42 protein-coding genes are annotated in these 52,377 nt (G+C 43.1%); 6 read left to right on the top strand and 36 right to left on the bottom strand.

Features of this window, described 5'->3' with window-relative positions; translation table 11 throughout:
* The 21 genes from G337_RS0113200 to G337_RS0113100 form a co-directional block, all read right to left on the bottom strand.
* A partial coding sequence (locus G337_RS0113200) for a hypothetical protein (RefSeq protein ID WP_028864309.1) occupies positions 1 to 461 on the bottom strand: 461 nt, incomplete at its 3' end.
* Between the two features lie 2 nt (positions 462 to 463).
* Positions 464 to 985: a phage tail-collar fiber domain-containing protein gene (locus tag G337_RS26265; RefSeq protein ID WP_051303251.1), complete on the bottom strand. Its 522-nt coding sequence runs from the start codon at positions 983 to 985 to the stop codon at positions 464 to 466.
* Positions 985 to 1,656 carry a hypothetical protein gene (locus G337_RS27740; RefSeq protein WP_051303249.1) on the bottom strand — a complete coding sequence of 224 codons (672 nt, stop codon included), beginning with the start codon at positions 1,654 to 1,656 and terminating at the stop codon, positions 985 to 987. Before G337_RS27740 ends, G337_RS26265 begins: the two co-directional genes overlap by 1 nt.
* On the bottom strand, positions 1,647 to 2,663 hold the full coding sequence (locus G337_RS0113185; protein WP_028864308.1) for a baseplate J/gp47 family protein: 1,017 nt from the start codon (positions 2,661 to 2,663) through the stop codon (positions 1,647 to 1,649). The genes G337_RS27740 and G337_RS0113185 overlap by 10 nt, the downstream gene beginning before the upstream one ends.
* Complete coding sequence (locus G337_RS0113180) at positions 2,660 to 3,040, bottom strand: phage GP46 family protein (RefSeq protein WP_028864307.1); 381 nt, start codon at positions 3,038 to 3,040, stop codon at positions 2,660 to 2,662. Before G337_RS0113180 ends, G337_RS0113185 begins: the two co-directional genes overlap by 4 nt.
* 11 nt (positions 3,041 to 3,051) lie before the next feature.
* Positions 3,052 to 3,687, bottom strand: coding sequence for a phage baseplate assembly protein V (locus G337_RS26255; RefSeq protein WP_211235807.1), 636 nt, complete (start codon positions 3,685 to 3,687; stop codon positions 3,052 to 3,054).
* Between the two features lie 3 nt (positions 3,688 to 3,690).
* Complete coding sequence (locus G337_RS0113170) at positions 3,691 to 4,620, bottom strand: hypothetical protein (protein ID WP_028864306.1); 930 nt, start codon at positions 4,618 to 4,620, stop codon at positions 3,691 to 3,693.
* Positions 4,613 to 5,914 carry a DNA circularization N-terminal domain-containing protein gene (locus G337_RS0113165; RefSeq protein ID WP_028864305.1) on the bottom strand — a complete coding sequence of 434 codons (1,302 nt, stop codon included), beginning with the start codon at positions 5,912 to 5,914 and terminating at the stop codon, positions 4,613 to 4,615. The genes G337_RS0113170 and G337_RS0113165 overlap by 8 nt, the downstream gene beginning before the upstream one ends.
* A gap of 138 nt (positions 5,915 to 6,052) precedes the next feature.
* Positions 6,053 to 6,316 carry an Ogr/Delta-like zinc finger protein gene (locus G337_RS29575; RefSeq protein WP_028864304.1) on the bottom strand — a complete coding sequence of 88 codons (264 nt, stop codon included), beginning with the start codon at positions 6,314 to 6,316 and terminating at the stop codon, positions 6,053 to 6,055.
* A gap of 267 nt (positions 6,317 to 6,583) precedes the next feature.
* The gene (locus G337_RS0113155) at positions 6,584 to 8,296 is read right to left on the bottom strand and encodes a formate--tetrahydrofolate ligase (RefSeq protein ID WP_028864303.1); all 1,713 of its coding nucleotides are present in this window, start codon (positions 8,294 to 8,296) and stop codon (positions 6,584 to 6,586) included.
* Positions 8,297 to 8,548: 252 nt separating this feature from the next.
* Complete coding sequence (locus G337_RS0113150) at positions 8,549 to 8,806, bottom strand: hypothetical protein (RefSeq protein WP_245597662.1); 258 nt, start codon at positions 8,804 to 8,806, stop codon at positions 8,549 to 8,551.
* A gap of 116 nt (positions 8,807 to 8,922) precedes the next feature.
* A complete protein-coding gene (locus tag G337_RS0113145) occupies positions 8,923 to 9,258 on the bottom strand; it encodes a hypothetical protein (protein ID WP_157619310.1) in 336 nt (111 codons plus the stop codon).
* Positions 9,259 to 9,519: 261 nt separating this feature from the next.
* The gene (locus tag G337_RS0113140) at positions 9,520 to 11,211 is read right to left on the bottom strand and encodes an outer membrane protein assembly factor BamB family protein (RefSeq protein WP_028864300.1); all 1,692 of its coding nucleotides are present in this window, start codon (positions 11,209 to 11,211) and stop codon (positions 9,520 to 9,522) included.
* A 260-nt stretch (positions 11,212 to 11,471) separates the two neighbouring features.
* On the bottom strand, positions 11,472 to 13,991 hold the full coding sequence (locus tag G337_RS27735; RefSeq protein WP_028864299.1) for a replication endonuclease: 2,520 nt from the start codon (positions 13,989 to 13,991) through the stop codon (positions 11,472 to 11,474).
* Positions 13,984 to 14,223 (bottom strand): hypothetical protein, encoded by a 240-nt coding sequence (locus tag G337_RS0113130; RefSeq protein WP_028864298.1) that lies wholly within the window; start codon positions 14,221 to 14,223, stop codon positions 13,984 to 13,986. The genes G337_RS27735 and G337_RS0113130 overlap by 8 nt, the downstream gene beginning before the upstream one ends.
* Before the next feature lie 6 nt (positions 14,224 to 14,229).
* Positions 14,230 to 14,520, bottom strand: a complete 291-nt coding sequence (locus tag G337_RS0113125; protein WP_028864297.1) for a hypothetical protein — start codon at positions 14,518 to 14,520, stop codon at positions 14,230 to 14,232.
* Positions 14,517 to 14,897, bottom strand: coding sequence for a hypothetical protein (locus G337_RS0113120; RefSeq protein WP_028864296.1), 381 nt, complete (start codon positions 14,895 to 14,897; stop codon positions 14,517 to 14,519). The genes G337_RS0113125 and G337_RS0113120 overlap by 4 nt, the downstream gene beginning before the upstream one ends.
* Positions 14,898 to 14,899: 2 nt before the next feature.
* Complete coding sequence (locus G337_RS28905; protein ID WP_169719628.1) at positions 14,900 to 15,055, bottom strand: hypothetical protein; 156 nt, start codon at positions 15,053 to 15,055, stop codon at positions 14,900 to 14,902.
* An 86-nt stretch (positions 15,056 to 15,141) separates the two neighbouring features.
* Positions 15,142 to 15,681, bottom strand: a complete 540-nt coding sequence (locus tag G337_RS0113110; protein WP_028864295.1) for a phage regulatory CII family protein — start codon at positions 15,679 to 15,681, stop codon at positions 15,142 to 15,144.
* 6 nt (positions 15,682 to 15,687) lie between these two features.
* The gene (locus tag G337_RS0113105) at positions 15,688 to 15,918 is read right to left on the bottom strand and encodes a hypothetical protein (RefSeq protein WP_028864294.1); all 231 of its coding nucleotides are present in this window, start codon (positions 15,916 to 15,918) and stop codon (positions 15,688 to 15,690) included.
* A gap of 53 nt (positions 15,919 to 15,971) precedes the next feature.
* Positions 15,972 to 16,253 (bottom strand): pyocin activator PrtN family protein, encoded by a 282-nt coding sequence (locus G337_RS0113100; protein ID WP_028864293.1) that lies wholly within the window; start codon positions 16,251 to 16,253, stop codon positions 15,972 to 15,974.
* A gap of 179 nt (positions 16,254 to 16,432) precedes the next feature.
* Between G337_RS0113100 and G337_RS0113095 the strand changes: the two genes are divergently transcribed.
* Entirely contained in the window at positions 16,433 to 17,050 is a 618-nt protein-coding gene (locus G337_RS0113095) for a S24 family peptidase (protein ID WP_028864292.1), read from the top strand.
* A gap of 84 nt (positions 17,051 to 17,134) precedes the next feature.
* Here G337_RS0113095 and G337_RS0113090 read toward each other — a convergent pair whose 3' ends face one another.
* From G337_RS0113090 to G337_RS0113065, 6 genes are all read right to left on the bottom strand, one after another.
* Entirely contained in the window at positions 17,135 to 17,854 is a 720-nt protein-coding gene (locus G337_RS0113090) for a hypothetical protein (RefSeq protein ID WP_028864291.1), read from the bottom strand.
* Positions 17,855 to 17,948: 94 nt separating this feature from the next.
* Positions 17,949 to 18,653, bottom strand: coding sequence for an ion transporter (locus G337_RS0113085; protein ID WP_028864290.1), 705 nt, complete (start codon positions 18,651 to 18,653; stop codon positions 17,949 to 17,951).
* 112 nt (positions 18,654 to 18,765) lie between these two features.
* Positions 18,766 to 19,134 carry a molecular chaperone DnaJ gene (locus tag G337_RS28215; RefSeq protein ID WP_084605375.1) on the bottom strand — a complete coding sequence of 123 codons (369 nt, stop codon included), beginning with the start codon at positions 19,132 to 19,134 and terminating at the stop codon, positions 18,766 to 18,768.
* 195 nt (positions 19,135 to 19,329) lie between these two features.
* Positions 19,330 to 19,980 (bottom strand): hypothetical protein, encoded by a 651-nt coding sequence (locus G337_RS0113075; RefSeq protein WP_028864289.1) that lies wholly within the window; start codon positions 19,978 to 19,980, stop codon positions 19,330 to 19,332.
* A 123-nt stretch (positions 19,981 to 20,103) separates the two neighbouring features.
* On the bottom strand, positions 20,104 to 20,955 hold the full coding sequence (locus G337_RS27730; protein ID WP_157619308.1) for a toll/interleukin-1 receptor domain-containing protein: 852 nt from the start codon (positions 20,953 to 20,955) through the stop codon (positions 20,104 to 20,106).
* A 95-nt stretch (positions 20,956 to 21,050) separates the two neighbouring features.
* Positions 21,051 to 21,704: an AbiV family abortive infection protein gene (locus tag G337_RS0113065; RefSeq protein WP_028864287.1), complete on the bottom strand. Its 654-nt coding sequence runs from the start codon at positions 21,702 to 21,704 to the stop codon at positions 21,051 to 21,053.
* 433 nt (positions 21,705 to 22,137) lie between these two features.
* Between G337_RS0113065 and G337_RS0113060 the strand changes: the two genes are divergently transcribed.
* A complete protein-coding gene (locus G337_RS0113060; protein WP_028864286.1) occupies positions 22,138 to 23,121 on the top strand; it encodes a phage integrase in 984 nt (327 codons plus the stop codon).
* Positions 23,122 to 23,252: 131 nt separating this feature from the next.
* On the opposite strand, the gene G337_RS29430 is transcribed toward G337_RS0113060, so the two are convergent.
* From G337_RS29430 to G337_RS0113045, 3 genes are all read right to left on the bottom strand, one after another.
* Positions 23,253 to 23,726 (bottom strand): type IV pilin protein, encoded by a 474-nt coding sequence (locus G337_RS29430; protein ID WP_037027464.1) that lies wholly within the window; start codon positions 23,724 to 23,726, stop codon positions 23,253 to 23,255.
* A 350-nt stretch (positions 23,727 to 24,076) separates the two neighbouring features.
* Positions 24,077 to 24,646 (bottom strand): hypothetical protein, encoded by a 570-nt coding sequence (locus tag G337_RS0113050; RefSeq protein ID WP_028864285.1) that lies wholly within the window; start codon positions 24,644 to 24,646, stop codon positions 24,077 to 24,079.
* 288 nt (positions 24,647 to 24,934) lie between these two features.
* On the bottom strand, positions 24,935 to 25,570 hold the full coding sequence (locus G337_RS0113045) for a helix-turn-helix domain-containing protein (protein ID WP_037027461.1): 636 nt from the start codon (positions 25,568 to 25,570) through the stop codon (positions 24,935 to 24,937).
* Between the two features lie 425 nt (positions 25,571 to 25,995).
* Here G337_RS0113045 and G337_RS0113040 point away from each other — a divergent pair, with 425 nt between their 5' ends.
* Positions 25,996 to 26,178 carry a PepSY domain-containing protein gene (locus tag G337_RS0113040; RefSeq protein ID WP_157619306.1) on the top strand — a complete coding sequence of 61 codons (183 nt, stop codon included), beginning with the start codon at positions 25,996 to 25,998 and terminating at the stop codon, positions 26,176 to 26,178.
* A gap of 109 nt (positions 26,179 to 26,287) precedes the next feature.
* On the opposite strand, the gene G337_RS0113035 is transcribed toward G337_RS0113040, so the two are convergent.
* Both G337_RS0113035 and G337_RS0113030 read right to left on the bottom strand, forming a co-directional pair.
* Positions 26,288 to 26,644, bottom strand: a complete 357-nt coding sequence (locus G337_RS0113035) for a hypothetical protein (protein WP_028864282.1) — start codon at positions 26,642 to 26,644, stop codon at positions 26,288 to 26,290.
* A gap of 56 nt (positions 26,645 to 26,700) precedes the next feature.
* On the bottom strand, positions 26,701 to 27,744 hold the full coding sequence (locus G337_RS0113030) for a DUF4382 domain-containing protein (RefSeq protein ID WP_028864281.1): 1,044 nt from the start codon (positions 27,742 to 27,744) through the stop codon (positions 26,701 to 26,703).
* A 369-nt stretch (positions 27,745 to 28,113) separates the two neighbouring features.
* Between G337_RS0113030 and zntR the strand changes: the two genes are divergently transcribed.
* From zntR to G337_RS0113015, 3 genes are all read left to right on the top strand, one after another.
* Entirely contained in the window at positions 28,114 to 28,593 is a 480-nt protein-coding gene (gene zntR, locus G337_RS0113025; RefSeq protein WP_028864280.1) for a Zn(2+)-responsive transcriptional regulator, read from the top strand.
* Between the two features lie 2 nt (positions 28,594 to 28,595).
* Positions 28,596 to 29,771 carry an SO_0444 family Cu/Zn efflux transporter gene (locus G337_RS0113020; RefSeq protein WP_028864279.1) on the top strand — a complete coding sequence of 392 codons (1,176 nt, stop codon included), beginning with the start codon at positions 28,596 to 28,598 and terminating at the stop codon, positions 29,769 to 29,771.
* A 144-nt stretch (positions 29,772 to 29,915) separates the two neighbouring features.
* The gene (locus G337_RS0113015) at positions 29,916 to 32,759 is read left to right on the top strand and encodes an alkaline phosphatase family protein (protein WP_028864278.1); all 2,844 of its coding nucleotides are present in this window, start codon (positions 29,916 to 29,918) and stop codon (positions 32,757 to 32,759) included.
* Positions 32,760 to 32,817: 58 nt separating this feature from the next.
* Here the strand turns inward: G337_RS0113015 and G337_RS26235 are convergent, their stop codons facing one another.
* The 4 genes from G337_RS26235 to G337_RS0112990 all read right to left on the bottom strand — a co-directional run bounded on the left by G337_RS26235 (position 32,818) and on the right by G337_RS0112990 (position 52,347).
* Positions 32,818 to 44,124, bottom strand: a complete 11,307-nt coding sequence (locus G337_RS26235) for a choice-of-anchor U domain-containing protein (protein WP_037027459.1) — start codon at positions 44,122 to 44,124, stop codon at positions 32,818 to 32,820.
* A 27-nt stretch (positions 44,125 to 44,151) separates the two neighbouring features.
* A complete protein-coding gene (locus G337_RS27725; RefSeq protein ID WP_051303246.1) occupies positions 44,152 to 45,543 on the bottom strand; it encodes a tail fiber domain-containing protein in 1,392 nt (463 codons plus the stop codon).
* A 2-nt stretch (positions 45,544 to 45,545) separates the two neighbouring features.
* Entirely contained in the window at positions 45,546 to 45,953 is a 408-nt protein-coding gene (locus G337_RS0112995; protein ID WP_028864277.1) for a hypothetical protein, read from the bottom strand.
* A 100-nt stretch (positions 45,954 to 46,053) separates the two neighbouring features.
* Positions 46,054 to 52,347: a putative Ig domain-containing protein gene (locus G337_RS0112990; protein ID WP_211235806.1), complete on the bottom strand. Its 6,294-nt coding sequence runs from the start codon at positions 52,345 to 52,347 to the stop codon at positions 46,054 to 46,056.
* Between the last annotated feature and the right edge of the window lie 30 nt (positions 52,348 to 52,377).

Raw genomic sequence — 52,377 nt, 5'->3', positions numbered from 1 at the left:
TAACACGCTGTTGTTGAGCTCACAGAGCCTGGCACGAGCTGATAAAAGGTATGATTACCTGGGAAAACACCTGTATATCCACTCCACGACATTTTGATAATTGGAATACTTGGAATGAAGCTTTGTCCGCCGCCAAGCCCCATCGCAGTCAAAATCTCCTGCTCTTCGGCATCTCGTAATGCCCAGTTAACCCCGGAAGTAATTGTTCGATGAACTTCAAATGTAATCGGGAAAGCATTGTTGATGCTGTAGTGTTCAAGAAGACCGTCGGCTAAATTCCCATACTGATTTTTAGTCAGTCGATAAAATGGCGCTTCGAGCCGGGCACCAGCTAAATAGTCAGCCACCTTCAGCTCTTGCTGTGACAAAGCATTGTTAATCTCTCCCGCCTTCTTCTCCATCGACTGCGCCATGGCATCATTGGATTTAACCAGCTCGCCTATCGCTTGCTCTAACGACATAATTAAAAGTCCTCTGTTAAATGAGTAAAGTCGCAGGTACGCATAAAGGCACGTACCGAGCGACGCATATTATTAATTTGTGCAGCGGCCATAACGGCAAATGATTCGGCGTAATAGAGATTTATATCCCCCGTTGTATTTACGGTGATACTGCCCGGCGGCACGGCATCTAAAATCAAATCAAAGGCTTCAACGACCTTGGCGCTTTGATGTTTGTAAACCAGCACATCGCTCGGGTGACTGTCCACTGCAAACAAGGTGCCGTCTGCTAAGAAAAAACCAATCTCATAGGCGGTGATTTCCACATCACTATCAAATAACGCCGTGAGGTGAACCTGATTACCGGCCACATTAGCACCGCCGGCAATCGGCACTCGGATGATTTCATGCTGCAGTGCCGTCATATTTCGGTGCGGTACGTAACCCCGAGTACCTAATGCAACATGGGTTATTTGTAAACTGATACCTTTTGCACTGGCCTGCACTGCATTGTTCAGCCCTGCTTGTGTAACGGTCAATGACATTAAATCGCCCTCATGGTTGTTCTGTTAATCACGACACAGCTGCGCCCCTGCACCAGAGAAAATGTCAGCTGGTGCGCTATGAATTGCGTCTGCCGTTCTGTGTCTATGACCGGCTGCTCTGCTAAATACTGCAGCACCACTTTTCTGCGGTGAATCTGCACAGTCTGACGGCCGGCTCCCGCATGTAAGTGCTGTGCTTGTGCTAAGTCCCAGCAGTCTGCTGTCACCTCGCGCCGGTCAATATTCACATTTTGACGGGCAGTGCCCAGGTGCAGGGATTGCTTCTGTTTTAAGGTCCATAAAAAGGCGGTGTGCGGCAGGCGATAATCTTCCAGCTCCTTCATCAATTCACCGGCCTGCATATTAGGCTCAACATCAATGTAGATATAATTAGGCGTGGCGTGGTTATCAAAAACGCGGCCGGCAATCTTATGGGTGTCTAATAGTGTTTGATAATCGGACAGCTTCCAACCGGCTTGGATATTATCTGCCTGATATAAAATATTCTGCTGGGTTTCATCGTGCGTAGTTTTAAACTCAAGGGCTAAGCCGGTTAATAGTTTGTCTAAAGTACCGCCGGGGGAATACTGCCAGTATTCTCCCGGCGGCAGTAGCGCGGCAGCCGCCTGTTTAAAATCATCGCTAGAATAATCGGGCTCCATTAAAGCCATGTGATATCCCCTAATGTGTGCAGTTCATGCTCTTCCAGCTCAATAGCTGATGTTGGATGCACCAGGATGAATTCACTGGTTACCGTGGTAATCACTTGCGACAGTTCATTCGGGCGCAATACCGCACGACTGCCTAACCGGCTGTTGATGAATGCCTGCAGTGCGCTTTGAATCGAGGCCCGGGTATTTACATCACTGACATCTGATATAGATACCGGCACAGGTTTAAGGGTGGGCTGTTTGGTAAACACATGACAGCCCGCCAGTCTGTTGGCATCAATATGAGTCTGCACCTGAGCTTTGATTTCGGCTGATAGTAGCGGATTGTTTTGACGCCGGCCGATATACACAGTGACATGACCTAACATCGGCGTATTATCCAGGGCCCAGGCAAAATCTACATCCGGGTGCGCAGAGGTGGCCCAGAACTCATAATCAACTAGGCGCCCGACAATCTGCTTATCGTTAAAGGCGGTAACAATACGCTCGCGCCAATGCTCAACGTCTTCTAAATCTGCCCCGCCTGATATTTCATTACTGCTGATATTATCCGGATTTAACCCCGTAACAGCGGTAACCAGGTAAAGATTAACGCCGGCTGGCAGGTTGCCGGCCACACTGGTTTCCAGGGAAATCACCGGCACCGGCTGGTCAGAGTTAGTTGCAGTCGTCACCTGATACTCTTTGTTGTCCGCCGTTTTCAGCAGCGTGCCTTTAGGGATGTTCACCACGCCCTGGGTTAACTGAAAATTCACCGTACCGGCCGCAAACACAAAGGTTAAGCGCTCCACCTTAAAGCGGTTGGCCCAGAGGTACAGCCACTCTTCATCGGCGGTTTCCGGATTAAGCTGCTGAAACAGGTAGTCCTGGTAAGCATACTGGCCGTAACTCACCCCGGCGATGGAAGCAGCAATGGCATCAATGGCCGGATTGCTGACACCCAGCTTATTAGTGATGGTGCTTTTAGCACGGTAAAGGAGTGAAGCGAGACTAGGAGTCGGATTCATAGAGTAACCTGCTGTTTGCTGTTGTCGGGTAACGTAATATTGATAATACGAATTAAGCGCTCATTCTCAAAAAAGGTTGTTACATCGATATGAACGGCTGTTTTTTCATCGAGCAGCCACTGCAGTGCCTGGCGCGTATAACGCTTAGCACGGTTAAGGGTATCGGGCGTTTGTTTGCCGCGGGCCAAAGTCCAGTCACGACAGCCCACCGCCTGGATAAACTCCCCTGCCCACCAACCTTGTTTATCCTGGTCGGCATCTAACGGGTCGTTTTTTTGTGCCTGTGACCAGTTCAATAAGCTCTGCAGCACTGCATGCTCCAAGCCGTTCGGGCTGTTTACCTGCTCGGTAAATGCATCTAGTTCAAAGTGACTCATGGAAATCCTTATTATTGAGGGCCGCCGGTTATACCGCCGCCCGTGCCGTTTTCTTTATGTGTGTGCAGCGTGGTGCTGATACCGTCAACCACCACATCACCGCCGGTCATTTCCAACCCACCTTTAGCTGGTACCGCCCCGCCGCCGACTTTCGCTAAACCGCCGACCGCACAAATACCGGTAATGGTGGCATTGCCGTTAATCTTCGTATTACCGTTAATTTCGGTTTCGCTGTTAATTGTGGTTTTATCGGCATCAATAGCGGCGTTAACACACTTAACCTTTACGTCTTTATCAGCCGTAATATCCAGCGTTTGTTTAGTCACCACCTTGATACCCGATTCCTTAAAGTGCACTAAGTTGCCCTTATCATCGAGTATCGCTACATCACCGGGAGCAAGCTCCATTTGGTGGCGTTCGTCTTCAATACAGACCGCGATACCGCGCGAAGTGTCACCGCCGACAAACAGGGTATAAGCTTTGCTTTGGGGCAGTGGCCGGCTCATAAAACCGTAGTTATGCACCCGTTTAATACGGTCATTAGTGATACCCGTTGCCAGTCTCAGCTGAACAATCCCGGTCTCCACACGGGTAGAAATACCAGTACCAAACAGGTTTTTCAGACGGTTCATTATCGTTTCAAACACGGCTTATGCTCCAAAGGGTCTGAACAGTTCAAGACTGGTTTTTTCAGATGACTCATTGACGCTGATGTTTACCGTTTTAATCAGCAGGTTTTCTTTAAACTGACGCTTCTGCACACTGATAAGTTTGTTTAAAGCAAAGCCGGTCAGCTCCGGAAACAGTCCCGGCAGTGTCGCCGATACATGCAGACCTTTAGCAATGGCCATATTGCGCTCATACAAAGCCCGTGTTCGGCAGGAAGCTTCATCCTGAAGTTTGTCAGCGATAATCACTTTTTGTCGGCAGCGGGTAATGCTTTTATTAAATACTGTTGCTTCAGCACCATCCCAGGCGCCTTGAATTTCATAATGAAAAAACTGCTCAGCCCAGCTCTTTTTGATACTTATATTCAGGGTATTCTCGCCCATGGCTAACTTAATATTACGCTCGGTAAATTGTCCTGGTTGTTCAATCACCAGGACCCCGTTTTGTTCAATCAGCATAAGATTCTGCTGCTTAGCGATTTGTGCCAGGTTAGCCACCGGCGATTCTGCATTGATTTGAAATTCCGGTACCAGGGGCAAGGGCATCATCGACGGCAGATTGTTTTTAACGCCCAGGCCGAAGTCACTGACAATACTCTCCAGGAGCTGGTCCAGACGCTGGTTATAAATCGCATCAATTTTGATACGGCTGTCGATTAAATCCGCGGAAATTGAGCGCCCGCTGATACTGACTTTATCCTCACTGCCCGATACATCATCACTGACACTGTCTATTCTGCCGGTGAATATAACCTGGTTGTCGAGTTTGAACTCAACGGGCAAAGGCTGGTTAATCTCGATATAAGGAATCGTCACACTGAAGGTATGCGCTAGGCGTTCCAGTGAAAAAGACAGCGAAGCACTTTGAAAAGGCACTTGCCTGCTGTCTATAAACAGGGTTAGTTCAGACATTCGGCACCCTCAACAACCCGCTGACAAACAGCGGATGTTTGATAGCATTCAGTGCAGACAGCTCAGTACTACGGCACTGCTTTGACTGCGCAATACACAGCAGAGGACGTTTGCTGAAAACCTCAGTTCTGTTCACCGACTGCAGTAAGGTGTTTATTTTATTGCTCTGCTTGATAACCGATTCACGCAAGGCATCGAGGGATTCAACCAAAAGCAGGCTTTCATAATCGGCTGACTGAGTCACCTCCTGCAGGCGATCGTCAATTAACTTGCTGATCACTTTAATACTGACCGCTGCTTTATCAATGCTGTTATCGACAGCGTTTTCAACCGCACTGTCTGTGAAGGTATCAAAACTCAACACCTCCTCTTTATCCAACAGGTCCAGTTCTTCACTCAGCAGGACAATGGCAACGGTAATTTGAATATTGCAATGCGCTGAAACACTGCCCGGCTTAATCAACTTATGCATCAGCGTGCAGGCCGACTGCGTCATGCTCATGCCGGTTTTATTCGCCAGCGACTGACTGACCGTGGTCTTATTCGGTGATGCTTGACCCAACGATTGAGCAGAATCGGAGCTGTTGTTTTCAGATGCACTGCTCTCATCAAACAACACCTTTTTTAAGCTGTCGATAACAGCATCAAGATGAGCAGCATACGCTGCCGGTACATCAATGATGGTGTTCACGGCATTGATACCGTCTTGAATCTGATGATGTAGGCGCGCCAGCCTCATACTGCCTTGAGTAGCCCGGTTCGCAATAGACTTTAACGTATTCAGCAGACTGGTGAAGTCATCCTGCAGAGAAGTAATCTGTGCAGGTGAAGCCTGTTCAACATCACGCACAAACTGCTCGCTTGATGCGGACATGACATCCGCACTTAACCGGCTGACGGGTTTCTCATCCAGGTGCGTACTGGTTAAGACAACATGCTTACCCTGCTTTAAGAACTTAAGCGATAAAGTAACCAGTCCTTTCTTAGTACTAAACGACTGCGAAGAACTCTGATAAACCAGTGACAACTCGCCCAGATAAGGATGCTCAAGTGAACCGATAGGACTGTCTTCAAGCTCAGCAACAAAGGCGTTCGCATCCATCAAAGAATCGCCGCCGACAAACACAGCTTCCAGACTGACGGCCTTCGCCTTCGCGCCCATCACTTTAATCTGAGGTTCATCCGCATAGGGCAACTCAGCAACGTGCAGACGCTTGCCGTTATCCAATGTTGTCTGTTGAATATTAAACGCAACACCGTTCCATTTTGCGGTCTTAACTTTACGCTCCCACATGTACATCATCCTCACTCAGCGGCGCTGACCAGGGCGAGCAAATCCCAAAGAATTCGCACACCTCCCCCTCCGCACTAAAATTGCACACGAAAAATAACGAAGCAGATAAGATCCAAAACAGATCTAATTGAGATCGTCCTAAGGCAGGCATGGCGCGGGCTCTTCGAGGGTTAAGTCCATCTGATTTGCGTTAGCCACTAATTCGGGTTGCTTCGTAAAGTCAGGTTTTTCCGATCCTTGTTTTGGGGAGCGGATAATTTTGTCAAAAGACAGAGAAGCATTGAAAGTTGCACTGCAGTTCAGGTTCAAACACTGGCAGTATAATGAGCGGGTATTACTGGTAATTTGCTCCGAGGCGGCAATCCGAGCTTTCGATAAACATTCTGGGCAGCGTACAAGCATATGAACTCCTTTTTACTTGAAATTAATAGTAACCGGCTCAGGATAAATAGCCCCTTAAGCATGATTTAATCGGTTGATTTAAAATTAATTTAAGCCCCGAATGGCGGGCAGGAAAGGAAAATAAAGCTGTTCAAACCAACAGTTGTTATTATATACAGCATGCGGATGATTTTCTTCTTATTTCGGTAGGTTACAGGCATAAAAAAACCCACGGGTGTGGGCTTTTGGACTTAACAAGTATTAGATGTTCTCATCTCGGCTCGATGGCTAATCAAGCCCTGTAACTTGGCCGTTGTCATCTATGTCAATCTTGAGGTAACTAGGAGCAATACCCAGCCCTGGCATTGTTACGACCTTACCGACTAAAGCAGTAATAAAACCGGCTCCGGCATTAAGCCTGAACTCAGTGATAGGCAGCTTAAATTCAGTAGGAATACCTTTAATGCTGGCATCGTGACTAATTGACATTGGTGTTTTAGCTATACATATCGGAAGCTTAGAAAATCCAAGGGCAGAAAGCTTCTCCATTTGCTCATTTGCTTTAGCTGACATGTTGACATTGCGGGCACCATAACCGACTTCCGCTATTGTCATCAACTTACTCGCAATACTTGCGTCAGCATCATATAAAAACTTGAATTGACTCGCTTGCTCTGTTGCAGCTTCTACCGTTCTTGCTAATGCCTCAGCGCCAGCTGCACCTTGAGTAAATGCTTCACTGATCTCACAGCCAAATGCGGCAGTATTCATTACCGCTTGCTGCAGCCAGTCAAGTTCTTCTTGAGTATCGGTTGGGAAATGGTTAATAGCTACAACTACAGGCACACCATATTTGGTGACATTATCAATATGCCACTTAAGGTTACTGAAACCTTCTTTCAAACGCTCCATATCAGGAGCGTTAATATCTGCATCTGAATTGATCCCGCTGTTGGCCTTCAAGGCTTTAAGAGTCACGACCAGTACTGCGGCACTTGGTGCTTGACCTGATTCTCGCACTTTGATGTTACAGAACTTTTCAAACCCCATGTCAGAACCAAAGCCTGCTTCAGTAACAACAAAGTCTGCTAGTTTAAGTGCAATTTTATCGGCAATAATAGAGGAATTTCCGTGCGCAATATTCGCAAAGGGTCCTGCATGTATAAAACAAGGCTGGCCTGATACGGTCTGCATTAGTGTAGGCTTAATTGTCTCGGCCATAATGGCAGTCATGGCCCCTGCAACACCAAGGTCGGTTGCTGTGATCGGCTTACCTGAAAAATCTAATGCTAATACCAGACGGCCAATTCGCTGGCGCATATCAGACAGATCATGACTTAATGCTAAAATAGCCATTAACTCCGAAGCGGCAGTAATATCAAAACCAGAATCATGCACAGGACCATTAACCGGCCCCAAACCAACGGTGATACTTCTTAAACTGCGTTCATTATGATCAACGACCCGGCGCCAAAGAATATGTTGCGGGTCGATATTAAGCGCTGCTTGCCCGGATTGTCGAGTGAACTCATCAGCACCTAACCGGTCTTCATGAAATAATCTTGCATCGAGCGCAGCCGAAGCGAGGTTGTGGGCACTACTGACGGCATGGATATCTCCGGTTAAATGCAGATTCAACTCCTGCATCGGAACGACCTGTGCGTAACCACCGCCTGCTGCACCGCCTTTAACGCCGAATACCGGACCCATGCTAGGTTGACGAATACAGGCACAGGCTTTCTTGCCTATATGTCCAAGCCCCTGGGTCAAGCCTATAGTGGTGACTGTCTTTCCTTCCCCGTAAGGAGTTGGCGTTACCGCCGTAACAATAATGAGTTTGCCGTCCTGCTTGGCTGATAAACGATCTAGTAGGCTAAGTTCTACCTTAGCTTTCGCATCTCCAAATGCGGTTATTTCATCCTCTAAAATGCCAAATTGATTGGCAACATCGGTGATCTTCTTTCGTGGTGTTTGATTCGAAATGTCGATATCAGTCAGCATTGTTATTTAATTCCTAACATTATTATTTCATATTTCAATTAAGTTAAATAACCGAATGTTCGGCAGGAGCATACTAAGCGAAACGAGGCAGGAACAAAAGTAGTTCAATGATAGTTGTGAGTATTTTTAGAAACCCAGATCAATAAAGGTTTAAAAAAATCCAAAATCACAAAAAAACTGGGACAACCAATAGGTTATAATCATTGGCTTATGCTTTAACAGCTATTGGATATCCACTATTTTTATTATTTATTACGCGGCAAACGAGAATCTATTTTCGAGGTAATTTTCTACTAATTCTAAAGTAGCGAGAGTGGCTGATTCTAGGACGTTAAATACAAACCAACAATAGGGATCGTGCTCATACCAACGCAGACGATAAGAGTCGAAACGAAAGTCAAAAGCTTTTTCTGTGGTAAGAAGGCTTGGTTGTTCTTGCTCTACCAAATCTATTATATCGATTAAAATAGGCTCCCTAATTTCCTGGTCCATTTCTTTAAATGAATCCAATCTTTTCCCCAACCGAGGCCACCTGTCATACCATCTACTCATAAGAACCTACTTATCTATTTAGATTGCCAGTTGTACAACAAATAATTTTAAAGTCGCCTTACCTCAATTTTTTATTATTCAAACAATTCACGGTGGGTTTCCAACGCTTCAATTAAATGTTCATAGAGTAGCCTATTAACACTTCTATCATAAACAGCATCTACATAATCTTTAAAAATTGCTCTTATCTCACTTTCATTACAATCCAAATGTTCAAAATATGAGCCACTGTGCTCAATAGAATCTGAAATATCTTTTAGTACACTAGCAATAACTTGGTTGTGCGGATTAACAACTCTCCCACCAACCAGGTTTGCTAAATCCGACGTTAATTGAGCGGCTCGTACCAAAGGTTTAAATTCCAATGACAGATAATTACTTGTTAATGGATTTATATCAAACTCATACACAGTTATCATTTTTTCTCACAAACATCACAAAATAGTCATAGATAAATGGTAGTTAATATTAAATAAATGAGTTATTTTTACTGGTTGTTATTCGACCAAATTGTGACGCAGAGCAGATGAGAATTCATACCTGGATTTATTTAAAATAATTAAATTAAGAGAGTTGAGGAGAAGTATTGAACCCATTTACTCCATTTTGCTAAGTTTCAGACATAAAAAAACCCACATTCTGTGGGCTTTTTTATTCTAGATATCAATAAATTATTTCAAATTTATCGCATCTATTCCTCCGTTACTCCACTGAAATCTATCTGAAGTACTTGTATTAATATATAGCACCCCGTTATTTGATAAAGCTAATTTTCCAGGTTTTACATAGCTCCACACTGTTGTGCGCGTGTTTATATCAACTGCATAAACCCGTTTCTCTGTGCTAACAAATATAATGTTGTCTGTTACAATCATATTACCGAAGAAACTACTTAGCTCAGCCATTTCTGGAGGTGTCCAAGTCCACAATATGTCTCCGCTGAATTCATCGCGAGCTTCTAATTGAAAAGTTAAACTATTTCTCGTATATAGAACATTATTTGCAAGTACTGGATTTGTTTTAAAAGCACCAGATACAGCCCAATTAACATTCAAGTCTTTCGTATTAAAGCTTACCAGTTGATTAATACCAAAATCAGAACCAAAAGCTGGGTTATAGTTAGAAGGCTGATTAATAGCAAAAACTGTATTATCAGAACCGATAACAGGTGATCCTTTAGTAGATAGATTAATTTCCTCAGCAGGATAGTATGAATCAGTAATCCGATTAACAATCGCACCAGTATTTTTATTGATTATCACCAACCCAGCATTACTCGTTTTTTCATTGAAGGCATTGAAAGTGTTGCCCTCGTAAACATAGGCATTATTGGCATCAACAGCTGGTGTCCATTCATAGCTAGTACTCAAATCAGTAGACCAAATAGAAGTTCCATTTGCTCCATTGAAGCTATTCAGCCCACGAGTCCAACCATCCCAACCAGCATTTGCATAGACGACACCATTATCGACCGTTGGAGCATAATTACTTTGCGATAAAGAGTGAGATACAGTTTCAGTGTTAAATAGTTCTGTTCCTGTCTCGGCAGCGAACCCCCACAGAAACTCAACGGAATCGGTTGCGTCGCCGGCAACAACAAAGACTTTACCATTAGATACTGCCGGCGGATTTAATATACCAATGCTCCCGAAGTCATGCTGCCATTGCACACTAGCATTTTCTTCTTTCAAGGCATGCAGTGTAGCGCTAGACTCACCCGAACTTTCAGTCGAAAAATAGACCATACCATCAGCAACTACGGTAGGGCTAATTACAGTATGCACGTCTCGACTCCATCTCCAGCGCAAAGAAAACTTATCTACATCAAGTGTTACCGGTACATAACCTGTATGTGCTGCATTTCCTTGATATGTTTCCCAATCATTTACATTCGCCCAAGAAGTAAGGGGAGTTAAATTCGTGGTCGATAAAATTTCTATATTATAATCAAGAAACGAGGTTGAGTTCTCAATTGGTGAATTACAGGCTGAATCGCGACACAGCTTAACTTCGAAACGCCCAGTATAAACTCCAGCAGCCAAGTCCTGTGATATATCCATATCCACCTTATATGACATAGGGCCAACCTGAATCAGGCTCATACCTGGCTTAACTACCCCGACTTTGTCAATAACATAAGCATAAACATATCCTTTAACTTCACTATTAAGTTTTGCAGTAACAGAAAAGGATTTTGCATCACCCATATATGTATTTTCCGTAATAGTACTTGGCGTAAACGTTAAATAACCACTTGTAGTACTTGTAGCACTTGTCGCACTTCCTGAGCTATCACCTCCTCCACCACTTCCACATGCTGTTAGATTCAACAGTACAAAAAACAGCATTAAATATTTCTTCATTCTTCTATCCTTAATTAATTTTATCCATATCGAAAGTGGGAAGCAGCTCAAAGTAGAACATGGCGATAATTTATATGTATTTGACCAATCGCATACAACACAGCTTTTTTGGGAGGAGAACATTAAATGTTTAAATGCAATCTCACAATGTAAAACAAACATTTATTTGATGTTGTTCTCATCTATATACAATAAAATTCAAATACGTACCCTAGTATTTTTTATAATCACTATTGGGTAATTATTACGCTAAATCTTAGTTACCAACGCTCATCCCCTTTCACCTCTGCTTTAGTTTCAATTAACTCAACACCGTGCTTTTCTGCCCAGGCTTTCACCATGGCTAAACGGCTGGCAGTGTTTACCTCAATTGAAGACAATGCTTCGTAATCTGCTGATGGAGCACAATTAAAATCACTGCCATAGTTATGCAGTGCACTGTAACTGGTACGCCAGCCTGAATCCCGGTAGCACAGTTTCAACTTATCCCCGCGTTCAGCTAAGGCTTCATCTAGTTTTACCATGTCATAAATACGGTCTTTCCTTGATTTACGACTGTGCACAGGGGCTAATTCATTACTTTTTAATTTCCGTGCATTAGCAGGTGTATTGATCAAATTCTCAATATACAAACACGACATATCACGTACATCTTCCCAAATATCGACAGAATAACTGCCTCTATCTAAATATGACTGCTTCAATTTGGCTTTTCTCTGCCGCTTTATGTCCCCCTTAACGGTTGTTTCAATAACCAGGGTTGAACCCAGTAAAAAACGTTCAAAATCAGGTACCGAAACAGGCTCACCTTTCTGTTTAAATTCCGACCACAACCCTAATATATCTGGGTCCGCGAGACGTTCGCGTACAGTTATTGACAGAACTCCAAGGGAAAAACTGTCGTTTTTCTCAAGAGGTGCCGCACTCCCTTTCTTCACTATCGACCAATTACCGTCATGTGTAATCATCGTTAATGAACGGCAAGAAAGACCTTTTAAAACCTTAACAGCCTCGCCGTTATCATTAACTTTCGGGCAGTAAGCTATCTGCACAGGCCTGTCACTGCGCTTACAATGCAGTCCGCCCATCGCATCAATAAACATGCTCCAGTTGCCGGCATCGGCAGCAAAGCGCACCAGCTCTACCGGATCTTTTTCGCGCTTTAAGGTGAAAAAATCTTTAATCTCAGGAGTGTATTTTTCACCAGCTTCTTTCGCTTGCTCCTTAGCAGCTTTCACAACAGGATCCTGCTCTAGGCGCCTTGATTCACGGTAAACAGTAACAGGAGGACCACCTATCTGTTGAAACTGACGAATACGATGCAGCTTTGACCACGCACAGGCAGCAAAGGCCAGCTTGTTCGCGGGCTCGCCATCTTCATTATTCTCCACCTGATAACCATCCACATTTTTAGCGATATATTTGGCGATATAAGCAGTGGCACTGCCAAACTTTTCATCAATACGCACATATTTCACACGTTTCTCTATGCGCTCAGTCAGAGGAGTAATGAGCAGCTTCTCATCAAATTCACTTAGCTCTGGAAACCAATATTCCTTAGATGCTTTTCTTACAACCAGCTTATTCCATGCATCAAACTCATCATTATTTGCATTCAGCTCTTCACGGTCGGCCTGGGTGAAATAATCAGAAATAACAAAGCGGATAAACTGCTCTTGTTCCGGTTTAAAGAAGAAAAGTGCATGCCAGTGTGGTGCTGCATCATGGTGGGGTTCACACACTCGAAAGCCGGCTAATTGAATACCGTGATTACCCAGCTTAGTACGGACCCGTTTCCAGACTGAATTTAAGTAGTCTTGTGTTTCTCTAGGTGAGGCGCCTTTGTATTTGGGATTGTCAGAAACCTTGCCATTGGCTTTGGTTCTGCAGGGGTGATATTGCGAGGGGGCGGTAATAGTAAAAAACCCGCCGATTAAATTATTCTGCTGCGCCCAGTTTTCAAAGCCGCGCATTCTTACCATTAAATCATGACGGCGCAGTTCGGGGTTAGAAATTGAGCCTTTATATATATCAAGCATTTCATGCTCTTCGCCCGTCACATCATTGCGGATAAGCATGCTTTCAAGCATATCCATATTGGCGACGTGTCGTGCATGCGCATCTCGCAATGCCTGCTGGCTAACATAGTTAGAAACACCTTTGCGAACATAACCACGTACTATCTGGCAATGTTCGCAAAACTGTCTGTATGCATTCTCTATCTTCTTTTTCCACCACTTAACATCAATTAACCGCCTGACATGATATTCAGCTTTTACCTCTACTTTCCTAAGTTCAAACTCCTCATCACTTTCATTAACTTCCTGCTCTAAATGCAGGCCAGGCAAATGCACGACAAAACCCCATTCATCAGCAATCGCCTGAGTCGCTTCTACACGTATTTTGTGGGAAAGACCAGAGCCTTTCATATCAACCATGGTCTGCAGGCAGGCTTCAGCATGAAACACCGCCTGCATTTCCCGCCCGGTTTCACTGGCTAACAAGCGCAGATCAACAGGAAAGCTTTTAACTGAACGTTCAACTGTTTCAACCACCTTGCGAAACCAAATGTTGGCACTGCGTGCAGTACCGCTTTTGCTCATGTGGTAATCCCATTTCTGAACATACTGCTTATAAACAGAAGCGGCTAACTCAACAGGCAGACAGGCATTGAGTTTTTCAACGGCATGCTTTTCACAAATGCTCCACTGGCTCTGGGTTCCACAGTGGGCATTTTCTAATGTTTTTTCGGGGAGTTCTTGAAAGGCAAGTTTATACAAGGCGACCGCCTGTGAATGCATCGAGAATATTCACATCACAGTCAGCCAAATAGATCACAGCGAAATAGAGTTTATCCAGTACCGGCACACTCATTTCACTCACGCGTAACTGCGCCACATGTTTAGGTAGATCGCCCTGTCTGCAGATATAGGCTTTTTCATGCTCAGGTAAATCATCCCAAGCACCAGGGCGAGCTTTTAACACCAGTTTTTTAAGCTGTTTCTTAGCCACAGAAACCTACCCAAAATCACTGAATGACAGTTTGCTGAACAAACCAGCGGCGCGCTGAATGCGTTTGATGGTATTAAAAATTGCCTTACGGGTATCTGGCTTCATATCTGACAACGGCTTATCAGCAAGCCGGCTGTGGAATCCGGCTTCTTTACAGAACATGACCCGCTCTTTTGCGGTTAATGAGTTCCACATGTTTTCACCATAATTAACGGTGCTCTGTGAGCCCATCATTGCGTGGATCTGCGTAAGGTGCTGGCCTGCCACTTCCGGCGATGCGACATTTTCAAATCTCATACCGCCCCCATTGCTAAATCTTTAGCATCCGCAACCAGTTCAATTAACAGATCTTCCAATATTTTTAACTGCTCAAGCGACGTTGGTTTATCTAAATAAATCTCCTCAGTAAAAACCACATTCGGATTTTTATAGTCAGAATCGGCAGGCTGCACACGCACATTGAGCTTTTTTACATGCGGTGAATATGAGGTCTGGATATGCAGTACCTCTGCATTCAACATCGCCAGCGTCATAATGGAGTTCACCATACTGTAAACCGCATCCTCGCTTTCACTGTGCGTGTTCACTGTCGGCACAGCTTTAGCAAAAGCTGAATCCATACCCAGTAGCATGGCACGGTGGTTTGTTGTTGAATTATTATTTTCTACTCGCATAACTAAACTCCTTTCAGTAACGGATGTTTCTGTGCCGGTGATAAATCAGGTGATACCGCCTCAATAAAGGCGCGGCGTTCAAAACGGCTCAATGCCATGATTAAAATAAACGGGGCTGTTGCACCCATTTTTAAAGCTGTGCTATATTCGTTGGACATAATTGAATCTCCAGATAACGTTATGTACGTGATAATCAGAGTTCCAGCTCTGGTTATCACACTCTTCTCACTTTCTTATTTACTCCCTAAACTAATCCCGGTGCACCATTGGTAATAACAAAGTCTGTTGCCATGGATAAAAACGGCGCTACTCCACTGGTTTTGTTTTCAAGGTCATTCATCAGCAACACTAAATTACTGACGCTTTGCTGTGCGCTTGCCAGCAGTTCATTTCGTTTTCTTCGCGGTAAGCGGGTTTCGCCGCCGTTCTCTAATGCAAGGCGGGACAGATCACCGGCATTCATGCTGTTTGTTAAAGCGCGTTTTACTAATGTTTCCTGCTCCCCCTCTCGGCTGACATTTACCGCCACCATATCCAGTGAAAGCAGTACGCTGTTCAAAATCGCATAGTTGCCGCTGTCTTTAGTGATCAGCACTAAATCATCAAGTGCTAAGCGGTGCTGTTGAGCCGGGTTTAGTTTGTTACGTAACAGCGTGGAGTTAATCCCGGTGTTACGGGCTATTTCCTGCATGTTTTCCTTATCTGAAAATGCAAAGCAGGCGTTATTGATGGCCTGCTGTACAGACTCACGGAAAGTGAACATTTCATTTGTTGGTTCGCTCATAGATACTTAACCTCGATTGAAAGAGCAGTTGTTATGCGGTTTATCAGCATCGGCTTCCATACAAAACTCCGTCAACTTCACCATGTTGATATAACGAGTGCCGCGTGTTTCATGCTGAATAACAGGCAGCTGCCCTTGAAGAATTTGATTGCGAACAGAATCAACAGTAATTCCCGTGCGCCGAGCATATTCGCTAAGGCTCAGCATCGGGGTGTCGAATGAGACGATCATGTTCATAATTAGTCCTTATTAAAAAGGGAACGGTTATCAGCACAGATCACTGGCTGACACTAATGAGTTTGTGCTGACTGCCAATCTTCTTTAGCTTGCTGACGAGCATTAAAGATAGCGATAGCAACATCTTTCAGCGTGACCATCCAAGGAAGGCGGTTTCGCAGCCGGTGTGCTGGAAAAGGGAGCTCTCTTTTCGCGGCCTTTGCAGCCGCAACACGAGGTATCATATTCAATACCTCTTTTGATATTTCTTTAAGTGGAATCTCAGAAGCCCCAAAACGCTCAATGAGTTCCCTCTCAATTTCAGCAATCTCTGCTTGTTTCATACTTGTATTCATAACTCAGCCCTGTATAAATGTTAATGAATGCACCAAAATGCAACCAAATGCAACCAAATGCAATCATATGCACTCAATGACTCCCAATGACTTCATTGTTGATCACAATGACTCCATTATCAAGCAGTCATTTGCATTTTTCTGCACTTATAATTTCTATTGCGTGATGCGGGTAACAAATGAGCGATACAAGAGATCAAATTGAACAGCAAATCAAAGAGCTGAAGGCACTTACCAAAACTGCTACAACAGTTGACTTAGCAAAAGCACTCGGAATAGCACGAGGAACAGTTCAAAACTGGAAAAATAGAGGGAACATCCCTGATGCTGTTTACTTGAAAGCACAGCAAATAGCGGAGCATGGTAATACGCCAGGCAATGACTTTATTGCATTAGATTTTTACGATGTAGAAGTCAGTGCGGGGCATGGTGCGCTGGTCATGCGAGAGGATCAAAACGACTACATAACCTTTAGTCGTAAATTTTTTGATGATGTACTTGGCGTAAATGCAAAAGATGCATTCATGATGCCGGTAAAAGGCGACAGTATGGCCCCTACCCTGAAAAACCATGCTCTTATCATGGTAAATAGAATTCAAGAGTTCTCAGGTGATGGAATTTACGTATTTAGATTTGACAGCCGGTTAATGGTAAAACGCCTGCAGTTTTCAAAAGCAGGTCTAACCGTCGTCAGCGACAACACCACCTACAAAGAGTGGGAACTCACCCGCGACGAACTAGCCACCGAAGATTTTGAAATCATCGGGGAAGTAGTCTGGTCAGGGCAAAGAATGTAAGTATTTTATTGCAGAAAACAAAAAGCCCGTTAACGGGCTTCTCTGTATCTAAAAAGTAAAATGTAAGACTTGATCCTGACGTCACTATGAATACCAATATTCAGTTCCCTTTGGAATTATAATATCCTTCAGTATCACCTCAAATAGACTTTTCTTTTTCTTCTCAACGCTATCAATTAAATGCTCAACAAGAAATTGAAATGACTCATCACTATTTCGGTCATCTTCATAATCAAGCCTATTCACTATTGGCTCGATATGAATATTCATCCCCTCATTTTTCAAAAGTTCCTTTGGCGTAGGCAAAACATAAAGTTTCCCGTTCTCCCACTCTCCTTCACCAGAGTGAGCTACAATGGTATTCCTATACTCCATTATTAAGTCATGCTGCTTTTGAAGTCTCTTTTCAATATTTTTCCTTTCTAATTTCACTTTTCGGCCTTTTGCCTGAGTGAAACACTTTCCGTATACAACAAGGCATGAATAATACAAGGCTTTAACTAACATACCATCGTTCTTCCAGTTTTCGGGGGAAAGTACGTATTTAAATGTATCAAATTCTTTATTATTTTCGGTTTCTTTTACACCTTCTTTAGGATGGAAATCGTCAATTTTTTTTAACCAAGTCAATACATCTTTTAAATCTTGGAGAATCAAATAATAACCAATGTACTGATTAATTATTGGGCCTTTAATTTCTTTCGATGGGCAAAGCTTTCCTTTATAAAAGAACTCTACTTTAAGTGCTCCTGTTTTCTCATTAATCGTATGATTTTTAATAATATTCTCGCCTATTACTGACATAAGCTTCTCCTTGATTCTATTTAAAAATAAGGAAAATCGAGGGTCAAGTCTTGCCTTTTGCTATAAAAGTCAAAACACAAGACCCCGCCGTTCTTTAATTGTCCATTTCTCTTGCTTTTGATAATGCTGATGCAATCATTCCGGCAGGAATTGAAACAACACCCAACCCAATAATTAATATTAAAAATGTAAATATTTTACCTCCAACCGTTATTGGGTAAATATCACCATAGCCGACAGTGGTTAGTGTAGCTACGGCCCACCATAAACTATGGAAAATTGAGCAGAATGCATCTGGCTGAGCAGGATACTCAAAGTAATATATTCCTACTCCAGCAAGATAGAGAACAATTAAAGCTGCAAACAAAAATAAAGCTAATTCTTCTTTAGCTATGATAAATGCTCTGTGCAATCGCCTTACCGCTGCGCTATACCTCGCTAGTTTTAATATTCTCACTAACCTCAATAATCGAAATGACCGAAGAGATCGCAAATCCAGACCGGTGGCTAAATAGAATGGCAAAATAGCTAACAAATCAACGATACCAAAAAATGAAAATACAAATTTCATTTTTTCTTCTGCGCAAATAACCCGAGCAATATACTCTACAGTAAAGATACTTACGCTAATGATTTCGAAGTTATACAAGAAGCTTCTTGTTTCATCTGTAATTGATGGCAACGTCTCAATGGAAAAACTAATCAGTGATAATATGATCATAATTTGTATGAATAGATCAAACGCTTTCCCTGAAAAAGATTCACTACTTTGTATCGTGTTTTTTATAATTGCGATCATTTCACTTCCATTTTGTAACTTAACGCTCTGCTCACTGACGATTTGAGAATCCGAGGGACAGGTCTTGTCTTTTGCTCTAAAAAACAAAACGCAAGACCTGGCCCTAGTATTTTTATGTATTTTTATTCGCGTTGCTAAAATAGAACGTTGTTACGCTCCCAATTAACGTCGCTGAAAAAGCTAAGAACGTTGAAAAATGAGGATTCTTTGTAAACGCTAATACTGTTGTACAAATCATTAAACACAAGACAATACTCAATGCTAATAACGGCTTAACCCTTTTATTTAGTCTTTCAGTCATTGGCTCCGATTTACCAAGTCCACCACACGTACCACAAGCTAAACCAGTGTAAGTTTTACTTTTCTTAAGTTCATGATATTTAATGCATGCAGCACAACTACTTTCATTCTCATTAGAAGTACAAGTTCCTGTCTCATTGCAATGTTTACAGGCATGTAAATTTGCTTTGATATTATCCATAATCTCACCACGTTGAATGAACAAAAAAGATAAAAAGATAAAAAGATAAAAAGATAAAAAGATGGGACATCCATTTATTAAAATATTAAAAATCAACCTATTAGAATAATAAAATTATGGATATCCAGCCTTTTTATTTTTATCTAAAAGGCAAAACGCAAGACCTGGCCCCATCGTTTGCGTTTAAGTGCCTTGTTATGCACCGATCGGCTTAACTTTTCTATCAGGGATATCTTTTTCATTTAGTTCTGATAATTCTTCCATAATTTCTTGCTTTCTTTTTTCATCTAATACTTTTTCTAACCGAGGATGCCAAATAAAAAATAGTGACATTATATGCTTACACTCATCTTTAAACATTTTCATCATCAGGACTGGAATCAATTTCTCAACCAACCGACAATAAGATTTACCCAATGCATGGTAAGCGAATTCCTCATTGGCAATTTTTCCAGTGAAATACATTGAAAAAAGTTCCAACTTGTTAAATAGATCAATGAAACTATCTAATTCATTAACTAACTTTTTTAGCGCCTCTTTGTCCTTGTGTGGTTTGAATTTCATTCGATTCTTTTCAAAAATCACTTCGCATTTATCTAGAAAATCAATATCTTTTTCTTTTAGGCAATTAAAAAACTTTGTTATTTCTGGCTCAACCTCTTTATGAAAAAACTCACATCTCTCTGCGGCCAATTTTATCGACTCTCTCTGACTTTGTACTTTGGTACCATTTTTCGCCACCTTAATTTGTTCCAATGCTTTGTAGGCAAAGAAAGCTAATACTGGCGCACTAATTAAATATAAAATTTCAATGTATGGTTTGATTAAGTCTATAAATTCTTGCATCAACATTCCTTTAGGTGCATAAACGCCACATTAAGCGGACTAAAATAGTGGGTTAAAATGTGGAGCGAAGCGAAACGTAACCCACTGTTTTAGTTCCGTTTAAATGCCTTGTTATAAGCGTTTTTAACTTTCCACAGCTATTAATTTAGAAATTCTTAAAAGAACTCGATCTCTTTTACGCTCCCAAGTGGAAAGAGAACCCGAATTATTCAAATTAAACTCATTTTCTATTTTTTCTTTCAATAAGTTTAGTTTCAACGGTTCATTAATTTTCATTCCTTGTGTCAAAGGAATAACTCCTGAAATATCAGAATAATCTAATGGAGGAATCACAATTGGAATGTGCTCTTTCGCTAGAACCCAAGTAGCCCCCATTTCGCATAAACACACAGGGCTAGAATAAAAGTTATTGGATAATATAAAGAGCACTATAGTATCCGAAGACAATTCATCTTTAATTTTATCTAGGAAATTTTCACCTAGTCCGATCCCATATCCGTCAAACGAAGTACAAAATATTTGGTGAGACTCTAAGCCAATCGACTCAAGTAATTCAATTACCTCTTCAACTATGGCGGAGTCTTTTGATGCATGACTAATAAATACTTTTGATGCCTTTGTTTTAAGTTTTGATTGCTTTTTAATGACAGGAGTTTCGTGTTGTTCCTGCTCTTCGAATTCTTCAATATACTGTGTAATTGAAGATTTCAAAATGCCAAAATCTTGTCTAAAAACTCTTAAATGATCGGCGGTAAAGTCACTATCTGTAGTCCACATTAATGCTTGAAAGAAGAAACGTAACTCAGAGAAATGTTTATATTCAGTTGAGCTTTCACCAAAGACTTTTACAAAGGTTCTTTCAACTAGGTTTTTCCAACTTTTAAACTCTGGGTCACTACTATTTTCAATAGTCACAAGATCCGCTTTATCTAGTAGTTTTTTAAGCAATCTAATTTTTTCTGAAGTACTAATCATTGGACTCTCAAGTATATAAATGAACGGGCTTATAACGCCCGCATTTGTGGCTGGTTTGAAGCGCAGCGGAAAACCAGTCCGACAACATGCGCTTGTTAGTTTCGTTGGCGATTCTTCTTTCTCCAACCGTTATTCTTTATTCCACTCTTGTGGGGCCATTTTAAAAGCTTTTTATAAATATCATAATCGAACACCTCATCCATGCCTGTGCCACCCTCGAAGTAAAACTCATCTTCTTCAATTCTTGAACATATTCTAAGCAGCTCATCATTAATAATTGAAATAAACTGCCTTGCATCTTTTTGTTTGATCTTCCACGGAGTAGAAATCCGGCTATCTGTATCAATTTTACCTTTTGAGCGAGACAAGCCAACATAGATAGCATTTTGCTTTTTCTCTTCAAGCTTCCGACTCTGGATCAGAGAAATAAACTTTGGCGAGTAATCATCTGTTTCTCTTGCCACAAAATTCCACTGTTTTTTTGGATGTAGGTACAGAAGCTTTAGCCATCCTTGTTCGGACTCTGCGTCAGGATAGCCGTCATTGGTTTCCGATGACCAAATATAGTGGTCTACCCAGTTGGCCTTTGAGAACTCTTCCAAAGCCAAGACTGAAAGCTGAAGAGCACTTGGGTAAGAGCCGTTTTCATAGAGCAACACCGAGTCAAAATGAAGACGGATAGTATTTCTCAAAGACTCCGCTGCGATTTTATTTAGCTTGTACTTTGAGATACCTTCTTCTTTCTTCACTGAAACTCCGATTCAGAAACTAACAGCTTTATATACGTCACAGTGACGCAATCGACAAATGTATCATTAAGAAGATATGCACATTTTCAAAACATATCTAAGACTATATTCCATAAAGGAAATTCAAATAGTCCCCTGATAACCTTCACTGTGACGCTTTTATCATCTTCCTGACAAAACAGACGCTCTGAAAGGGACATAGACACTTTTAATGCAAGCAGCACGTAAAAAGATAGCCCCGCCACGCGATTAAAACATCTTATATAAATCAACAACACAAAACCATTACACTCTATTACACCACAATATAAATAAGGGTAATTGCATGATGTTTTTGAACCTACAAAATGTGCACAGCCTCCAATCAAGCACTTTTCCACTTTTAAAAAACACTGTATAACACCTGTATAAAACAGAAAAAAGAGTGTCATTTATGTCTATTAAAAAACAAGCCAACGGTAAATATCTCGCTGATTTCCGCCCTAACGGCATCGGCGGAGTACGTGTTCGTAAGCTGTTTGATACACAAGGGGAAGCCAAGCGCTTTGAGCAGTACACGTTAAATGAAGCAGAGAAAAAAGCATGGCAGCCAAACAAAGTTGATAATCGCCGCTTGGATGAATTAATTGAGCTTTGGTTTAACCTGCACGGCCAGGCACTGAACGACTGCAAAAAGCGTAAAAACAAACTGCTGGCTATGTCATTATTGATGCAGAATCCGATTGCCAGAAATATCACTGCCAGTGATTTTTCAAAATACCGTCAACTTCGTATTAAAACGGTTTCTATCAAAACCGTTAACAATGAGCAGACTTACCTCAACGCCCTGTTTAATGAATTAAAACGCCTGGGAGAATGGAAGCATGGTAATCCATTGTCTGAACTCAGAGCGCTGAAATATAAACAGCCGGAAATGGGCTTTTTAAAACCAGAAGAGATTAAGGTTGTTTTTGACGAGTTAAAACAAGGCCGTAATTATGATGCTTACCTTATCTCTAAAATCTGCATCTCGACGGGCTGCCGATGGGGTGAAGCAGAATCATTAACCGGCTCACAACTATCACCTTACCGGGTTACCTTTATTCACACCAAAGGTAATAAACGCCGGGCAGTTCCCATTAGTGAAGAGTTATATAACGAGCTGCCGCAAAACAGCGGACGGTTATTCAGCAACTGCATTAAATCATTCAAAATGGCTGTTGACCGGGCGGGCATTGTACTGCCTAAGGGGCAGTCAACTCATGTATTGAGGCATACATTTTCCAGCCACTTTATGATGAACGGCGGCAATATACTGGTATTACAGCAGATCTTAGGCCATGCTAGTATCACCGACACCATGAAATACGCCCATTTTTCTCCCGCGCATTTAGAAGATGCAATCAAATTAAACCCGTTATCGACAGTGGGCAAATGACCATATTGTGTCCACATTGCCCGCAGAACAGCACATTACAACACAGCACATCGCATCTAACTCATTGAAAACGCTCATAACCCGTTGTTTTTACTAGGCAGGACAGGGTTCGACTCCCCTCCCGCCGGCAGTTACTCGTCCAGAATATAGGTATAGCGCCCGTTAGGCGTTTTGCGGAATTTTCCAGTGCTCAGATCTCCGTCATCTAAAATACTGTCCAGCTGCTGGATATCTTCCACCGGTTTGGTAGCACCAAGAATGGCAATGCCTGCATAGGGATAGTTGTCCGGTCCTTCCCAGTTCCAGTTGCCGCCCAGCGCAGTATCCGCCTGCCATGCCGTATTATCTATACCCAATCCGGGGGCATCGGGGGGCAGGACGATATGGCTGTCATTGGGGTAGCTGCCGTTAATCTGCTGCCAGCGGTTAAATTCCCGCCCCCAATGACCAAGCTGCACCGCAGTTTCAGTCAATTGTGCCCGTTTAACGTAGTTATTGTAGGCAGGTAAGGCGATAGAGGCCAGCAGGCCGATAATGGCTATTACAATCAATAACTCGATCAAAGTAAATCCGCCCGATAAGGACTTAAGCCACTGTATAGGCATGTAACCACCACTTTGTTTGCTGCCGCATTGATGTCTCAATACCGAGTCATAAACACCCTGTTCATTTTAGCTAAGCCGATACTGAGCTCATCTGTTTATGTATTTATGAATAATCAATTGAGACGAATTTTCTTCAGTCTCTGCTTTAATCACTCATCTGACTCAAGCATAGTTCACAGTGGCTTATTGACAAGATTTCACTCAAGTGGCTAAGAACAGATTCTGATGGTGTTCACGTCATTTATTATCCGTGCGAAGAAGAATATTACGCTGTTTTCCGGTAGTTGTAATTAACTCGCCGTTGTTCTCCAGAGTTGACAAATAAAGGAGTCTTTCGCAGGCAGGCTGCCCTATAGAAATCTCCAGTCCATTCTATTAACCGCTTTAAATAACCTGCTGTTTTTACTACTGTTAATCTTACACCACTCTTTTCCAGTGCTGTCTAATATAACAGCTTTCGCGGCCTCAAAGGGTTCCTCGCCATGTCGTAAGTAGATGTTAAAATTAAAAGACGCTCTAGGGAAAATTTTAATTTCAGAAATTTCGCTCAGGATAGTCCCGTCACCAATTTTTTTAGGCACCAGAGCTTTTCTATCTATACCAGATTTACAAACCAGTCTGGCATCTTTAATAACAGCATCGACACGGCCGGTATTGCAGACGTTTAATGTATAAAGCGGTGCCAGATTGATGCGTTCGTATACTTTCTTAGTTTGGTTCTGAGAAATTAATTTAATGTTTTCTTGTTGATTTTCATGAGGACAGATAGCGACTTCAAGCTTTACTTCACCTTTTCTTAACCTTGATAAATTAATAGCAAGTGCTGCGGAAGCAGCTATAGCCCCATATAATGCTAACCAGTTATCTGATATCCATTGCAGCACGAACTCACCTTTAATAGAGAAAGCAGAAAAATTCACTATAGAGGCAGAGAGCAAAGCCCCCCTGCATATAAACTTCCTGAACTTAAATCATTTAATTATGCATAACATTTTATACAAACAGGTAACACATTGATATAGAGGCGATTACACGAAATAGAGAAAGGTGAATAAAGTCGAAAAAGTCTGCTGACTTTTAGCTTTTAGCGGCTTAAACAGCAAGGAAAAGCCGAACCTATAGACTATAAAGCTTTAACTCACTTCGATAAAAAAACGTTCAACTGCTTATAGAAGTGAGAATAATTAAGCATCACCTTATACTCCGCCCTATTCTGGTCTTGCTCCAAGCAGTACGATGTTTTGAGACTTTCCCCTAACCGTAATTATTTTTTGACTTTTCAATAAAGAAAGAGCCTTGCTGACCCTTAGTGCAGATGTACCAAGACGCGCCCCGATTTCTTTGCGTGATATTTTAATCTGCACACCGTCCGGATGAAGTACGGCATGAGGGCCGTCCAGCAGCGTTTCTAAGAGCTGCTGAGTACGAACAGCTAATGGGCGGTCTCTTGCAATTAGTCTTGCTTTATAATTATTCATTCGTACGGCAAGTTGATCAGATAAATACAACAGCACTGCAGGTGAAGATATAATAATATTTTTTAGCTTGTCATAAGATATTTCTGCTACTTCACATATTTTTGTGGATTTCACGCAGCTGTCAAACCGTTCTACTTCCCGCTCACTTGAAAAAATCAGATCTCCAAAGAAATCACCTGGATTTAAATCAAACAGGATAAGCTCCTGCGGTTTTTTCTGCCTGTCGTTCTTTATTAAAGAATAGGCTCTTCCTTTAAGTAAAAAGCAGAGTTTATTTTCACTATTGTCCTTTAATACGTGATTCGCAGGATATTTATGAATTTGGCAATGCGGCAATATAATATTTAGAATTGATTGGAATGTCATGATTCAGTTTTTCCTATTGCTGTATTTGAACGTCAACCTCGAACTGAGTTATTGATTTTGTTATGAAATTAGTCTCAGTATCTGTAATTTAGTTCTCCTAAACTTAAAATAAATTCCACCCTGAGCAATTGCTGGTATTAAAGCGTAAAAAATGACAGCATTCACTTTTGCTAATGTTTTATCCACCTTCCTGAAATGAGCAGGCTGCTAATATTCAATCTCAATTAAAACAAAGGATATATACCCGTTACCAATCAAAATGCATTTATCAGTCGCTAGCTCGGACACCAAGACAAGGCGTAACATGATGACCTTTCGAGCGATTAACTCCGTTAATTCTCTATCGGTAAGATTAAAATAAAGACTTTAATCTTTAGATGGCTAGCCTTATCGAATATTGCAACGCAGTATTGGTTTTCGAGCTAGTGACCCGCAGGGCAAGCATTCAAAAAATCCAGAAAGAGTATGACTCCAGTATCATTAAGCTGGAATTAGAAAATAAACAAGGCATCACTTTCTACGAAGTAGAGCCTGCAAATGATCAGGGGTTAATTATTGACGTTGCAAGTGGCGAGATAATCCCTAAGAAAAGAGATTATCACGGTTAGCTGCTTACCCGCGTCGCATCAATATAAAAGAACGACTTAAATGCACGTTAAGGTTGGCAGGCATTTTTTGAGGATAAATACAGCAGCACTTCCATTCCCTATTCCATAGCTATTTTAAAAACAGCAAAGCCGCCAGACAAGCAGCAAAATTAGCTATTATAATCCATGTAAAGCGCAGACCTTTCTTTTTGGTTTTTTCCAGGCTGACAAACCGCTCTGCTAACTGAACGGGTATATCAGCATCAAGATAACGCTGCTGAGCACAAAACTTATTGAAAGCTTGATAACATTCACTGTTCTGCTGCCGGCTGATATCCATAATTGAGCGGGGAGAGCCTATTTCTGCATTGACCTCAGGATAAGCTAATGTGGCTCTGACCATAAACTGGATCTGCAGGACATAATAAACAACATAGATAAAAAGCAGTAAAAAGAGTCCGATTGAAAATATCAGCCAATGGTACATAACAACTCCCAGCTCCAGTTAAGTCTCAATTTTAAGCATGCAGAAATATAACTTTATTAAGGGGCAGCTGGAAAATCTCGTACTGTTGTCTCTCCTGCCGTAACAGAAATATCCTGCTCAGCAGCATGCATGATAAATCCGTCACTTACTCCCTCTTCAGCATCGGGATCATCATGTTGAGACGTACAGGTATAACCTAAGCTGTAAGTACCAGCAGCTGCAAAACCGAACTCATATTTATTAGCGACAACTTCATCAAGCTCGTTTTTAACCGGGTTAACCCGCGCAGAAGCGGTTGGTGCGACTTGAGGAAGAACAGTATCTGCAGATCGAAAATCGCCCATATTTTCAACAGTTGTAGAAGCCGGGTAGAGGTAAACAGCAGAGCTGAACTCAGAACCGCCCGCTTCAGCTTCACAATTATCTATTACCGTAGAGCTTATCTGCCCGGATATAACGCCCACTTCCGCTCTGTTGTTCAGCTGTACAGAAGTTGGTTTCAGGGTCCAGTAATTTTTATTACCATGGGGACCCTGTAACCCTTTACCCAGCTCAAATTCAGCCACAAAGGTATTAACACCGGCGGCTATCGTAAATGTTTTATTAAGGAATAAACGCCCGGTATTGAGCTCCTCTGCACCAACACCTCCACAGGAACCATTACTATTAGTAACAAGGCCCGCATCATTACCATCCTGAGTTTTAACATAGGAGCTGGCAGTATCGGCAACTTCACTGTTTTCTATATAGATACACATCTGGTATTCACCGAGCGGCACTGACTGACCGCTAACCAGCATTTCAGTCTCTTTGCCCTGCACTGTAAGGAGATCTACATGCTTTGGCGCCCCGCTCTGCGATACATCAAACGACACTGCGCCGTCACTATTTTTTAAAACAACCTGCTTAAAAGCAATATTAACGATTTGTGCATCTGCTGGATTATCCGAGACTCCCAGGCTGAATGTTGCCGAGTCTGCAGCTGAGGCAGCGTCTTCACTTGCGCCGGCTACGCCCTCTGCACTTCCACCACCACCGCCCCCGCAGGCGGTCAGTAAAACAGACAGAGCAATAACCAGCTGGGATTTAATGTGTTTCATAGATCACCTCTAAATAATGACATGCAGTACTTAAACTGAGCCTAGCGTTTTCAGCATATAAATCCAGACAGGTCATCTGTCTGAGGGCTATTTATGGGTCAATTTTTTAGCTATCAATTATATAGAACGATGCACAAAATTAGAGATTGTATTGACTGTCGAAAAATAAGCTCAGGTACCAGATGAATTTTTAAATTAAAACAATAACTTTCGCAGCAGGTCTCTAAAACCTTCATTTACGCTAGGCCTTGAAAAGCCCTGTTTAAGAAAATTTAATCATCTTACCTATTACCCTTGACCTTAGATTCAACTCTAAGGTTATACTTATAAGATAAACACAATATACTTCTGCGAATAAAGGATAAGAATATGTACCGCATTGGGGAACTCGCTCAGCGTTATGAAGTAAAAACCGATACCTTAAGGTTTTATGATAAACACGGCCTGCTGATACCTTCATCCCGCAGTGAATCCGGCTACCGAATTTATACGGAAGCTGATGCTGAGCGCCTGCGTTTTATATTAAGAGCCAAAGCAATTGGTTTTTCTTTAACAGATATTGCAGAGCTTCTGTCTATTGAGCTGGATAAATCAAACTGGGCCTGTGCAGATGTTAAAGGGGTCGTTGATATTAAATTAGCAGATGTTGAAGCTAAGATAGCAGAGCTCAATTATTTTAAAGCTTCATTACAACGTTTATCGGATGCCTGCTGCGGCGGCCCGGAAAGCGCAGAGCACTGCTCTATTTTAGAAGCATTAGAATCAAATTCATCGGCCGTTAAATGCGAAAATCAGACACATGATCACGATCAGTCTCATTACGGCAAAAACTGTCAAAACAGGCCTTAACTATGTTGTTCGCAAATTTTATCGATCTGTTTTTAGAGTCTGCCCCGTGGCTATTACTGGGCTTACTGTTAGCCGGCATGCTGAAGATGTTTGTACCCATGTCATGGATGCATAAACAACTCGGCGGACATGGTTTTAAAAGCACATTAAAAGCAGCTTTACTGGGAGCGCCGCTGCCTTTATGTTCGTGCGGCGTTATTCCGGCGGCTGTCGGACTGAGACGCTCTGGGGCATCTAAAGCGGCAACCACCTCATTTTTAGTTTCAACCCCGGAAACCGGCGTAGATTCAGTGACTATTTCCTATGTTTTATTGGGCCCTTTTATGGCAGTAGTCAGACCAATAGCAGCCGTTATCAGTGCAGTAACAGCTGGCTTACTGGTCGGGCGGGATGAGCAGTTTCAGGAAATAAAAACTCAAGCGGCCGACCGCTGCCATACTCATAACAGCAGCCAGCCGGTACAAAGCAGCTGCAGCTGTGAAAAAGAAAGCAACTCAACATGTTCGGGCGGTTCAATTAAACAGCATAAACATAAACACAGCGGCACTGCGAATGTCGAGTGCTGTGATTCAACTAAAGATATTGCTCAGGAACTACAGGGCGCGCCGATCCGCACCCGCATTTTAAAAGGCTTACACTTTGCAGCGACAGATCTCGTACGCGATACAACCGTATGGTTATTGATCGGTTTATTCTTTGCCGCTGTCGTGCAGACCTATGTACCGGCAGATTTTCTGGCTAAATGGGGTGACGGAATATTAGCCATGCTGGTAATGGTTATTGTCTCTATACCTATGTATATCTGTGCCACCGCTTCAACACCGATTGCCGCCGGACTGTTACTCGCAGGGGTTTCACCGGGCGCCGTACTGGTATTTATGCTGGCAGGTCCGGCAACCAATATTGCAACCTTAGGAGTGGTGGCTAAAGAACTCGGTAAACGAGCATTATGGGGATACCTTGGCGGAGTTCTCGGTGTTGCGCTGCTCTCGGGAGTTGTAGTGAACTACTTAGCGGCTGAGTTTGGTTTCGTGGTTATGCCTCAGATTGGAGAACAAAATGCTCTGCTGCCCGAAGCACTAGTTTACAGCTCTGCTGTCGTCTTAGCAGTATTAATGGCAAAAGTATTCTTTGATATGCTTCTGTTAAAACGGGCAGGTAAAAGCAGCTGCTCTTAATCACTCTGCAAGAATGCCTTTGCTATTTTAATAAGGGCATTTTGCTTTTTTGTAACTATCCCGACAAACTTCCCAATCATTCATTCGTCAAAATAATCAATCATGATAAAGTATAAAAATCATTTACATAATGGATTTAAATAAATGAATTATAAATTATCAGGCTCAATTTTGGCTTTTGTTTTAACACTCTCCAATGCACAAGCCGACATAAATCAAGCCCCGGTGATCAGCGCAGTTATTGATTATTCCGATGTACTGAAAAAAAACATTATGGATTCAGTAGAAATGACATCTACCGTTACCCGTGATATTTCCATTTTTACCGTGGCAGGTGTGTCCCTAGAAGCCTACATTCTCACTCTACCGCTGGATAGTGAAATCAAGAAAAGAGTGGTTGTGCAGCTGGCAAACCCTATGTATTCCATTCCTCTGGGGTATTTCTTAAAGATGTTCCGGGATCGTTATACGGGTGTTGAGCAGGGGGATATCTTTAAAAAGCACCTGGCAGGCAGCTATTCAGAGGCGCAGCTAAGGGGCTTTGAGCATTCTCTTTACAGCTTTGATAATAAGAAAGCCGTTAAAACCGAGCAGGATGATCACGGACAGGGTCTGCAGTTCAACCGTGAACTAATTGCCTCTATGGTGGTGGTTTATGATGCCCTGATTGACATAGATAAATGGCGTAAAGAAAAGTATTTACCGGATAATTATGACTATTTAACCAACAGTGAAGAAGACTTAAAAATAGTTAATAAAATTCAGCCAATCTTAATGGATGTATTAGGCAAGGCAGTCGAAGGCATGGAAGAGGGAGATGTAAAACTCTCTCTAGAGCAGATTTTACTGGACAATGGTGTTGATAAACCCAACAACAAAGCACAGGCACTGACCGTTACCTTAATCGACTTTGTCAGACTGAATGTACTTAAAGGCTACCGCCAGTACATTTTTAAAAGCAGACGCGCAGATGCCTTAAATGACTGGATGCACAAGCTGTTGACCGATAATCCGCAAGATGTTGTTAAGTTTCTGAAGGCGCAGCAGAACAGACGCCTCGCGGTACAGATAACCGTCGACGGCCTGCAGCAGGGCCTGGTCGAAGGGCTGGTTAACCAGAACCTGCCCTTTATCAGTCAAGCCTATCAGCAGCACCAGAACAGACTCAACTTTAATCCGGGCAGCACAGCCAGCAGCACCATCCAAAGCACCCAGGCCCTTTCGTTCCTGACCGGATTAACCTCGCAGCACTATCAAAATGACTTTTATTTACCCTTTTTCAAGCGCTTATATCAAAACCATCAAAGCAGTATTGCTCAGCAGGGGATTTCATCCACTCCGACCATCAGTGTCAGAAACTTACCGATTATAAAAACCGGCGCAAAAGTATCCGGAAAACAAGGCACTGGTATCCCCAACTTTCATTTTGTGGACCGCAGTCAGGACCGCGCATATTACTTTTTCGGCAATGATGCGCTTCAACTGGACAAGCTGACCGCTGACAATGGTTTGTTAACTATGTTTGACCGCTTAAATCACCTTTCAACACTTAACTGCAATGCACAGTATGACTGGAATGCCCATGTCAGTTACGATGCTTTATTGAATTTAGGTGCCGGTGAATCACAGCGGGATTTCGGTGAGAAACGCTGCCAGCGCGAACTATCAGAAAGAGCAGATACAGAGATTGAATTAAGCGCCTCGCGAAGCTTATTGATTAAATTAATCAACGAATATACTGCTATTCCAGGCTGGCGGTTATTCAGCACTCACGCTAAACAAAAGAAAATAAGCCGTCTGCTGCACAGCTATTCGCAGCAGGCTTTCAGCGGTATGCCCGATTATCTGCTGGTCTATAACCCCTGGTTAGATCATTTCTCACATTTCAAAGGCCCCTTCAGTAACGAGGTTATCTCACCGACGGGGGAATTAAACCGGCTGGATTACTGGCTTAATGAAACTGAGTCTTTGTATAAAAAAGCCGGAGTTTATAAAAACACCCTGTGGGGAATGGCCGGCGACCATGGATTAGCACCGGTTTATTATGTAACAGATCCGCAGGCAGAAGTGCTGCAGCTGCTGCAGCAGGAACTTGGTTATACACTGAAAATTAAAAAGATCTCATCCGATGAAGGTGAAGGCCCGAAAATCACCAATAACCTTGATGCCCCGAGTATTAAAGACACTGATATTGTTATTGCCTCAACGGCCGGCGGCAACTTTATGATGGACTTCTTTAATGCTCAAAAGAGCTGGTCAACCCAGCCGGTTTATCAGGAATTAACTAACTGGCGCCCGATTAATGCACCTAAAGAGAATGCACCTGTTGATATAATCGAACGCTTATCAGCCGGACTGGCCGCATCTTTGGATTATATGGTGTTACGTGAAAAACCGTGCAGCTTAGATTTCTGCTCAGTGCGCTTGATAGGTACTCGAGACGGCCTGCGCCGTGATGAAATTATTGAACGCCAGGGCGGAAAAATCAGACACTATTCCGTAAACGGCAGTCCGGTGGTTTTATTAAATATATATGCAGGTAACCCTTACTTAAAAACATTATCCAGACAGAAAATGGTTAAAAGCCGGTTGATTTCTAAATGCTTAAGCTCACCATCGAGCTGGTGTTCAGCTAGTCAGTGGCGGGAATTAATGAGCTATACAGCAAGACCCGATGCGCTTAATCAGCTAATTGCACTTTATGAAGAGCCCCGTGCCGGCACCATTAATCTGTTTCCTAAACAAGGTATTGGTTTTAATACCAAAGTACCCGGCCGTCACGCCGGTGAGAGTTATCTTGAAAAGGATGCCTTTATCGGATTCTGGGGAGAGTTAGTTAATAATAGAAACAAGCGCCTTCCCTATGCAGAAAACGGATCTTTAGCACCGACTCTGTATCAATACTTAACGGGAGAGCCAGTACAGTCAGGCAGTAACGGCTGGGGATATCCTTCGCTTTTAGATAAACTGGATATTAAGCAGCAGTAAGATAATTACAGCAGCAGGCGGCTTGCGCCCCTGCTGCTGTCTCTGAATTACCCTTATATTAAAAACTGTAAATCAATTTCACCCCGACATTATCTACATCGTTCACATCAAGAAAATAACGTTTATAAACAACAGCAGCCTGCCAGCTTTCGCTGAGATCGTAAGCGGCGGCTGCCCCTGCATAAAAGTCATTACCCTTTTGACTATGCTCAATCATTTCTCCATTAAAACGGCTCTCTATTTCACTGCGCCAGGATAAACCGCCAAGGGTCACAGAGCTGCTGAAGGCCTGATAGCTGTAAAAGCGATAGCTGGCCTCCAGGCCAACCCCTTTAACTAAAATCGGCGTCACATTAATTACCGACTGGTGATAATCAGCAGTACTGCCTTTCAATTCAGCACTGCCCTGACCAAGATCGATATAACGAGCGGCCAATACCCAGTTATCTGTCAGCTTATACCCCAAACCGAGTGACCAGCTGAAATCCTTATTATCCCGGTTAATAATATTATCATCAGGGACAGAGCTTAAGTTATCTCCTTCATGAGCCTTGCTTATACCAAGATCAACATCAATAAACCATTCTGAAGCCAATGCATTGAAGCTTAATAAGAAAAACAGAAGTACTCCTGTTTTCTTAGAATAGCGGCAGAATGCAGCAGAAAGCAGTGTAAATAATGCAAATATACCGGTACTGCCGCCAGAGCTGTTGTTAATACTTGTTTCGTTGTTATTAGCCTCTTCCTTATCATCCGCTATTTCATTATTATCATCCGGCTCTACGGCTTTCAATACTGATACGCCTCCCGGATCAACAACAGTTCCATTCGCTATCTGATCGGCATCATTTGCGCCGCCGTCTTCAATTGTTAGACGTAAACACCAGTCACCCGCATTTAATCCGATTTTATACTGCTCACTGCCGGGATATGGACAATACCCCTCTTCACCTGGTGCCGAATAAAGCACATTTTTCTCATCAATAATGAAATCCGTCCAGCCGGTTTCTGGCGTATGTTTACGGTACACTGCATTTTCAGGAATAGCAGTCCTAAGCGGGAGAACCATATCAACAGCTTGTCCAAATGTTGGTAAATCATGAATTTCAAAATCAAAATATCCGCCGACATTTATCAAACTGTCTGCTTCTAATAACTTTTCATCAGCAAGTAATTCATCTGTTAAAAGAGCGCCGCCATGCGTGCCCTGTAAAGATAAAAGACCTAATGTCAGTTTTGTACCCGCTTCTGATTCAAGCAGGTATTTATTGCCGTCTGCAAGTTGATGTGTCAGTACATTAGAAGATAATAAGACATTATCTAAATAATCCGGTATTCCATCTGAATCGCTGTCTTCTGAACCTTCTAGAAGGTCATTTAGTCCGTCTTTATCACTATCCAGCTCAACAGAAAGTACAGGAAGCTGATCTTTAATTACAAAATTAAAGATATCAGAACCGCTCATCGCCGGTTCACCATTATCTTTAACTGTTACTTTCAGTGAATAAACTCCAGCAGGTACTAAGCTGGGATCAATGACTAAATCAGCACCGTCTGATGTAAATTCAGTTAACTCATTTGCCATATCCCAGCTAAATGAATGCTGATCACCGGCATTAGCATCTATAACATCTGCTTTTATTACAATCAGCCCTTCATTTTGAGCAAACCAGGTTCGTCCATCGTCATTTTGTGCCGCGCTAATTGAAACTTCCGGAGCAATATTTCCTTCGCGAATAGTAATTTGATGATGCGTATTGCCCCCCAGATTCAGATCTGGAGAAGAAACTAAACTTATGTTCAGATATTCGTCATGTTCAGATTCATTATCTTCTGCAATATTAATCTTAATAGCGGCTTCACGTTCTCCCTGTTCAAATACAAGATAACCGTCAACAAAGTCATGATCATCATTAACAACAGTACTTTCAGCTAAACGATATGCCACCTCCAACGGATAGACAGGTGATGTTCCATTTAAAATCACACGAGCAGATACCTTAGAACCTTCCATCACAATTTGATCTTTTGCAAAATTAATTAACGGCCTTATATGCACTGTTTGTGATTTTGAAGTTTTATTTCCAAAGGAGTTTTGTGCACTGTAGGTAAACAGATAAGTTCCAGGGGCAAGTTTCGGCACAGCTCCATACTTATCGGTAATAATCAGATCAACTTGTCCATCATTTTCATCATTTTCATCATTAACAAGCGCATCCGGGCGCTGAATAGTTGTATATAACCCAGCCGCATTAAACCAGACTTCGGGCTCTAAAGTAATAACTGGTGTTAAAGAGTTAATGCTGAAGTGCTGATCGTCCTGGAGATCACTGACATTACCGGCACTATCAACTACCGATACAGAGATTTTCTGTTTTTCAGCATTCAGCTCACCCGCAGCTACTTTATACTGCGCAGTCCAGATATTGTTACTTACCACCGCACTAATACCGTCTATAGCAAAAGCGCTAAAATCAAACATAACTGACTGTATATCGGGATTATTATCACCCTGTGCAGAATTATCCCAGACAGCTGTAACTAAGTCTCCGACTCTAAAATCAGTTCCCCCGTTTGAGTTGCTGATCTTAATATTACCTGCTGTAACAAGCGGTGCCTGATTATCGACACTGATATTACTGCTGCCGGTTAACTGCTTATTGTTACCCGAGCTGTCACTCACGTTAACAACAATATTAAGATCAGCAGCATCAATATCACCTGCTGTAATAACAAAACTGGCTGTCCATAAACCATTGTTTTCTACTGCACTAACTCTGCCGCCGGAAAATGCTGAGAAATCAAATTCAACCTCACTGATATCATTATTAATTTCACCTGCCGCCAGGCTGTTCCATGTTACAACTAGGGTATCTCCGGCTTTAAAACTGGATGTGTTGTCCCCGCCGCTGATGGTAATATGTTCATTACTCACAACTGGCACTTTACTGTCTATGCTGATAAGCGGGTCAACATTAAGCAAAGTAAGATTATCAGCATCATCTTTAACAATAAGCTTAACAAGAAGCTCGGATGCATTTATTGAATCAGCACTAACCTCATAAGCAGCACTCCACATCCCGTCATTTTCTACGGCTTGTACTGTACTGCCGCCTAACGCACTAAAATCGACGATAACTGAAGTTAAGTCATGATTAGCCGCAGAATTTTCCCCAGTAGAGCTGTTATTCCAGGTTACAGTGACAATATCCCCCAGCTTGAATATACCTTTATTACCAGTACCGTCATTTAAACTAAGGTGAGTATCAGAAACTGCCGGTGACTGGTTATCCAGCGCAATACCGCTGACAGCTGTAATTGTACGGCTGTTGCCGGCATCATCAGCCGCTGTTAATGAAATTTCAGCATCCAGCTTATCAAGGTTAGATTCCGCCAGCGTATAAGATACAGACCAGTTATTACCCTCTATTTTCAGCGGCACAGTTTTACCGCCGCCTAATGCGCTAAAATCGGCTGTGACTAAAGCAATATCTTCATTTTCTGAATCGCTTACATCCCAGATCAGCTCCAGTATATCAGCGCTTTTAAAGGTACCGTGGCTTCCCGTTGCCCCCTGAACACGAATATCCGCAATTAAAATATCCGGTTTCTGGCTGTCAACGGCAATATTACCGGCAGCGCCTGATGCACTGTTGCCCAGATCGTCAGCAGCCGTCACTAAAATACTGCTGTTACTTTTATCGAGAGGGAATTCTGTCACCGTAAAGCGTGCAGTCCAGATATTCTCCGCATTACCCGCAGCAGTGGCTGAGCCGCCGAAAGGAGTAAAGTCAACAGAAACAGAACTGATATCTAAGTTATTAACATCTGGATTAGTATTATCAAAACTGACCGTGATGATATCGCCAATTTTAAAGGTACCGTTACTTCCCTTTGCTCCGGTAACCGTCAGGTTATTAGTATCAATAACTGGTGCCTGATTATCAACACTAATACTGCTGCCGGTTAACTGCTTACTGTTACCCGAGCTGTCACTCACATTAACAACCACATTAAGGTCTGCAGCATCAAGCCCACCAGCTGTAATAACAAAGCTGGCTGTCCATAAACCATTGTTTTCTACTGCGCTGACTCTGCCGCCGGAAAATGCTGAGAAATCAAATTCAACCTGGCTGATATCATTATTAATTTCACCTGCCGCCAGGCTGTTCCATGTAACCACCAGGGTATCTCCGGCTTTAAAGCTGGATGTGTCGTTCCCGCCGCTGATGGTAATATGCTCATTACTCACAACTGGCACTTTACTGTCTATGCTGATAAGCGGTTCAGCATTAAGCGAAGTGAGGTTGTCTGCATCATCTTTAACAATAAGCTTAACAAGAAGATCGGATGCATTTATTGAATCAGCACTAACCTTATAAGCAGCGATCCACATCCCGTCATTTTCTACGGCTTGTACTGCACTGCCGCCTAATGCACTAAAATCTGCGATAACTGAAGTTAAGTCATTATTCGCCGTTGAATTTTCTCCCGTAGCGCTGTTATTCCAGGTCACAGTGACAATATCACCCAGCTTGAATATACCTTTATTACCAGTACCGCTATTTAAACTAAGGTGAGTATCAGAAACTGCCGGTGACTGATTATCCAGCGCAATACTACTGACAGCTGTAATTGTACTGCTGTTGCCGGCATCATCAGAAGCTGTTAGTGAAATTTCAGCATCCAGCTTATCAAGGTTAGATTCCGTCAGCGTATAAGATGCAGACCAGTTATTGTCTTCTCTCTTCAGCTCAGCGGTTTTACCGCCGCCTAATGCGCTAAGATCGGCTGTGACTAAAGCAATATCTTTATTTTCTGAATTGCTTACATCCCAGATCAGCTCCAGTATATCACCGCTTTTAAAGGTACCATTGCTTCCCGTTGCCCCCTGAACACTAATATCTGCACTCAATATTTCCGGTTTCTGACTGTCAACGGCAATATTATCGACAGCGCCTGATGCACTGTTGCCCAGCTCGTCAGCAGCCGTCACTAAAATACTGCTGTTACTTTTATCGAGAGGGAATTCTGTCACAGTAAAGCGTGCCGTCCAGATATTCTCCGTATTAGCAGCAGCCGCGGCTGAGCCGCCGAAAGGAGTAAAATCTACAGAAACAGAGCTGATATCTGAGTTATTAACATCTGGATTAGTATTATCAAAACTGACCGTGATGATATCGCCAATTTTAAAAGTACCGTTACTACCCGTCGCTCCGGTAACCGTCAGGTTATTAGTATCAATAACCGGAGCCTGATTATCAATACTGGCATTACTGCTGTCTGTAAGCTGAACACTATTTCCTGCATTATCAGTAATAGTAACTGTGACATTAATATCTGCTGTATCTAATGAGCCCTCATCAATCAGCAGAGCCGCAGTCCATATACCATTATTCAGCACTGCGTTTACTTTGCCGCCGCCAAATGCTGTAAAATCAAATTCTACATTTTGAATATCTGCATTGTTATCCCCTGACAATGAATTATCCCAGGCGGCAGTAAGAGTATCGCCGGCCTTATAACCCTGTGTACCGTTACCTCCTGTGATAGAGATGCCTGCATCTGTTACAAGCGGTACCAGACCGTCAACAACCAGCGCACTGTTTGCCGACAAGGAATTAACACTGTCCGGAACCGCTAACGTTAATACTGCCGGGTAGCCGCTGCTAACACTGTTAATACTGCCTGCATTCAGTATCAGGGCTGTTTTTGACAAGTACCCTAAATCAGCAGTACTGTCTCCAGACTGCACTGTATAGCTGAATAATAACCTGTCACTACCGCTGCCCGACTGGTATTCAGCGGAACGGTTTGTCCCTCCTGTTTCAAGCTCTAATTTCGGGGTGCCGGTAACTGCTACAGCTTTATCAAAAGTCACATTCAGTTCAATTATATCGCCAAGTTTATAAATGCCGTCGCTTGAGACTGCAGAAACAGAGCTGATCTTAGGCTGATATACAGCAACCCCGCCAAGCAGCGTTACCATGCCGTTTATTAAACCGTCACCGTCATTAATACCACCATCTTCAACAATGATACGAATACACCAGTTTCCAGCAGTTAACCCTTCACTGTATGTACTGTCTCCCTGCTCTGGACAGTAGCCGTTTTCACCCGGCGCAGAATATAATTTGTTATCTGTATCAGCAGTGAAATTAAGCCAGTTATTTTCCCGGCCGTAGCGGCGCAGCTGCATATGTTCAGGAATAGAGGCGCGAAGAGGAATAACAATACTGACCGACTGCCCTGATTTTTCTAAATCATGAATTTCAAAATCAAATAACCCGCCAATATTATCGCCGCCGCTATCTGCAGTAATCAAACCTTTCTGCAGCAGATCCTCACTGAGTAAAGCGCCATTATTGATATCCTGCAGAGAGTAGCGCCCCAAGGTGATGCGCGTACCGCTATCCGCTTCAAGCAGATAGCGGGCACCATCAGCAAGCCTATGCGGCATAACATTGTTCAAATAATTATTATTATCTAAATAATCTGCAAGTCCGTCACTGTCAGAATCGATATGGCCTTCTGCATTATCCGCTAAACTGTCGCCGTCAGAATCTTCTGCGCTTAAAACAGCCTGCTGTGCAGTCACTTCAAAGAACAGGTTTTGAGTGCGGCTGACAGTGTCCTTAGTTAACGCGGCAGTAACCTTATAAATACCTGGAGTAAGGCCGTCGGGAGTAAACTGGAAAACAGACGGATCTGAGCTGATGTTCAGAAGTTCATTATGTGGTGTTGACCAGTCAATAGAATAACTGTCGTGAACACTCATATTTAATGCTTCGCCGACAATGCTTACCTGCTGTGTATTATTGATAACCTGATAACGGGACTCCCCCGCTTGTGCAATAGTTAAATTAAGCTCTGGTTGTGCATTATCAGACAGTCTAGTTAAGGTAAATGTCGATTTTTCCCCTAAATTCAAAGCATCATCTAATTTAATAATTACCTGCTCGTAGTCTTCAGTAAAAGAATCCTCAATCTGGATAGCAGCCTCTCTGCCGCTGGATAATACCACATAGCCAGACTCAATCATTTCACCTGTCTGCTCAAACATTTGATAGGGAATATTCATCGGATATACACCGGCTTGACCATTTAAATAGACCTTAGCAGTGTAACCTGCACCCGCTAATATTTGCGCATCCTGCCCGATACTAACAAGCGGGTTTACTTTAACCAGCTGCTGAGCAGTAAACTTCTGTTCATTCGGCAGTGTTACCTGCCAACTGACATAATTTGCACCTGGCTTGAAATACTCTGAATTATCAAGCCGTTTAGGAGTATAAATATTACCTAACTGATCAGCTGCTGAAGCCTGGCCAATATCAACTTTAGTTAATAACCCGGCGGCATCAACCTCTATATTTTCTGGTGTAGTGATAGTTATCCAGACGGGATTATCTAAGGTATAGCTCGGCTGCTGTTCACCTGATGCTGTAATGCTGGTTAATATATTACCTGCCGTATCCTGTATATTTGTCGGGGTGACGAAATTTAAGCTGACATCTCCAATTTTATGAGCTAAGTCCCCACCACTTGCAGTGATATCAAATTCAGCAGCCTCGCCGGCAACAGCATTCACTGTTAACAGCGCCGTACTGCCGGATAAATAAAAGCTATCTGCATCAGGTAACTGCATCGCTTCATTAAATGTTAAGCGCCAGCTCAATGAATCAGCCTCTGTTGCTGCACCGAGGGGGTTATATCGAAGTAAAGAGAGCAGCTGCGGCGCAGACACATCCTTAATCATAGAATGGTTTAGTGTTGTACTAACATTACCAATTGTATCAGTCAGTGTAACAGACAAAACCAGCTCTTCATCTGCAAAAGCAGAGAGATCTAATCCCCTGATCACTTGTTCACTATCTGTAATAGTGCCGCTTCGAACGGATGTAGTAGTGCTGTTCTGCATAACAGAAATAGAATATGCGGCGCCTATTTCAGCTGATGCAAAGGTAAATCCAAAATCATGCTCGGTCAGTGCGGTAATTGAACTGCTTATCTTTTTAAAAGAGAAACCAAATGGTGCGCTGTTATCAATTTTAATATTGCGCAGCTGCACACTATCAAAAGATAAAGCTGCCGCATTGCCTTGCAGATCATTAATCGTTCCGCTGTTTAAATCGAATGATTTAAGCTCAATACCGTTTTCGTCGTTATCATTCACCTGTACGCTATACTGAAAAGTGAGCTCACTGCTGTTATCACCAGCAGTGTATTGTGCATAAGCAGTTTGCCCGCCAATATCTAAAACCAGCTGCGGAGTACCTGTAACACGTACAGCATTATTAAATGCGGCTTGAATCAAAAATGTATCGCCCTGACTATAAATTCCAACAACATCAGCCCCCAATGAGCTGACTGCGGCGGCATTGCTTTTATTAACAGCAACTCCGGTAAAATTATTAACAGACCTCAGATCTGCATTGAATTTTACTGCTCCAGAAAATGCGCTAATCGCAGTTCCTTCAGGTAGAGATAATGACTTCACTGCCAGCTGGTTACTTTCATCATGAAAATCATCAGCTTGAATTTGATAGCTGAAAGTAAGCACGGATGATGAACCAGCCGGAACAACATACTGTGCAGTCACATCACCAGAATCGAGGGCTAGTACAATCTCTGGTGTCCCTGTTACAGAAAAAGGAAAATTATTCTGATTGGAAAAGGTAATATTGAGCGTATCACCAGTCTGGTAAGAGCCGGATGCCGAGGAAGCGCTGGAAGTTAACGGCAAGATCATATCACTAGTAATAATCACCCCGGTTAACAAACCTACATTGTTGAGTGTAAGATCAACGGGATTACCTAACGGATCGTTAATACTGCCGTTATTTAGAATAACAGCCCCTAACTCAATACCATCACTGTCTGTTAAAGTATTTCCTGCCGGTATTGTATAGCTGTAAACAAGTTCTGTAGAAGTCGATAATGATTTGTCGTAAGCCGCAAAAACTTCGTTTCCTCCAATATTAACTGCTAACTGAGGAGAACCGCTGACATCAACAACCGAACTGAAGTTTATCTTAAATGTAAGAATAGAATTGGCCGCATAAAAGGTCGCCACAGGCACTTCAACACTGCTGACAACCGGTATCTGGGTATATTTGCGAATGCTGTCAGTAACAATTTGCCCTTGTGATGCACTGTCTGACGCTGATATATAACTTACACTCAGTGATAATAATATATCTCCATCAGGTAAGGCGGACAGGTCAATATCTGCAGCCTGCTGCTCACTTTGTGTCACGCTACCGGTACCGGAAATCATGCTCCCGCCGCCGTTAAGCATAGTTAATTTATAGTTATAATAAGCGCCGACAGGGGCATTATTAAGCATGAAGCTAAGTGCAGTTTTATTGCTGTTATCAATTACAGTCTGTTCAAAATTCACACTGTAACCCTGGGGAGCTCCGCCATCAATGAAGATCCCGGTCCCGCTTTCAATATTATTTAAAGTAAGATCGCCACTTAACTGTTTTTCATTAAGGATTTTTGCAGCAGCTGTCTGCAGCCTTGTAATATTAATACCGTCAATATCAACATCCAGAGCATTAATCTGATACTCAAACTGAAGCTGCCTGCTACCGCTCCCGCCAGTGTAATTAGCGGTTCGAGTATTTTCACCAATTAAAACCGATAATAGCGGCTGACCGGATACAGTAACTATTTCATCAAAATTAACCGAGAAAGTGAGTGTTTCACCATAACCATAAATTGCGGCATCAGGCATAGCCACGCTAAGAACCTTTGCACCGGATTCAACAATAACTCCGCTTAAATTATCAATATTAGCTAAAGCATTATCAGCGCCAACCTCACTCGATGAACTTACTGCACCTCCGTTAAGCAGCAGATAATCAATTGTAATGCCGTTATTATCCTCAAGTCTCTCGGCTAAAACATAATTAAAAGTTAAGGATGAAGTACCGCTTCCACTAGCATATTGAGCAAAAACCTGCTGATCGCCAATCGTTAAATAGAGCAGAGGAGAACCGCTGACTGTAACACTCTGATTGTAGTTAACGGTAAAACTCAATGTATCACCCGCAACATAGGTTTTCGCATCCGGTACTGTTACACTGTTTATTTTTGCCGTATCCGCGGCATTAACGGTCACCGCACTGCTGTCAGCAATATTCTGCAGAACTAAATCACGCCAGTCGGAAAAACTATAAACTGGTCCTTCATCCAAATAATCAGCATTAGATGTAAGATCTACTAAACGAATACCGTTAACCGCGGCATCCTCTTTTGTTACCACATAATCAAACTGCCAGCTAGACTGAGGACCGGCAGCAGAAACATAACCTGCTTGTACGATCCGTTCATTATCCAGCAAAATATTTAATTTAGTCGAGGTCGTACTTACAGCCTGAACGGCTTGATCAAAATGCACGACAAAAGAAAGAGTCTCGCCAATTCGATAATCATTATCAGCAGGAAGCACTACCTGCGTTACCTGTGGTACAGCCGTTCGCCCCACTAAAACAGCGGAAGAGCCGTCACTTAGTTTAGTCACTTTAGCTAAGCCGTTATTACTGAATGTACTGCTACTGACAGTTAGTTCATGACTGCCGTAGCTTTTATCATCCAGCTCATCTAGCGTGCCGACAATAACCGCATTATTTAAATTTAAATCACCAATACTAACCCCGTCAGTGTCAGTATCTGACTCTGCAACCGTATAGGTAAATACAATCTCCCCCTGATTTGTTGCTTCACCATTTAAAATATATTCACTGCCGCCCACGCTAACAGTCAGCTGCGGAATCCCCCCGGACAACGTAACCGCGGCAATCCGCCCCCAGCGTAATGTATAGGTGAGTTTGTCTCCAGGCAGATAAACATCCAATGCAGGCAGATCGGCTGCATTACTATGAGCTATTTTAACTAAAGGCAGTGCACTTCCCTGTCCGAAGTTCATGTCGGCAGTTACTCCGCCGGTGCTTGTTACTTGAAAATTTTGAAATCCGGAGAGTTCAATACCGTTAAAGTCAAAATCTAGGTGAGTGGGTGTATAAGAAAATGTAACATCAGAGCCGCTTACACTTTGGTACTGCGCATAAGCATTACCGGAATCAAGCTCTAAAATTAAATAACCCGGGCCGTCAGCACCGGGAGTATATTGAATATTTTCAGAAAAGGAGACAACAAACTGCAGACTGTCACTGCTGTTGTAAGTTCCCGCTGCCGGGCCTGAAACTGTACTGATAACCGGCTGAGCAGCCGTAGCCGGCACCGCAGAACACAGCAGACAGGCAGTCACAAAACCACGTAATAAATACATCAGATTCAGTTGTTGTTTTTCTGCAGATACAACAGCGCTAAAGCACTCAGATATAGCTGATCGCATAAATGAAATTCCCTTTCTATAAAATATCTAGTTCTGCAGCAGTAAAGCTTTAATTGCCTGCAGTTCACTTTTTAAAGAATCCAGCTCATTATTAATTTTTGTGATTTCAATATCTTTTTCTAAAAGCTTGTTATTTAACGCTTGAATTGAAGCCATAGAAACACCAACTGCATCAACAATTGCTATTTTATCGCTAGTGTCGCCGTCTAACCCGAATACACTATGAAAATCTTCTGACATCACGCCCATATGTACAATGGAAGGATCATTATCGGACTTATAGGTCCAGCGGGAAATTTCAAGAGTGCTGAGCTTGTCTAAAACCTCTTTGGTATCCACTATCTCTTCAATATTTTTTAAAGCTCGAGATGATGCAAAATGGCAGGCCTTTCCGCCTTTACCGCAGACTCCTGATTTGGCCTGAATTTCTCCGTCTTTTGTTACTGTTAATGCTAATACACCGGTTCCGCTGGTAAACTCTAAATTACCGCTGCCATTATTCTCTATTGTCCACGGACTCCATGCCGGTGTCGATGAACTGCCGCCGGCAGTACTTAAGCACTTCAAACTGCCGCTTTCGTTAGTACAAATATCTCCCTGTGCAACCAGCCCGGCTTTAGCAGCCACAGTACCATCACTTTTGACACTAAAAACAGACTGCCCTGAATTCTGTACATCAAAAAGAGCAGTTGGCACATAGCCATTGTCAATATTAATTCCAACATCACCTGCAGGGCTGATTAAAAATGCATGGTTATTCGCATCCATCGGGTGAGCAACATCTAATAATCCATCTGGGGTACTTGTTTCGAATCCGATGTCACCGTCTGCATCAATAAACAGACTATTGTTTGGTGCCGCCGCCCTGATTCTAAAAGGCATCCTTGAGTTGTTTGAATAATCACGAATAAAGAAGTTAGTTTCATTAGCGCCTACATCCCATGTGTAAGCCCCCCAGCCTTGCGTATTATTCTGGTCTAACCTGACAGAAGGAGTATTACCGGCCAGTATATGTGCTTCTACCAGTGGTGCTGATGTTCCTATACCCAGCCTGCCGCTGCTGCTAATATAAAGGCTATGGTCAGGGGCTCCTGCGAGAACCGTAAACGGCGTACGCCCTGCATCGACATCTGTAATGCTGAAACGATTAAGTCCGCCATTTGCCGAATCATTAGCTGTGAGCTCCCAGTCATTTCTGGGGAAACTTGACGAGCTGCTGGTATCTTGAAATTTAATACGTAAGTTATTTTCTTTTAGCCTTACTGTATCAAAATTAAAGTTTTCCCCTGATACACAGTCAACACCGATACACTCACTGCCGACAACAACCAGATCATCCTGAATTTTCTGATCTGCAGCAGCCAGAGAACTTAAGCAGACACCTGAAATTAAAACTAACTTTGTAATTACTGTATTCATCGCTATTTTTCCTCTTTAAGGTCAGGGTTTACCACTTGCCCTTCAAGTATCAAAAAGCTCTTGGATTCAATTTGTGTAATAATTGTATCTGCCGGCTTCGCATCAATATCCCTGCCGTTATTTTCAGGCGTCCCGCTTTCCTGCGGCCTTGCTTTAACAGCAGTTTCAGCCAGTATCGCGTATGAATAACGTCCGTCAATAAAACCTTCTTTGTGTTTAAAACTGCCGTTTTCACTGCTTAAACGGATCCCTTCTCCGGTTAACAATACACTTGAATAGCCTGCAGGAAGCTGCTGGACAGTTATACCTGCACTGCCCCCGCTCACAGAGGCGGCAAAACCCTGCGTAGTAAATATTATCCCTGCTAATAAACCTGTCTTAAATAGGCGAATATCTGCTTTAATAAACATAATTCCTCTCATCCTTGTTTTCTGCTCCGGCATCCTTTATAAAAAGTTATATTCCGAAAAACCTTAATTGAATTTAATTTTCTACAGTTTGAATATTTAACTAAAAGCGATAAATCAGTTTCAAACTAACATTATCAACATCATTCACATCAATAAAATAACGTTTATAAGCGGCAGCAGCCTGCCAGCTTTCATTGAGATCATAAGCTATTGAGGCTCCGGCATAAAAATCCGTGCCCTTCTGAGTATGCTGGATCGTTTCTCCATTGAAACGGCTTTCAACTTCACTGCGCCAGGATAAACCGCCGAGAGTCACAGAACTGCTGAAGGCCTGATAGCTGTATAAACGATAACTGACCTCCAGACCGACTCCTTTAACTAACATCGGCGTCGCATTAATGACTGACTGGTGATAATCAGCTGTACTGCCTTTGAGCTCGGCACTGCCTTGACCAAGATCGATATACCGAGCGGCTAATGCCCAGTTATCAGTCAAGTTGTAGCCTAAACCAAGCGACCAGCTGAAATCCTTAGTATCACGATTAATAATATTATCTGCAGGGACTGAGCTTAAGTTATCCCCTTCATGAGCCTTGCTCATACCAAGATCAACATCAATAAACCAGTTATTCGCCTGGCTGCTGAAACTTAACAATGCAAGAGAAAACACCAGGATTTTTTTGCCGTAACGGCGCAGTCCGGAGAGTACAGCTATAAACATCAGCATGATACTGCTGCTGCCGCCGCCGCCGGATGTATTGACTATATTGGTATTGTTCTGCACAGGCTCTGCAGGTGTAACAGGCGTAACGGGTGTTACCGGTACAACGGGCACAACGACCGGAGTATTAACCGTAACACCGCTTGGATCAACTATGGTGCCGTTCGCTTTTCCATCATCATCATTTGCACCGCCGTCCTCAATCGTCAAGCGCACACACCAGTCGCCGGCTGTTAACCCCTGCGTATAAGCATTACTGCTTGGCGGCGGACAATAACCGTCAGCCCCCTTCGCCGAATACAGTGCATTATTACTATCCTCAACAAAGTCTATCCAGCCTGTACCACTGATATATTTACGGTAAACAGCGTCTTCAGGAACAACAGCACGCAGCGGCAGTACCATATTGACCGACTGACCGTTAACGGGCAGATCATGTATTTCAAAATCAAAAATACCACCGACATTCACATTCTCTGCATCATCAAGTTCAATCGCAGGATCCTGTTCAATGGTTTCTATGGACACTTTTGCTCCTCCCTGAGATTCCTGCAGCGAAAGCCGCCCGAATGTTACTTTTGTACCCGGCTCCGCTTCAAGCAGGTATTTATTACCGTCAGATGCTTTATGTGCAATGGCATTATCCGGTAGTTCCGAAGGAGCCGAAACATAATCAGGAAGTACTGCTGTCACATTGATATGTACATCTTGAGTATTGCTGTAACGCTCTGCAGTATCCGTCTCCGTTACCGTAGCCGTAACTTTATATACGCCGGCAGGTAAGTTTTGTGGATCAAAAATAAACAGTTTTTCATCTGTGCTGCTGTTAATCAGCGCATTATTTTCACTGCTCCAGAGTGTTTCCAGGGTATCTTTATTACTGTCAACCGAGTCTGCAGTAATAGTTACCTTATTACCTGTTGTTGTTACCTGAGTACGTTCCTGGCCTTCCTGTACCACGGTTAAATCGACTTTCGGCGCCATATTTTCTTCGATGCGCGTTAATATCAGTGATGATTTAACGTCCAGATTCAAATTATTGATACTGTTTAGAGGATCTAATTGAACCGTTAACACCTTATGTACACTGGTCATCGCCGAACTGATAATAAACTCACCATAGGTTTTATCCTGCTCGCTGATAGTAACCGTTTCAACCGCGCCTAACGGCTGCTGATCATCGCCGTAGACCATATAAGGAACAGAAACAGGGTACTGAGGCGCATTACCGTTTAAATACACCCTAAACGTGTATGACTCGCCTTCTTTTACATAGGCGTTTTTGCCTAAAGAAATAAGCGGATGTACTTTAACAGTCTGCTGGGCGCTCACTTCATTGCCGCTGGAATCAGCCGCTGTCCAGGTAACAATATGCTCGCCGGGTGCTAAGAAGCTGTCCGGCTTAACAGGATCAATCGCTTCACCTAAATAGTCCTCAGCTGTCACCTCGCCTAAAGCAACCTGCGTCAGCAATGCCTGCGCATTTACTTCAATATCCTCAATGCCGAGTAATGACGGTGTTTTATCAATATCAGTCACTGCAATATTAAATGCCGGCAGTGAGCTTTTTGCACCGGCACTATCGGCGGCAGTGATCACTATGGCGTTTGTTGTACCAACATTCTCTGCTGCTGGTGTACCTGTCAATGTACCGGTTTTAGGATCAAAGCCTGCCCAGGCTGGTTTATTGACAATAGTAAAGGTGACGGTATCACCGGCATCAACATCACTGACAGTGGGGATAAAGCGATAACTTTTTGCTGCTTCTACGCTTGTCTCAGGCGTACCAGAAATCAGCGGAGCATCATTTACATTAACGACCGAAGCTGTCGGTGCACTTTCTATACTTTCTGCAGTGTTATGTGCATCTGTATAGCTGATAATAACTGTGATGCTTTTACCTATCTCAGCCGCCGTTAATGTATATGCAGAAGCGGCTGCACCACTGACTGCATTATTATCGGCATACCACTGGTAACTAAACTTACCTAAGCCGTCTGCATCGCTTAATGTATTATGCGCAGTTAACACGCTGTGCTCCGCAGCGCTGCCGCTAATGGTCAGACTTCCGGCAGGAGCATCATTAACATTAAGGACAGCAGCTGTTGCACCGCTCGTTTTACTTTCAAGCGTGTTATGGGCATCCGTATAACTGATCGTCAGAGTAATAACTTTACCTACATCATCATCATCCGGCCTGTAAGTATTGCTGTTTGCTCCAACGTTCACACCATCGGCTTTCCACTGATAAATTAGTGTGCCTAAACCGTCTGCATCAGTCAGTGTCTCGGCAGCCGTTAATACACTGTCTTCAACGGCATTACCAACTATTGTGACAATACCTTCCGGCGCATCATTAACATTGACAACCTGCAGATTAAAGGCGGCTAAAGCAGCACTGACTTGAGCACTGTCTTTTACGCTGATAATGATACCTGTGGTGGTACCGACATCCGCATTGCCCGGAGTGCCGGTTAAAGCTCCTGTTTTGCTGTCAAACGCAGCCCAGCCAGGTTTATTACTGATCGAGAAAGTTTTTGTGTCATTGAGATCATCGTCAAATACTGCCGGCATAAAGCTGTAGGAGCTGTTTTCATTAACTGAAACGGCTGGTTTTCCTGAAATAACCGGGGCATCATTGGTATTACTGACACTGATCGTAAAGCTCTGGACTGCAGATCCGCTATGTGCATCACTTACCTTTAACACCACATTGTGCTCACCTACATGGGCATTTACTGGCATTCCAGAGAGTTCTGCACTACCGCTGCCATTGTCTACCAGTGTCAGCCAGCCGGGTTTGCTTAGCGCACTGATGGTGATATTCGCATCATCATTATCAGCAGCCGCCACAGTGTAACTGTAGGCCGTATCTTCAACTGCTGAAGTCCGAGCCGCAGTGGTAAACAGCGGCGAATCATTAACTGAATCCACGCTAACATTGACAGTAATAGAAACACTTTCCATATTATCTGTCACAGAAACAACAAAACTGTCACTGCCGTTGAAGTTGCTGTCCGGCATATAACTAATGACTTTACTGTCACCTGTACCACTAGCAGCAGCCGCCCCGTTTGCTCCCTGTGATGTAATGCTCCAGGTTAAGGTGTTATTTTCAGCATCAGAAGCATTAAGTGTAATTTCTCCTGGAGAATCCTCTGCGGTTGTTAAAACAGTTGAACTGCCCTGGCTGATACTTGGTATTGTATTTCTGGTGATCGTCGCCACATCAATACTACTTGAACTATTAACCGCGGCATCCTGCGCAGCCACAACAAAATTATTAGCCCCTAAATCAATTGCGGTAGTTAATAACCAGGCATTCCCCGAGACAATATCACTGGCCAGCACAACTGTATTATCAGCAATGCCGTCGTTATCACTGTCAGCATAGAGCTTAACAGTCACGTTTTCTTCTGCATGACTGCCGGAGATTATGTAGCTGCTGCCGGATTCATTAACAGCTTCAGCCGGGCTGATAACAACCGGCGCCGCTGGAATGGTTGAATCTTCGCTAATTGTTGCCACATCGATATGAGCAGATTCTTGTGCTCCGGCAAAATCAGCAATGACGACTGTATTATAAACCGTGTCATCAACTAACGAGGTTTCAATACTCCATTCACCGCCGGAAACAATATCAGAGCCCAGTGCGGCTCCGCCGTCAGAAAGACCGTCATTATCAGCATCTAAATACAAACTAATGCTGATACCGTCAGTGCTGTAGGTGCCGCTGATGATCTGGCTGTCGCTGTTTAATACAACAGCATCGGCTGGTGTATTAACAACAGGTGCGACTTTGCTGACTATGATAGCATTACCTGTCAGATCGCTGATATCTTCTGCGGTACTTTTATTCATAAAGTCATTATCAGCAGCCAGGTTGTAAAACAGAGAATCAGATGCACTTGTCCCGGTTTTATCTAATATGCTGTCAACCGCTGTTTTATCCGCTCCGGATAGAAGCACCGTAAACTGCGTAGTCGAATCCAGCTCTACATCTGTTGTACTGCTGAGTCTGTAACTATCAGCAGCATCACCTTTACCCGTTAAAGTTAATAACGAGATATCAACGTCATTTTCTGCACCTGCTCTAGCTTCGAAGTTAACACCGCTGACCACTAAATAACCTGTCGAAGCATCGTAGGCGGCAGAGGTAATCATAGGTGTCGGTGCACTTACAATCGTAATAGTCTGCTGCTGCACGCCGTTCTCGTCAGCACTGCTGCCGCTGACGCTGCTGATATCAACAATAATCGTTTCGTCAGCTTCAACTATCTGATCTGCTAATGAGGTGACACTGATTGTTCCCTGTGTCTGCCCGGCATCAATGCTGATACTCTCTGCTGTTGTTGAATAATCAAAACTTCCTGCTGTACCGCTAAAGCCTAAATCAACAGTCACAGTTTCAACCGCCACTTTATCTAAAGTAACCGTAACCGTCGCCTGCCCTGCATCCTCATTAATACTTGAGCTGCTGACACTTAAGCTGGCGGCAATACGTTCATCGTCGCTGATAGTAATGGTTTTTTGTTGAACAGCGTTTTCTGCGGCACTGCCGCCGGACACTGATGTAATATCAATAATAATGCTTTCATCACCTTCCAGTACGACATCATCAACGGCTGTAATACCGGTCACTGCACTGGCAGATGTAGAGCCCGCTGGAATAATAATAGAACTGCTGGGCGTATTGTAATCCGTACCGCCGCTTGCCGCTGTGCCTGTATAACCTAGATTAACCGTCACATCGGCATAAGTCGCACTGCTTAAAGTTGCAGTGATTGTCGAAGTCCCCGCATTTTCAGCGACCGAGCTGTTTCCGGTAGTCAAGGTAACCGTAGGTGCCGACTGCGCATCATTAATGGTAATAATCTGCTGGTTAGTTGTTCCTTCACTTCCCACTGACAGACTGCTGATATCGACAATCACAGTTTCATCTACAGCCGCATCAAACAATGAATCAGGAGCACTGATAATCATTGCACTATTACTGCGGCTGCCGGCAGCGATAGTAATACTGTCAGATTTACTGTAATCCGTACCTGCTGTACCAGTACCCGTATATGCCAGGCTGACCGTAATATCATCCGGCCACTGATTATTTAAACTGCCGCTGATAGTCGCGGTTATTGTCGACACACCAGCAAACTCAACAATGCTGTTGGTATCAGCTGTTAAAGATATTTCCGGCAGGTTGGCATAGATAGCGTCACTGCTCTGACTGACTGCCGTGGTGAAAGCACTGCTGGTATTGCCTGCACTGTCAGTCAGTGTAAGGTTGACCGGTACACCGCTGCCGGCAGCAGTATCACTACCGCCGTCAGTAATGGTAAAGGCTGCGCTATAAGTTGTGTCGTTAATTTTATTTAAACTGCTCAGTGCATAACCGTTTATCGTGCCGCTGATACCGCCGCTGCCCGTGGTGTAGTCGTCGCTGTCTGTACTGACCGTAATCGTGGCGGTAACCGTATCCCCCACTTTATGTACGCTGTTCGGAATACTCACCGCACTGATAGTCGGCGCAGTGCCGTCTTCATCATCGCTGATAGTGACCGTCTGCTGTTGAGTACCATTTTCTACTGCACTGCCGCCGGACACTGAGGTGATATCAATAATAATCGTTTCATCGCCTTCCAGTAGGGCATCATCAACGGCTGTAATACCGGTCACTGCACTGGCAGATGTGGAGCCCGCTGGAAT

This window comes from Psychromonas aquimarina ATCC BAA-1526 (genome assembly GCF_000428725.1).
Classification (GTDB): domain Bacteria; phylum Pseudomonadota; class Gammaproteobacteria; order Enterobacterales; family Psychromonadaceae; genus Psychromonas; species Psychromonas aquimarina.
This window is presented reverse-complemented; position numbering and strand designations above follow the sequence as displayed.

Excerpts from the sequence above, each read along its gene's own strand:
- G337_RS26265 (WP_051303251.1), bottom strand. The coding sequence starts at position 985 with ATGTCATTGACCGTTACACAAGCAGGGCTGAACAATGCAGTGCAGGCC.
- G337_RS27740 (WP_051303249.1), bottom strand. The coding sequence starts at position 1,656 with ATGGCTTTAATGGAGCCCGATTATTCTAGCGATGATTTTAAACAGGCG.
- G337_RS0113185 (WP_028864308.1), bottom strand. The coding sequence starts at position 2,663 with ATGAATCCGACTCCTAGTCTCGCTTCACTCCTTTACCGTGCTAAAAGC.
- G337_RS0113180 (WP_028864307.1), bottom strand. The coding sequence starts at position 3,040 with ATGAGTCACTTTGAACTAGATGCATTTACCGAGCAGGTAAACAGCCCG.
- G337_RS0113170 (WP_028864306.1), bottom strand. The coding sequence starts at position 4,620 with ATGTCTGAACTAACCCTGTTTATAGACAGCAGGCAAGTGCCTTTTCAA.
- G337_RS0113165 (WP_028864305.1), bottom strand. The coding sequence starts at position 5,914 with ATGTGGGAGCGTAAAGTTAAGACCGCAAAATGGAACGGTGTTGCGTTT.
- G337_RS29575 (WP_028864304.1), bottom strand. The coding sequence starts at position 6,316 with ATGCTTGTACGCTGCCCAGAATGTTTATCGAAAGCTCGGATTGCCGCC.
- G337_RS0113155 (WP_028864303.1), bottom strand. The coding sequence starts at position 8,296 with ATGCTGACTGATATCGACATTTCGAATCAAACACCACGAAAGAAGATC.
- G337_RS0113140 (WP_028864300.1), bottom strand. The coding sequence starts at position 11,211 with ATGAAGAAATATTTAATGCTGTTTTTTGTACTGTTGAATCTAACAGCA.
- G337_RS0113125 (WP_028864297.1), bottom strand. The coding sequence starts at position 14,520 with ATGAGATTTGAAAATGTCGCATCGCCGGAAGTGGCAGGCCAGCACCTT.
- G337_RS0113120 (WP_028864296.1), bottom strand. The coding sequence starts at position 14,897 with ATGCGAGTAGAAAATAATAATTCAACAACAAACCACCGTGCCATGCTA.
- G337_RS28905 (WP_169719628.1), bottom strand. The coding sequence starts at position 15,055 with ATGTCCAACGAATATAGCACAGCTTTAAAAATGGGTGCAACAGCCCCG.
- G337_RS0113110 (WP_028864295.1), bottom strand. The coding sequence starts at position 15,681 with ATGAGCGAACCAACAAATGAAATGTTCACTTTCCGTGAGTCTGTACAG.
- G337_RS0113105 (WP_028864294.1), bottom strand. The coding sequence starts at position 15,918 with ATGAACATGATCGTCTCATTCGACACCCCGATGCTGAGCCTTAGCGAA.
- G337_RS0113100 (WP_028864293.1), bottom strand. The coding sequence starts at position 16,253 with ATGAATACAAGTATGAAACAAGCAGAGATTGCTGAAATTGAGAGGGAA.
- G337_RS0113095 (WP_028864292.1), top strand. The coding sequence starts at position 16,433 with ATGAGCGATACAAGAGATCAAATTGAACAGCAAATCAAAGAGCTGAAG.
- G337_RS0113090 (WP_028864291.1), bottom strand. The coding sequence starts at position 17,854 with ATGTCAGTAATAGGCGAGAATATTATTAAAAATCATACGATTAATGAG.
- G337_RS0113085 (WP_028864290.1), bottom strand. The coding sequence starts at position 18,653 with ATGATCGCAATTATAAAAAACACGATACAAAGTAGTGAATCTTTTTCA.
- G337_RS28215 (WP_084605375.1), bottom strand. The coding sequence starts at position 19,134 with ATGGATAATATCAAAGCAAATTTACATGCCTGTAAACATTGCAATGAG.
- G337_RS0113075 (WP_028864289.1), bottom strand. The coding sequence starts at position 19,980 with ATGCAAGAATTTATAGACTTAATCAAACCATACATTGAAATTTTATAT.
- G337_RS27730 (WP_157619308.1), bottom strand. The coding sequence starts at position 20,955 with ATGATTAGTACTTCAGAAAAAATTAGATTGCTTAAAAAACTACTAGAT.
- G337_RS0113060 (WP_028864286.1), top strand. The coding sequence starts at position 22,138 with ATGTCTATTAAAAAACAAGCCAACGGTAAATATCTCGCTGATTTCCGC.
- G337_RS29430 (WP_037027464.1), bottom strand. The coding sequence starts at position 23,726 with ATGCCTATACAGTGGCTTAAGTCCTTATCGGGCGGATTTACTTTGATC.
- G337_RS0113045 (WP_037027461.1), bottom strand. The coding sequence starts at position 25,570 with ATGACATTCCAATCAATTCTAAATATTATATTGCCGCATTGCCAAATT.
- G337_RS0113035 (WP_028864282.1), bottom strand. The coding sequence starts at position 26,644 with ATGTACCATTGGCTGATATTTTCAATCGGACTCTTTTTACTGCTTTTT.
- G337_RS0113030 (WP_028864281.1), bottom strand. The coding sequence starts at position 27,744 with ATGAAACACATTAAATCCCAGCTGGTTATTGCTCTGTCTGTTTTACTG.
- zntR (WP_028864280.1), top strand. The coding sequence starts at position 28,114 with ATGTACCGCATTGGGGAACTCGCTCAGCGTTATGAAGTAAAAACCGAT.
- G337_RS0113020 (WP_028864279.1), top strand. The coding sequence starts at position 28,596 with ATGTTGTTCGCAAATTTTATCGATCTGTTTTTAGAGTCTGCCCCGTGG.
- G337_RS0113015 (WP_028864278.1), top strand. The coding sequence starts at position 29,916 with ATGAATTATAAATTATCAGGCTCAATTTTGGCTTTTGTTTTAACACTC.
- G337_RS26235 (WP_037027459.1), bottom strand. The coding sequence starts at position 44,124 with ATGCGATCAGCTATATCTGAGTGCTTTAGCGCTGTTGTATCTGCAGAA.
- G337_RS27725 (WP_051303246.1), bottom strand. The coding sequence starts at position 45,543 with ATGAATACAGTAATTACAAAGTTAGTTTTAATTTCAGGTGTCTGCTTA.
- G337_RS0112995 (WP_028864277.1), bottom strand. The coding sequence starts at position 45,953 with ATGTTTATTAAAGCAGATATTCGCCTATTTAAGACAGGTTTATTAGCA.